Consider the following 57,042-nt stretch of genomic DNA (forward strand, 5'->3'; position numbering starts at 1 on the left):
GAGTCGCAGCGGGCGTGGCGACCGGCGGGGCGGCGGCCGGCGCCGGCGCGGTGGCAGCACCGTTGGTGGCGGATCCGTTGGTGGTGGTGGTCGCGGCGGCGGTCACGGGGATCTGCCCGTTCGCGGCCGGCGCTTCCGGCTTGTAGTCGGTGAGGAACTCGTGCCAGCTCGCGTCCACGGATGAGGGATCATCCTGGAAGCGCTGGTACATCTCGTCGACAAGCCACTGGTTCTGTCCGAATTGTGACGTAGAACTGCTGCTCACGGCAGGTGTTCGCCTCGTTTCTCTCTTGTCCCCGAACGGCGCATGTACTTCGAGGCTAGTCCCCCGGCGTGACGCCTGCGCACCGGGCGCGATACGAGTGAGCTGCGTCACTGGGGGCACATTCAGCTCTCCTAATCGAGGACAGCTTCGGCGGCACGTTTATTCCCGACGCGGTGGAGCGTCGCCTGCCACAGGTCCTCGTACGGTCCGCCGGCGTGACGCAGCTCCGAGTGTGACCCGATCTCGACGATGCGTCCGTGGTCGACCACCACGACGATGTCCGCGCGTGCCGCGGTGGCGAGACGGTGCGCCACCACCACCGCGGTACGTCTGCGGGTCAGCCTGCTCCCGGCGTCCAGCACGGTGCGTTCGGTGGCGGGATCGAGGGTCGCGGTCGCCTCGTCGAGAAGCAGCAGGTCGGGGTCGACGAGTTCGGCGCGGGCGAGCGCGACGAGCTGCCGTTGCCCCGCGGACAGCCCCTGCCCGCGCTCGCCGATCGGCGTGAGCATTCCGCCTGGCAGCGCTGCGATGGTGTCGAGGGCGCCGACGGCGCGGGCGGCGGCGGTGATGTCGTCGCGGGTGGCGTCCGGCCGGCCGTACGCGATGTTCGAGGCGACGTCCCCCGAGAACAGGTGTGCTTCCTGCGGAACCACCCCGAGTCGGCCGCGGTACTCGTGAAGGGGGTAACGCCGCAGGTCGACGCCGTCGACCCGGACTTCGCCCGCGGTGGGGTCGTAGAAGCGGGCGAGGAGTTTGACGACGGTGGACTTGCCCGCGCCGGTGCGTCCGACCAGGGCGACGGTGGTGCCCGGCTCGATTCGCAACCTCACTGCGTCCAATGCATCGGTGTCAGCACCTTGATACCGAAACGTCACAGTGTCGAAATCGACCGTTCCCACCAGATGGCCGTCGATCGCTGTCGCGTCGGCGGTTGCGGCGGTCTCGATCGAGCTGGGGGTGCGCAGCAGATCGCCGATCCGCCGCAACCCGACGCGGGCCTGCTGGTACCCGTCGAACACCTGGGAGAGCTGCTGGATCGGGCCGAACAGCAACCCCAGGTACAGCACGAACGCAACCAGGACTCCGGCGGTGGTGTGACCGCCCGCGATCTGCGTCGCACCGACGTACACGACCGCCGCGAGGGCAAGATCGGACAGCAGCGTGATGAGCGGGAAGTACAGGGAGATGGCGGTCTGGGAGCGCATCCTGGCCCGCCGGTAGTCGTCCGCGCGTTCCGCGAACCGCCTCGCCGCGAAGTCCTCCCGGCGGTAGGCCTGGGCCGCCCGAAGTCCGGTGACGTTCTCCTGGAAGTCGGCGTTGACCACCGAGATCCTCTCCCGCGACACGGTGTACGCGGTCGACGACACCCTCCGGAACACCAGCGTCGCCACCGCGAGCGGTGGCACGGCCGCGAGTGCGACAAGCGCGAGCGCCGCGTCCGTCAGCAGTAGCGCCACCGAGATCCCGACCACGGTCAACACACTGACGACGGCGGTCGACAGGCCGGTTTGCAGGAACGTCGACAGCGCGTCGACGTCCGTCGTCATGCGTGTCATGATCCGGCCGGACAGTTCGCGCTCGTAGTAGTCGAGCCCGAGCCGTTGCAGGTGCGCGTAGCTGCGCACGCGCAGTCCGTAGAGCACCTTCTCGCCGGCGCGTGCGGTGATCACGGTCATGACCGCGACGACCGCCCAGCCGACCGCGACCAGGCCGACTCCGGCCGCCGTCGCCGACCAGAGTGCGGCGGGATCATCGGGGGTGACGCCGTGGTCGATCGCGAAGCGGACGATCGACGGGAACGCGATGCCGATCAGAGAGTCGACGGCCAGGCACGCCATGACCGCGACGAGGATCCAGCGCACAGGTCGCAGGATCGACGTCAGCCTGAATTCCGTGTGAGGGCGACGCAATTCGGCCTCGTCGAGGTCCGGCTGTTCCGTGGCGGGAGGTAGCTCGGCGACGGCGGCGCGCAGTTCCGGGGTGGCGGCGACGTCTCCCATCGTCGTCGGTCCACCGCGGCCTCCGGGTCCGCCGCCGCGGCCGACCCCCGCGGTGAGACTCCGGTTCGGCACCGCATCGGTGACGACGGCGTCGAACGCGAAGCCGGGGACGGTGTCCGGCCACAGTCGCGACGGGTCCGGTTCCGCCGCGGGCATCGAGACGCGCACGGGCTCGGGATCGGCATCGACCTCGGGGTCGGCGAGCAGTTCCCGGAAGAGGGAACAGCGGTCGTCGAGTTCCGCGACGGTGCCGGTGTCGATGACGCGGCCCCCGTCGAGGACCGCGACCCGGTCGGCGAGCGAGAGCGTCGAACGCCGGTGCGCCAGGATCAGGGTGGTGCGGTCACGGCGGTCCCGAAGAGCGTCGAAGATCGCGGCCTCGGTGGCGGCATCGACCGCGGATGTCGCGTCGTCGAGGATCAGCAGGCGCGGATCGACGAGCAGCGCCCGGGCCAGTGCGACACGTTGCCGCTGCCCACCCGAGAGTGTCAGGCCGCGTTCGCCGACAACCGTGTCGTAGCCGTCGGAGAGGCCCGCGATGAACTCGTCGGCCTGGGCCATCCGTGCCGCGGCCCGGATCTCCTCGGCGCTCGCGTCGGGCCTGCCGAGCGCGATGTTCGCGGAGACGGTGTCGGAGAACAGGAACGGCTCGTCGAACACGAGCCCGACGGCCTCGCGCAGCTGATCGGCACTCAGCGTCGCGAGGTCGTGGGCGCGACCGCCGACGGTGAGCGCGACGCTGCCCGCGCTCGGTGCGTAGAACCGCGGCAGCAGCAGCGACAGCGTGGTCTTGCCGGATCCGGCCCGGCCGACGACCGCGAGGGTTTCGCCGGGTGCGATGTCGAGGTCGAACCCGTCCAGTACGCGGCGGTCCGCGTCGAATCCGAAGGTGACCCCGCGCATCCGGACACCGAGCGGTCCGTCCGGCAGCGGTGTCGGGTGCGGTGGATCCGCGACACCGGGTTCGGTGTCGATCACCTCGTGGACCCGCTCGACGGCGGCCCTCGTCATCTGCGCGGTGATCACGACCGACGACAGCAACCGCGTCACGCTCGACATGGTCGAGACGTAGGTGGCGAACGCGAGGAACGTGCCGATCGTGATGACGCCGTTCAGTGCGAGTACCCCGCCGAGTGCGATGACCCCGACCAGCCCCAACTGCGGCAGCGCCGCCATCGTCGGGGTGAAGCGGGCATTGATGCGCGCGGCCCGCATGCGCTCCGCGTACAGGGTGCGACCGAGTGTCTCGAGCCTGCCGACGGCGCGGGTCTCCTGCCCGAACCCCTTGACGACGCGCACACCCGTCACCGTCTCCTCGACGTGCTGGGCGAGGTCGGCGGCACGCTGCTGCGACGACCAGGTCGCGGCGAACAGGGTCGGTCGAATCCGCCACACCACCAGCGACACGGCAGGCACGACGAGGAGCGCGACGACGGTGAGCAGCGGTGACAGCCAGGCCATCACGATCAGCGTGAGGACGAACTGCAGCAGTGCCCCCGCCGACAGCGGCACCATCGCGAGGAGGCCCTGGACGAGTTGCAGGTCGGTGATGGAGCGCGAGACCACCTGGCCGGTGCGGATCTGGTCCTGGCCGGCGCCGTCGAGTCGCTGCAGTGACGCGAGCAAACCGAGCCGAAGGTCGTGCTGGACGTCGAGGGACAGCCTGCCCGCGAGCATTCGCCGTCCGAACTGGCAGACGAAGCGGACCACACCGAGGGCGGCGATGGTGGCCGCGATCGCCGCGATGCCGTCGGTGACGCCCGCGCTCGCGTCGTCGACGGCCGTCCGCGTCAGCAGCGGGAAGGCGATGTCGATGACCGCCGCCACCATGGTGACCGCCAGGGAACCGAGGGTCAGTGATCGGTGCCGCCAGCACTCGGCGGCCAGCCGCCGGATCCAGCCGGGGCGATTCGTGGTGGAAGCCATTGCTTCCCACCGTAAACCTCGTGTCGGACACGGCCCGACGGAGTCAGGTGATGTCGCGGCGCCTCGTCGTCCACCAACCCAGTCCCACGGCGGCGGCCGTCCACACGGCCAGCCCGACCAGTGCTGCCTGCCACGGCGGCAACCACTCGATCCCGGCGGGGAAGGTCAGTGTCGACAGGGTCAGTGCCCCCGGTAGCCAGCCGACGGCGTCCTCGGCGCCGACATTGCGCAGGATCGCCCCCGCGATCAGCTCCCCGACGGGGAACCAGGCGAGCAGTGTCACCGATGCCGCGGTGGACGACGCGAACAGCAGGCTCAGGCCAGCCCCGATCAGGGCCCAGAGGGCGGTGACCACGGCGGCGACGGGGAGCAGCGCGAGGATCTCCGAACCGATGCTGACGTTGTCGCCACCGAAGACGAGCATGCAGGCGACGGTGACGATTTCGACCGCGACGGCGTAGCCGAATCCGAACAGGGCGGTCACGCCGAACTTCGTGGCGAGGACCGAATCGCGTCCGCGGGTGGTCAGGAAGGTGGGGGTGAAGGTGTGGTGACGAAACTCGGTGCCCGCGTTGATCGCACCGAACACCGCGGCGGCCAGCGAGGTTGCCATCATCGCGATCATCAGGGCGATCGTCGCGGCGGCGACCGGGTCCGACGAGTCGAGCGCATCGAGACCTTCGGCGACGGTGCCGTAGATCGTCCCCGTGAAGAGGGCGATGGACAGGGGTGGCAACGCGAGCGCCCACCAGAAGCGCAGCGTCAGGACCTTGCGAAGTTCGGAGGTGACCAGGGTGCTCATCGAGGACCTCCGGGATGGGTGGCGGGCGGGTACTGGCTGGGTGCCGCGAAGGGCTGCGCCGCGTACTGTCCCGCCGTCATCGCGAGGAAGACCTGTTCGAGGTCGACGTTCTCGGTGTCGGCACCGAACATCGTCACCCCCGCCGAGGTCGCGACGGCGGCGATCGTGGGGACCGGCGCTCCCCGGACCGCCAGTCGGCCGTCGGGCATCATCTGCGCGTCGGTGAGGCCCTGCGAGGCGAGCGCGAGTGCCAGTGCCGACGGATCGGAGCTGGTGACGAACACCCGCGCGCTGTGGCGTGCCCGCAGTTCCTCCATCTCGCCCTGGTAGACGAGCGAACCGCGGTTGACGATCACGAGGCGATCCACCGACTGTTCGAGTTCACGCAGCAGGTGGCTCGACACCAGCACGGTGCGGCCGGCTGCGGCGAAGGCGCGCATGAACTCGCGCAGCCAGGCCATCCCCTCGGGGTCGAGGCCGTTGGCGGGTTCGTCGAGGACGAGAATCTGCGGGTCGCCGAGCAGCGCCGTCGCGAGCGCGAGCCGCTGCCGCATGCCGAGCGAGTGCGTCGCCACCTTCTGGTGTGCGGCGGAGGCGAGTCCGACCAGCGACAGCACCTCGTGGGCCCGCCCGTCGGGGACGCCGATCGCCGCCGCATAGATGAGGAGGTGGTCGAGCGCGGTGCGCTTGGGGTGCACGCTCAGGGAGTCGAGTACCGCACCGACTGTTCGCGCCGGGTGGGGCAGGTCTCGGAACGGGACGCCGCCGATCGTGGCGTGGCCAGAGGTGGGCGCGACGAGACCGAGCAGCATCCGCAGCGTCGTCGTCTTCCCGGCACCGTTCGGGCCGACGAACCCGGTGATCGACCCGGCGGGAACCTGGAAACTGAGGTTCGAGACCACATGCGAGGTGCCGAACTGTTTCGTCAGGCCGACTGCGTCGATGGCCGGCACTCCAGCATTCATGCCAGAACCCTAATGTGTCCGGCCGGGTCGATCAGCGCTGGTTACCCGCGCAGGCCCAGTGCGGTGGCGAGTTCGCCGAGCGGAGGGAGCGCGTCACCGGTGGGCGGAAGCGACTGCACGCAGACATGGTCGGCGCCCGCATCGAGGTGGTCGTGCATTCGGGCGGCGACGGTGACGGCGTCACCGTGCGCGACGAGGGCGTCGATGACGGCGTCGCTGCCGCCGTTCGCGACGTCCGCGTCGGTGAAGCCGAGGCGCTTGAGGTTGCTGACGTAGTTGCGCAGGTTCAGGTACGGATTGGCCACCGGCGGGCGGCCGATCTCGCGGGCGGCGACCGGATCGGTGTCGAGCACGAACTTCTGCTCGGGCGCGAGCAGGACACCGGGTCCGACGAGTTCTCTGGCTTCCCGGGTGTGTTGCGGGGTCGTCAGGTACGGGTGTGCGCCCGCCGAGCGGTCGGCGGCGAGTCGCAGCATGCGGGGGCCGAGTGCGGCGAGGACGCGGCGCGACGCGGGAACGCCCGCGTCGTCGAGGACGTCGAGGTACTCGACCACCGCGTCGTAGGGCTTGCGGTAGACGTCCTGCGACGCCTCCGGGTGGCCGACGCCGATACCGAGGAGGAACCGGCCGGGGTGCTTGGCCTCGAGTCGGTGGAAGGACTCGGCGACCTCGGCAGCGGGCGCGGTCCAGATGTTGGTGATGCCGGTGGCGACGACGAGTGTGCTGGACGCGTCGAGGACCTGCTCGGGGATCTTCAGATCCGCGGGCGGTGATCCGCCGAGCCAGAAGGTGCCGTAGCCGAAGCTCTCGAGGGTTGACACGAATTCGGGTGTCAGGCCGTAGGCGTGGCGCCAGACGCCGAATCGTCCGAGGTCGGGTGTTGGTGTGGTGGTGGTCACGATCACTTGTAACCGCCGTCGGCCGAAACTCATTCCGGTCGTAGCGTGTGACGGATGGTCGAGGCTGGCATACATGATCGGTTCGTGGTGGCGCGGGCGTTCGTCGCGCTGTCGGTGGCGATGGGATTGGGTCGGTTCGCCTTCACTCCGATCCTGCCGCTGATGCTCGACCAGGCGGGCCTGAGTCCCGAGTCGGCCGCGACGCTGGCCACCGCGAACTACCTCGGCTACCTGGCGGGCGCGGTCGCCGCCATCGCGGTGCACCGGATCGCGCAGTCCGTGCTGTCGCTTCGGATCTCGCTGGTGACGCTGGTCGCCACGATCGCCGTGATGGCGGCCACCGAGTCGGTGACGGCGTGGCTGGTGCTGCGGTTCGTGGCGGGCGCGGCGAGTGCCGCGGTGTTCGTGTTCACGACCCGCGTCGCGCACCAACGGGTCCGCGCCGACGGCGACGGGGTCGGGTGGGTGTTCGGCGGTGTCGGCGGCGGAATCGTGCTGTCGGCGGCGGCGGTCCTGGTGTTGGGGGAGACCGCGGACTGGCGGGTCGCGTGGCTGGTGTCGGCCGTCCTCGCGGCTGTCCTCGCCACCGCTGCCTGGACGCTGCCGGGGGAACCCAGGACGGTGGAGCACACGGCGGCGCCGCGGCCCGCGGCGTCCCCGGCCGGGAGGCGCGGCTTCGCGTGGTTGACCGCGGCCTACTTCTGCGAAGGCATGGGATACATCGTGTCCGCGACATTCCTGGTCGCCGCGGTCGCCGCATCCGGATCGGCGCACTGGCTCGGGTCGGCGGTGTGGATCGCGGTCGGTGTCGCGGTGGTGCCGTCGTGCGTGCTGTGGATGCGGTTGGCGCGCAGGTACTCGCCCGCGTCGATGACGACCGTGGCACTGGTCGTGCAGGCCGCGGCGGTCGCGGTGTCCGCGGTGATCGGCAACGGCGCGGTCCAGATGGTCGCCGCTCTGTGCTTCGGCGGCACCATGATCGCGATCGTGATGCTCGCGCTGGGGGAGGGTGCGCGACTGGCCGGACCGCGTGCTGCCGCGATTCTCACCTCTGTCTACGGACTCGGGCAGGTACTCGGTCCGCTGGCCGTCGCGCCCCTGCTCGGTGGCGGCTATTCCGCCGCGCTCGGCCTCGCGGCAGCGGTGATCGCGGCGGGAGCCCTCTGCATGATTCCCGTACTGCGAGCCGATCGCGCGGCGTAGGTGCTGGTCGCAGGGATTTCGGCCGACCCCTGGATTTGCATGAAACTAGCAGTTACAGTTACCCGTGTTGCGGGCCACCGGCCCATCCACTGCTCGGCACCACACACGGGAGTAGCGATGACACTGTCGACGACTCGGAACGACCTCGACCAGGCCGATTACGACGACGTCCTGCGTCGGCTGTCCGAGGCCTCCGTGGACAAGCACTTCGACCCCTACGTCGACATCGCCTGGGACTCGCCCGAGTTCGCGGTCACCCCGAACGACCCGCGCTGGATCCTCAACCCGGAGGACGATCCTCTCGGCTCGCACCCCTGGTACCAGGCCCTGCCCGACGAGAAGAAGATCGAGATCGGGATGTGGCGGCAGGCCAACGTCGCGAAGGTCGGTCTGCAGTTCGAGAACATCCTCATTCGCGGCATGACCCAGTACGTCTTCTCCCTGCCGAACGGCTCCGCCGAATACCGGTACTGCACCCACGAGTGCATCGAAGAGGGCAACCACACCCTGATGTTCCAGGAGATGGTCAACCGCATCGGCGTCGACGCCCCCGGAATGGGTCCGGTGCTCCGGGGCCTGTCCCCGTTCATCCCGCTCGCCGCGGGACCTCTGCCCGAACTGTTCTTCGTCGGCGTCCTCGCCGGTGAAGAGCCCATCGACCACATCCAGAAGACGTTCCTGCGTGGCAGCGGGAACATGCATCCGATCATGAAGAGCGTGATGGCGATTCACGTCGCCGAAGAGGCCCGCCACATCTCGTTCGCCCATCAGTACCTGAAGCGCCGGGTACCGGAGATGTCCCGCGTCGGACGTTTCGCGCTCTCCATCGCGATGCCGATCACGATGCGCATCCTCTGCGACGCGATCGTGGTGCCGCCGAAGTCGTTCTGGAAGCGGTTCGACATCCCGAAGTCGGTGCGGAAGGAACTCTTCTGGGGCAGCCCCGAGACCCGGGCGATGCTGCGCAACTACTTCGGCGACGTGCGCATGCTCGCGCAGGACGCAGGGTTGATGAACCGCTTCTCGAAGCGGGTGTGGAAGGCCTGCAAGATCGACGGCGACGTCTCGCGCTTCCGCAGCGAACCGGTTCGCCGCGCGGCCTGACCGCCCGCCGCACCCGACCACACCAGATCGGAACACCTCGCCATGCCCCACGTCGTCACCCAGTCCTGTTGCAGCGACGCTTCGTGCGTCTACGCCTGCCCGGTCAACTGCATCCACCCGACGCCGGACGAACCCGACTTCCTCACGGCCGAGATGCTGCACATCGACCCGGTCGCGTGCGTCGACTGCGGTGCCTGCGTGTCGGCCTGCCCGGTCGACGCGATCGTGCCGCAGAAGAAGCTGACCGAGCCGCAGGTCCAGTACCTGCAGATCAATGCCGACTACTACAAGGAACCCCACGAGGACCGATCCCGCATCGGTGGCAGCGCGACTCGTCCCGCGCTCGCGAAGGTCACCGCGGCGCCTCGGGTCGACTCGAAGCGCGGCCCGCTGCGCGTGGCCATCGTCGGGTCGGGTCCGGCGGCGATGTACGCGGCCGACGAACTGCTCACCCAGCCCGGCGTCGCGGTCGACGTGTTCGATCGACTTCCCGTGCCGCACGGGCTCGTTCGGGCCGGGGTCGCGCCCGACCACCAGAAGACCAAGCAGGTGGCCCGGCTGTACGACACGATCTCCGAGCAGGCCGGTTTCGAGTACTTTCTCAACGTCGAGGTCGGTCGGCACATCACCCACGACGAGTTGCTGACACACCACCATGCGGTGATCTACGCGGTCGGCGCGTCTCGTGACCGCACCCTCGGTGTGCCGGGGGAGGACCTGCCGGGAAGTACCTCGGCCACCGACTTCGTCGCCTGGTACAACGGGCACCCCGATCACGCGGACGACCGTTACGACCTGTCGCATCGTCGGGCCGTCATCGTCGGCAACGGCAACGTCGCGCTCGACGTCGCTCGCATTCTGACCGCCGACCCCGACACGTTGGCAGGCACCGACATCGCGCCGTACGCGCTGGAAGCCCTGCGGGCCAGTCGCGTCGAGGAGGTCGTGATCGTGGCGCGGCGCGGTTTCGCGCAATCGGCGTTCACCGTTCCGGAGTTCGCGGGCCTGCTCGATGCGCCGGACGTCGACGTTGTCGTCCCGGCGGACGAGGCCGGGCTCGATCCGGTTTCGGAGGGGCTCGCCGAGCGCGGTGAACTCGACCACGCCGTGACGCAGAAGCTGCGGCTCCTCGCGAAGCTCACCGAGCCCACCGAGGGACGGCGCCGCATCGTGTTCCGCTACCTGCTCTCACCCACGGAGATCGTCGGCGACGATCACGCCACGGGAATCACGTTCGCCCGCAACGAGATCGTCGTCGGCGACGACGGCGCCGTTCGGGTGAAGGCGACGGCCGACACCGAGACGATCGACGCCGGTCTGGTCCTCACCTCGATCGGCTATCGCGGGGTGCCGATCGACGGGGTGCCGTTCGACGATGCGCGCGGGATCATCCCCAACGAGGACGGCCGTGTCCTCGAGGCGCCGGGAGGTGCCGTCGCCGCGGGCGTCTACGCCACCGGCTGGATCAAGCGTGGTCCCAGCGGCTTCATCGGCACGAACAAGTCGTGTGCGCAGGCCACGGTGCGGCACCTGGTCGACGACTTCAATGCCGGACTGCTGGCGCGACCGACGGCAGACGCGTCGGCGCTGCGCAACCTGGTCGGACAGCGGCAGCCCGCGGTCATCGACCGGGCGGGGTGGCAGGTCATCGACGCGGAGGAACGTCGCCGGGGCGCGGAGTCGGGCCGGGTGCGCGTGAAGATCACCGACGAGGCGGAACTCGTCGCGGTGGCACGGACCGCCGAGCCTCCGGTCGTCGCGAAGCGGGCCGTCCTGCGTCGGCGCACGGGGCACCTCGTCTCGTCCTGAACGTCGGGCATGCGTGTCGACGTGCAGCGCCGACACACACGGCGGAGAATCGGCCGATGGCCACCACCGCTGGAAAGCGTTCGATCCGCGCACGACGTTGGTGGGCGCGGGTCGCCTTCGCCGCGCTGATCGTCGCGGTACTGCTGCCCATCGTCGTCGCCGGACTGTTCGGCACGCTGGCCCTGCTGGCGTCGGCGTTCGGCGGGGTCGCCGTCATGGTCGCGTTCGGCTACTGGTTCCTCACCGGCCACGGCGTGGCGCGATGGATCTGCCTCGCGGTGGCGTTGCTGACGCCGATCGCGGTACTGATCCTGTTCGTTCAGCAGAACCTGCTGTGGGTCGTGCTGGTCGTGGCGGCAGCTGTGGTCGTCGCGGGCGCGTGCGGTCGCCTCGCGCTCAGTGAAGGCGGGCACGAGCGCTCGGTGGTGGAACACGAGGTTCCGCCACCGAAACGCCCCTTCCTGGTGATGAATCCGCACTCCGGCGGCGGCACCGTCGTCAAGCATGATCTGGTCCGACGGGCCGAGGAACTCGGCGCAGAGGTGGCGCTGCTCGACGGACCCGAGATCATCGATGTCGCGGAACTGGCCAGGCAGGCGGTCGCCCGAGGCGCCGACCTGCTCGGCGCTGCGGGCGGCGACGGCACGCAGGCCCTCGTCGCCGCGGTCGCCGCCGAGCACGACCTGCCGTTCCTCGTTGTCAGTGCGGGCACCCGCAACCACTTCGCACTCGACCTCGGCCTCGACCGCGGCGACCCCGTCGCCTGCCTGGACGCGTTGCGGGACGGCGTCGAGATCCGTGTCGACCTCGGCATGCTCGGGGACCGGGCGTTCGTGAACAACGCCTCGTTCGGGGTGTACGCGGAGATCGTGCGCAGCCCCGCCTACCGAGACGACAAGGGCGGCACCGTGCTGCGGATGCTGCCGGAGCTCCTCGGTGAGGGTGGCGGCGCCCGGCTGACGGTGCGGGCGGGCAACGTCACCGTCGACGGCCCCCAGGCGATTCTGGTCAGCAACGGCACGTACCGGACGAACGATCTCGCGGGGCTCGGACAGCGGACCGCGCTGGACGACGGTGTGCTCGGCGTGGTCACGGTGTCCGTCAGCAGCGCCCGGGACGCCGTCGGCCTGTTCGGTCGCACGCACGAACGCGGCCTGACGCAGCTGGCCGTCACCGCCGCCGAGATCGACGCCGACGTCGACGAGATCCCGGTGGGTGTCGACGGGGAGTCCCTGATGATCCGGACGCCGGTCCACTGCGTCGTCGTCCCCGGCGCACTGCGGGTGCGGGTGCCGCGGAACCGGCCGGGGGCGCGTCCCCCGAAGGTGACCCTGGACTGGGTTCGCCTTCGTGCACTCGCCTGGGGACGCGCCACCTGACGGCTACTGCCCGAGCATCGACTTCATCTGCTCTATCTCGGCCTGCTGGCCGGCGATGATCTTCCCTGCCAGTTCGTCGACCTGCTCACTGCGGCCGTTCGCCTGGATCTGCTGCGAGGAGTCGATTGCGCCCTGGTGGTGGGCGATCATCATCTCCAGCCACGCCCGGTCGAACTCGGCGCCGGTGGAGTTCTCGAGACGGGCCATGTCCTCGGCGGTCATCATGCCGCCCATGTCTCCCATCTGACCCATGGTGCCCATCGACGAGTGGTCCATGCCCTCGTTCATCATCGTCGGCTCGCCCCACGCGGTGAGCCAGCCGGTCATCTGCTCGATCTCGGGGTCCTGGGCGGCCTGGATCTGCGAGGCCAACTCCAGCAGTTCCGCGTTGTCGGTGCGCCCCTGCGCGAGCGCGGCCATCTCCACCGCTTGCTGGTGATGCGGAATCATCATCTGCGTCCACATCACGTCGGCGGCATTCCGGTCGGAGGAATTCTCCGAAGGCTGCGCCGACATGGTCATCGACATCGAGCCCATCGAGTCCATCGAATGACCCTGGTTGTCGTCGTTGCTGCAGCCCGCGACGATCAGCGCGCCTGCGGCAACGGCTGCGACGAATCCGGCGGTCCTGGTACGTGTGTTCATTTGTCTGCCTTTTTCTTACGGGTGTTTCCGAGTGGGACCGGACTGCGCGCACGGCGCAGTGGCCCTGTCAGACCCGAAGAATGCAGAGAGTTGCGAGACGGGTTGAGGTCGGCCGAGCGAACGGTGGTCCACGTCCCGAGTGGACCGGGATCACGCGTCGTCGGTCGCCCCCGATGGCGGTGCCGGTGAACGTCCCGAACAGCAGCAGTGCGAGAACCAGGACTACGCCCGCCGACACGACGGCCAGGCACGCGGCGAACATGTGCTGGTCACCGCCGTGGCCGCCGCCCTCGTGGTCGGGCATCGCGGGGTCGGTGACGGCTTCGACGACGGCCGCGGCGGCAATGCCGGGGGCCGAGTCGTGGCTCGACACCGGCATCGCGGTCGCCACGTGGTGCATGGCCAGTATCCCGAGGATCACGGCGAGCAGCAGGACCGCGCGGCGCGGCCCCGTGCTCGACTGGATGTCCCGGGTCATGCCACGATCATACCCCCTGGGGGTAGGTGTCAGGATATGCCTCGACGGTGATCACCCAGTGGGCCGGCGCGGGACCGAAGGCGTCACGGGCGTTCGCGACGACCCCCTTGCCGATCGTCCGGTTGCCCATGCTGCCGATCGCGGCGCCGATACCTGCGGGAACGAGCTTGCCGAGGATCAACGCGCTGCGCTTGGCCGCGTACTTGGTGACGAACGTCCGCAGCAGGGTCTGGTTCATGCCCGTCATCGTCTGTGCGGGCAGCTTCCCCGACAGCAGCAGTCCCCAGTTCTTCGTAGTGGTGCCGACCGCCTTCTCGACGATCTCCATGCCCGCTGCGCCCAGCGCGACGGACAGCACCAGTGCGCGCCTGCGCTCGTGGTTCTCGACCGGGATTCCGTGGACCGACGCCACCGCGAGGGTGAACAGCGCGCTCGCCTCCAGGAAGAAGGCCGTCTCCGCGCTGACGGCCGCGATGGACCCCGCGGTCCCGATCCCGGGGACCGCCGCCGCGGCACCGACCGCACCGCCGCTGCCCGTGACCGCCGTCAGGAACATCCGCTCGAGCCGCTCGACGATCTGCTGCGGCGTCTCGTCGGGATGGGCGCGCCGCAACCGCGACACATACGTCTCGACGGCAGGCCCCTGCAGCCGGGTGCCGTTGTCGAGCAGGGACGCGATCGCCGATTCCACGCGTTCGGTGATGTTCATGGGTCCATCCTCCTGTTCGGATGCGCACGGGCGGCCGCCGAACACAATCCCAACGCCCGGCTTGTCGCGATTGTTCCGGATACCCAGCTAGCCTCGGAAAGGTGACCGGTGTCTCCGAGGGGATGCGGGCCGCGCCCGCCACGCCGTTGCGGCCGTACCTCGGGCCGTACGAAGGCTACCGACTGGTCGGGTACGGGCCGGGTGTTCACCTGGGTACACCCGCGCCGGAGGTGACGGTCGTGCTGTCCTTGGACGCGCCCGTCAGCATCACCACCACCTGTCATCCCGAGCAGCCGGAAGGGTCGTGGGACGCGCTGGCCAGCGGTCTCGCCACCACCGCCGTCACCATCGCGCACGACGGCAATCAGCACGGCATCCAACTCGCGCTGACGCCGGCCGGGTCCCGAGCGCTGCTCGGCGTTCCCTCGGCGGCGCTCGGGGCCTGGATCGTCGATCTCGACGACGTACTCGGTTCGGACACAACCGAACTCGTCGACCGGATCGCCGCCGAGCCGCTGTGGCCACGGCGGTTCGCGATCCTCGACGAGATCCTGCTCCGCCGAGCGTCCGGTATCGAGTCGTCGATCGACCCCCACCTGCGGCGGGCCTGGCACCTGCTCACCGGCCCCGACGCCCCGCGCGTCATCGACGTGGCCCGCGACGTCGGCTGGAGTCGACGCCACCTGATCACCCGGTTCAGCGCCGAGTACGGGATCGGGCCGAAGGATGCGATGCGGGTCGCCCGATTCGACCGCTCCAAACGACTCCAGCGCAGGTCGCCCGACATGACCCTCGCAGCAGTCGCTGCGCACTGCGGATTCGCCGACCAGTCCCACCTCGCACGCGAGTGGCGCTCACTCGCCGGTGTTCCCCCGTCGACCTGGCGGGCCGACGAACAGTTCCCACTCGTACAAGACACCGAGGACGCGCAGCGCGCATCGTCGAGGGCATGACCACAGAATCGAGCACCACCATGACCGTCACCCACGTCTGGCCCACGCTCACCTACGCGAATGCCCGAGAGGCCATCGCGTTCCTCGTCGACGCGTTCGGATTCGCCCCGAAGGCCGTGTACGGCGAAGGCGATCGCGTCGATCACGCCCAACTCGACTGGCCCGAGGGCGGCGGCATCATGCTCGGCAGCCGCCGCGACGATTCGGTTCTCGCCGAACTGCCGGCCGGCGTCGGGTCCGTCTATCTCGTCACCGACCGCCCCGACGAGCTTCACGACCGCGCCCGCGCCGCAGGCGCGACGATCGTGAAGGGCCTCACCGACGAGGACTACGGCTCACGCGGGTTCACCTGCCGCGACCCGGAAGGCGTGTTCTGGAGCTTCGGCACCTACGCAGGCGAATAGTTGTCCGCCCGTGGCGCCTCGCTCCGCACGCCACACTCGGTCGGTCGTGGGGCGGGGCTCAGCGGGCCCAGTGCTCCGCGGGCACGACCTCGGCGGGCTTCGGGGGCGGCGGGGGAGTGCCGTCCCCGAACGGCCTGCCGCCCAACGACTCCCGGCCGTGGGGCGTCAGCCAGCCGGACAGGTCGGGGCCCTTCGGCACGATCTGTGTCGGATTGATGTCGGTGTGCACGATGTAGTAGTGCTGCTTGATCTGGGTGAAGTCGACGGTGTCGCCGAATCCGGGTGTCTGGAAGAGGTCGCGCGCGTACGCCCACAGGACGTCCATCTCGTCGAGCTTCGACCGGTTGCACTTGAAATGGCCGTGGTAGACGGGGTCGAACCGCACGAGTGTCGTGAACAGGCGGACGTCGGCCTCGGTGATGGTGTCGCCCACCAGGAATCGCTGAGTGGCGAGGCGGTCCGACAGCCAGTCGAGTCGCGCGAACAGGCGATCGAAGGCGCGTTCGTACGACTCCTGCGATCCGGCGAACCCGCACCGGTAGACGCCGTTGTTGACGTCGCGGAACACCAGGTCGGCGACCTCGTCGATCTCGGCGCGCAGGTGCTCGGGGTAGAGGTCGGGGGCGCCGGCGCGGTGATACTGCTTCCACTCCGTCGACAGGTCGAGGGTGATCTGCGGGTAGTTGTTCGTGACGACCTGGCCGGTCGGGACGTCCACGATCGCGGGAACGGTGATGCCGCGCGGGTACTGCGGGTCGCGGGCGAAGTAGGCGTCCTGGAGTCGGGGGATCTTCAGGACCGGGTCGACGCCGCCCGGGTCGAGATCGAAGGTCCAGCTGCGCTTGTCGTGGGTGGGTCCGCACATGCCCATCGACAGCACGTCCTCGAGGCCGAGCAGTCGACGGACGATGATCGCCCGGTTCGCCCACGGGCACGCGCGGGCGACGACGAGTCGGTAGCGGCCGGGTTCGACGGGGTATCCGTCGCGTCCGTCGGCGGTGATCCGGGTTTCGATGTACCGAGTGTCCCGGACGAATTCCTGGCCGGGGTCGATGTAGGCGCCACTGGTGCTGTTCTCTTCGGTCACCCCGGCTACGTTACGGCGCACGAGGTGGTCCGTCAGGTGATGACGCGTGTGTTCAGGACAGGGCGACTTCGGTGACCGAGCCCAGTTCCTCGTATCCGAGGTGTGCGGCGAGCCGGCGGGACGCGGTGTTCTCGGGGTGGCTGCTCCACTGCGGGATCATGCCCTCGTCGATGGCGTCGTTGGTGCACAGTCGCCCGGCGACCGATCCGTGTCCGTGACGACGCAATTGGGGTGCGGTCAGGACTCCGATGCGCGCGACGATGCCCTGCCACTCGTCGTAGCCTGCGCCCGCGAGCGGCCTGCGGGTCTCGTCGACGACGGTGAACCAGGCGCGGCGACTGGTGAGGCGTGCTTCGGCGACGTCGTCGGGTGGGCACAGCGCCTCCAGCGTCTGCACGTGCTGCAGGTCGTGGGAGACGAGCGGGTCCTCGGCGTCGACGTCGCTGCCGACCTGTCCGGCGAACGCGAGCAGGCGGGGGCCGGCGACGCGGCCACGGTGGTCGCGGGTGAGTTCGACGAGCGTCGCGCGCGCCGCGAGGGTGTCGTCGTCGAGGTCGGCGGCACGGTCGAGCAGCCATTCGGGTCCGACGAGGGCACTCGCGTCGCCGAGACGGACGAACCGGACGGTGTCGGGGTCCGGTCGTACGGTGCGGGTACCGGGTCGGCGTAGTGCGTCGTGCGGCAGGCCGAGTTCCCGGCACCAGGCGAGGGAGACGATGTCGAGTTGGTGCGAGTCCACACGTCGACGCTATCGGTACCGGGGTCGGGGGGCTTGCCGCCCAGTTGCTCCACGCCGTATATTCCGTCTGGACTATTTGATGGAAGGGAGGTGACCGTGACGGTCACGCCTCTCGCGATCACCGTCCTCGCACTCCTCAACGAGCGCGACATGCATCCGTACGAGATGGTCCAGCTCCTCCGGCAGCGACATCGGGACCGTCTCGTCAAGCTCCGGCCGGGCTCGCTGTACCACACGGTCGCCCGCCTCGACCGCGACGAACTGGTCGCCGCCGTCGGGACGGACCGCGACGGCAACCGGCCCGAACGGACCACCTACGCCATCACGGACACGGGCCGCGACCAGCTGTCCGGGCGGGTTGCCGAGATGCTCGGGACCCCGACCCGCGAGTACCCGGAGTTCACCCTGGCGCTCGCCGAGGCGCACAACCTCGACTGCGACACCGTCGTCCGGCTGCTCCTCGAACGCATCGCGCTGCTCGAACACGATCTCGACGTCCTCGACGCCTACCGTGCCGCGGTCAACGCGCCTGGCAAACCGCGGGCCTTCTGGCTTCACGTCGACTACCAGCGCGCGATGACGCGAACCGAGATCGATTGGCTGCTCGCGACCGTCGACGAACTCCGCAGCGGCGAACTGCCGTGGGTGGGACCGGACGGATGTCCGACGCCGGCCCCGCAACAGACCTGACCCGCCTCACCCGACAGACAGGGAACGAACCATGACAGACACCGAGATCGCCCAGCGCACAGACATCAGGCCGTGGCCCGCGCTGTGGGCGCTGTGTCTGGGCTTCTTCATGATCCTCGTGGATTCCACGATCGTCGCGGTCGCGAACCCGGCGATCATGGAAAGTCTGGAAACCGACATCAACAGCGTCGTCTGGGTGACCAGCGCATACCTTCTCGCCTATGCGGTGCCACTGCTCATCACCGGCCGCCTCGGTGACCGCTTCGGGCCGAAACGCCTCTACCTCCTCGGCCTGACACTGTTCACCGCGGCCTCGCTGTGGTGCGGTCTGTCCGGCAGCATCGAGATGCTGATCGTCGCACGCGTGTTCCAGGGCTTCGGTGCCGCGTTGATGACGCCGCAGACGATGGCGGTCATCACGCGAATCTTCCCGCCCGACAAGCGCGGAACCGCGATGGGTCTGTGGGGCGCCGTCGCGGGCGTCGCGACTCTGGTGGGCCCGCTCGCGGGCGGCGTTCTCGTCGACGGTCTCGGGTGGCAGTGGATCTTCATCGTCAACGTTCCGGTCGGCATCATCGGGTTCGTGGCCGCGATGCGGTTCGTCCCGACGCTCGAGACGCACGAGCACAAGTTCGACATCCCCGGCGTGATCCTCAGCGCCACCGGCATGTTCTTCCTTGTTTTCGGTCTGCAGGAGGGCAACACCTACGACTGGTCCGCGCGGATCTGGCTGATGATCGCGGGCGGCATAGCGCTGCTCGGGGTGTTCGTCTGGAACCAGTCCCGGAACCGGGACGAACCCCTCCTGCCGCTGGAGCTGTTCCAGGACCGGAACTTCTCGCTCGCCAACATCGCGATCACGTCGATGGGCTTCGCGATCACCGCGATGGTGCTGCCGCTGATGTTCTACGCACAGGCGGTGCGCGGCCTGTCCCCGACGGGCTCGGCGCTGCTGATGGTTCCGATGGCGGTGCTGACCGGGGTGCTCGCACCGAACGTCGGCAAGCTGGTCGACCGCGCGCACCCGCGCTACATCGCCGCGCCCGGCTTCCTGATGCTCTCGATCTCGCTCGGCTGGCTGGCGCTGGTGATGAAGCCGGACACCGCGATCTGGGAGTTGCTGCTGCCGATCGCGCTGATGGGCGTCGCCAACGCGTTCATCTGGTCGCCGCTCGCGGCGACCGCGACCAGGAATCTGCCGCAGCATCAGGCGGGCGCGGGATCGGGCGTCTACAACACGACACGGCAGGTGGGCGCGGTGCTCGGCAGCGCCGGCATCGGTGCGCTCATCACCTCCCGTCTCACCGCGAACGGCGTGCCCTCGGGTGGCGGCGCGCACGAAGGCATGGCCACCGCGATGCCCGACTTCATCAAGGACGGATTCAGTTCGGCCATGAGTCAGTCGGTGCTCCTTCCCGCCGCCGTCCTGCTGGTTGGTTTCGTTGCGTCACTGTGCTTCTCGCGTCCCACGAACAACGCCGGCTGGGCCCCGGCCCGGGAATCGGAGGATCGGCCCGACCCTGTGGCAGGCTGACATCCATGACCGACACCGCCCGCCCCACCCGGCTCGAACGCATCACCACCGACGCAGGCGCGGAGGTCGCCGTCCTGACGTTCGACGACGGGGCGCTGAACCTCTTCGATCGCGCGATGTTCGACTCGCTCACCGCCGACCTCGACGCGCTCACGGCGGCGCCGCCGCGAGCCGTGCTGCTGCGGGCCGAGGGGCGGGTCGTGTCCGGGGGTGTCGACGTGCACCTGTTCGACGGGCTCACCGAGGAGCAGGGCGCAGAACTGTGGCGCACCCTGTTCGCCGAGATCATCCACCAGATCGAGGCGTTGCCGTGCCCCGTCGTCTACGCGGCGCACGCCCTGACGCTCACGGCGGCGTTCGAGATCTCCCTCGCGTGCGACATCGTCCTCGCCGCGCCGAAGGCGAAGTTCGGTCTCGTCGAGACGGTCGTCGGGCTGACGCCGTCGATGGGTGGTCCGCAGCGCCTCGCCGAACGTGCGGGGTCGGGCCGGGCGCGTGAATTCGTCATGACGGGCGACCTCTACGACGCCGAGACGATGCGGTCCTGGGGAGTGGTCAACGCGATCCACGACGACGTCGACGCCGCGGCGAAGGCGCTCGTCGTGCGGCTCGCCGACGGGCCGACGCGGGCGCACGCCGCGACCAAACGGATCATCGAGGCGTGGCGGTCCGGTGGTGTGGCGCACGCGGATTCGATCACTCCCGACGTGTCCGGCACACTGTTCGGCACCGAGGACCTGCGCGGGGCCGTGCGCAGCTTCCTCGAGGTGGGACCAGGAAAGGCGCACTACACCGGCCGGTGAATCTAGAGTGTCACCATGGGTTGCGAGGTGCGACGGCGGTCGTTCATCCGGATGGTGGCGGCGACGACGGCCGGAATCCTCGGTGCTGCAATGATCGCCGCGTGTGGGGCGTCCCCCGAGGACGCCGCGGCAACTGAGCAACGCGACCGCGCCGAGACCGCCGCCGACGGCTTCGTCTACGGGTACGCGCCAGTGGTGCTGACCAGGACGCGGGCGAACATGACCTGCCTGTTGCCGATCAACCAGCTCTACAACCAGCCGCAGATGTCGGGACCGGATTCGCGGACCGTCGTCGCGCCCAACGTCGACACCCTGTACTCCGTCGCCTGGCTCGACCTGAGGTCGGGGCCGATCCTGCTCGCACATCCGGACATGGGGGAGCGGTACTTCGGATTCCAGCTCCTCGACATCTACAGCAACGTCTTCGCAAACATCGGGACCAGGGAGACCGGCTCGTCCGCAGGGTCGTTCCTGATCGTGCCGCCGGGCTGGACGGGTGCGGCGCCGGACGGCACCGCCGCCGCCGTCGTCGTGGAGTCTCCGACCTGGGACGCGTGGATGATCGGACGGACCCTGGTCGAGTCCATGGACGACCAGCCTGCCGCGCAGGCCGCGCAGAAGCAGTACTCCATGCGGGTGGTCGGCCCCGCGCCCACGACGACGCCCCCGCCGTTGCCGCCGAACGACTGCGGGAACAACCCCGCTCCGCAGGCAGTGGCCGCGTCGGGTCCGGAGTTCTTCGACGAGCTGGCCGCGGTCCTCGCCGCCAACCCGCCGCCCGAGGCGGATGCGCCGCTGCTCGAGGAGATCGCGCAGCTCGGCGTCACACCCGGAGCGACGCCGAGCACGGGTGATCCCGAGGACGTCGCCGCGCTCGCGTCCGGAGTGGAGATCGGCGGTCAGCGCCTCGACGACCTGATCGCCGAGGGCTCGGACGGCCCTGCCGGATCGTGGACCACCCTCGAGGACGCCGGGCGGTACGGCACCGACTACCTGCACCGGGCGACGGTCGCGAAGATCGGTCTCGGAGCGAACGTGCCCGAGGAGTCGATGTACCACGTCACCCGCGAGGACACGGACGGCGAGACGCTGCGGGGGTCGACGGGTTACGCGCTGCACTTCGACGCGGATCAGCTGCCGCCGGTCGACCCGAAGGGATTCTGGTCGATCACGTTGTACGGGCCTGACATGTTCCTCGTGCCCAACAGCATTGCCCGCTACTCGATCGGGGACCGGACCCCCGGACTGGTCCGCGGTGACGACGGCTCGCTCGACGTCTGGATCTCCAGTTCACCGCCGCCGGAGGGAAGGACGAACTGGCTGCCCGCACCCGAGGGGGAATTCGTCCTCATGCTGCGCGCCTACCTGCCGACCGACCAGTCCTGGTCGCCGCCGGCCGTGCAGCCAGCCGAATGACACGACCATCCGAACCGACACGACGGGAACCCGTGATGACACCGCTCGCAGAACTGCACATGCACATCGAGGGATCGCTCGAACCCGAGCTGATTCTCGAACTGGCACAGCGTAATCGGATCGAGCTACCGTACGCGGACCTCGACGACCTGCGCTCCCGCTACGAGTTCACCGACCTGCAGTCGTTCCTGGACCTGTACTTCGCGAACATGGCGGTGCTGCGGACCGCCCAGGATTTCGCCGACATGACCCGCGCCTACTTCGAGCGCGCCGCCCACGCCGGGGTGGGGCATGCGGAGATCTTCTTCAACCCGCAGGCACACACGGCGCGGGGCGTTCCGCTGTCCGAGGTCCTCGACGGTCTCGCGGACGCGGTCTCGGCGAGCGAATCCGAGTTCGGTGTCACCAGTGGTCTGATCGCGGGGATCCTGCGTGACCGTCCCGTCCCGGAAGCCGACGCCCTGCTGACCGACCTGCTGGCGGTGGGAGCGCCGATCATCGGGATCGGGTTGGACTCGGCGGAGGTCGGATATCCGCCGTCCCTGTTCGTCGACGTGTTCGCGCGGGCCCGCGCCGCCGGGCTGCACGTGGTCGCACATGCCGGGGAGGAGGGCCCGCCGGACTACATCGTCCAGGCGCTCGACCTGCTCGGTGTCGAGCGGATCGACCACGGCATCCGCTGCCTGGAGGACCCGGATCTGGTGCGGCGTCTCGCCCGGGAGCGGATTCCGCTCACCGCGTGCCCGCTGTCGAACGTCCGTCTGCGCGTGATCGACTCGCTCGCCGACCACCCGCTGCGGGCGATGTTGGCTGCCGGGCTGAACGTGTCGGTCAACTCGGACGACCCGGCCTACTTCGGCGGCTACGTCGACGACAACTTCGCCGGCCTCGTTGCCGCGATCGGCCTCACCGCCGAGGAGCGGGAGACGCTGGCGCACAACTCGATCCATGCGTCATTCGCGAGCGAGAGCCGCAAGGCCCAACTCCTCGGCGGCTGATTCTCAGCCGAGTACCTGCTGCAGGTAGGCGTTGTCGAAGACCCGCTCCGGGTCGTACTTGTCGCGGACCGAGCGGAACTCGTCGAAGTGACGGTAGGTCGGACGTAGGTCGGCTGCGGTGCGCGAATGCATCTTTCCCCAGTGCGGGCGCCCGTCGGCGGCGCGGGCGATCGCCTCGACCGCGTCGAAGTACGGACGGTGGTCGCGGCGGTGGTACTGGTGCACGGCAACGTACGCCGTGTCGCGGCCCGACGCGGTCGACATCCAGAGGTCGTCGGCTGCGGTGAAGCGCACCTCGACGGGGAAGGCGACGGTGAATCCGGACGTCTCCAGCCACCGGTCGATCTCGCGCAGCGTCTCGGGCAGGGCCTCGGCGGGGACGGCGTACTCCATCTCCCGGAACCGGACACGTCGCGGCGACGCGAACACCCGGTAGCTGCGATCGACGAACTCGCGCGCGCCCAGCGCGCGGGAGGTGACGTCGTTGATCTTCGGGATCGCCGACGGCACGCGGGTGGCGACCCGGTTGACGCCCTCGAAGAGCGTGTTGGACAGGAGTTCGTCGTCGATGAACGAGCGCACCGCGCTCACCGGCTTGGGTGAGGCGTCGACGGGCAGGCGGGTGTTGTGCTTGGTCAGCACCCGGTCGGTGTGCGGGAACCAGTAGAACTCGAAATGATCGGTCCCCTGGATGTGCTCGTCCAGGTTCGCCATCGTCTCGCTGAGGCGTGCGGGTGCCTCGACGGCACGCATCATGTAGGCCGGTGCGCACTGCAGGGTCATCTTGGCGATCACGCCGATCGCACCGAGTCCGATACGGGCGGCGTGGAACAGCTCGGGGTTGTCCTCGAGGGAGCAGTCGACGATCGCGCCGTCGGCCAGCACGATCTGCAGGGCTCGGACCTGGGTGGCGAGGCCGCCGAACTGGGCGCCGGTTCCGTGCGTTCCGGTGGCGATCGCGCCTGCGATCGACTGGGCGTCGATGTCGCCGAGGTTGATCATCGCGAGGCCGAGGTCCCACAGTCGCGGGTTGAGCTCGTGGAGGCGGGTGCCCGCGAGCGCAGTCACGAGGGCGCCGTCGGCGTTCGGCACCACGGATTCGATGCCCTGCAGGTTGTCGAGACTGATCATCACGCCGTCGGTCACAGCGATGGGGGTGAACGAGTGGCCCGCGCCGACGCACTTGACGTGCAGGCCCTCACTCGCTGCTCGTGTGATCTCGGAACTCAGTTCCGCGACGGAACTCGGCGTGGCGAACCGCCGCGGGGTGGCACCGGCGCTGTTGGCCCAGTTGTGCCAGGTCTGTGAATCCATTCACTCACTATTACCTGGACGTCCGTCCAGGTCAACACTTCACACGGATTCCCATCCGGACGTTTTACGATTGTCGAATGCTGAACAGGCTCCCGGCGGACGAACGCCGCGCACAACTCGTGGAATCGGCGATGGGTATCGCGGAACGGGGTGGAGTCAGCTCCGTGACCATCCGTGCTGTCGCCGAAGACGCGGGGGTGTCCCTCGGTGTCGTGCACTACTGCTTCGAGAGCAAGGAAGCGCTGGTCGCGGCGATGGGCGAGGCGCTCGTCCTGCAGCTGAGCCAGGCACTGCGGTACGCGTTCGGGCAGGCGCGCACCGAGGAGGCGCAGAGCGGTCCGCGCGGACTTCGGGAACTCCTGCACAGCGGACTGTCCGCCATGTGGCCGATCATCGAGGCGACGCCGAACCGGCAGTTGCTCACCTATGAGATCACCGCCTACGGGCTGCGGCAGCAGGCCGCGGGCGCCGAACTCGCCGGTTCGATCGCCGCGAAGCAGTACGCGACGATGGACGCCGAGGCCGTCGAGTTCCTCGAGCGCTCCGTTGAACATGTCGGGATGCGGTGGACCGAGCCGGTCGCCCACCTGGCCACCTTCGCGCTCGCCGTCATCGACGGCATCGTCCTGCGCTGGCTCGTCGAACGAGACAGCGAAGCGGTCATCGCGGAGTTGGACGACCTGGTGCAGCTGGTCACCGGCAAGGCCGTCGAGGTCTGAGAGGGCAACTCGTCATGGACAGTCGTCCAACTCGATGGTTGACTGCTTCCGTGTCCGCGACAATCGACCGCCCTGCCCCTGCCGAAACGACCACCGAGGCGGTCGTCGCCCGGCTCGACGCCGCGACCAGCGCCTTCGACGCGCCGTTCGCCGCCGTCCACCTGCCGACGCTCGACGCCAACGCCGCCGACCTCGTGCGACGCGCGTCGGGGACCCCGATCCGGGTGGCCAGCAAGTCCGTACGCGCCCGCGCGGTCCTCGAACGTGCCCTCGGGGCCGGACTCACCGAATCCGGTGGTTTCCGCGGAATCATGGCCTATTCGCTGCGGGAAGCGCTGTGGCTCGTCGAGAAGGGCGCCCGGGACGTCCTGATGGGCTATCCGACGGTCGACCGCGCGGCCCTCGCCGACCTCGCTTCCGACGCGGACGCCCGGCAGGCGATCACGTTGATGGTCGACTGCGCCGAGCACCTCGACGTCATCGCCGCCGCGGGGGCCACCGGTGCCCGGCTCTGCCTCGACGTGGACGCCTCGCTGCGCATCGGACCCGTGCACCTCGGTGTCCGCCGTTCGCCGCTCCGCACCCCCGACGCCGCCGCCACGCTCGCGCGGGTGGCCGCTTCCCGCGGCTTCGCGGTCGTCGGCGTGATGTTCTACGAGGCCCAGATCGCCGGCCTGCCCGATTCCAGCGCCGCCGTGCGACTGGTGAAGAAGGCGTCCGCGTCCGAGTTGTCGACTCGCCGCGGCGCGGTCGTCGACGCCGTGACCTCCGTGGTGGGTCGGCTCGAGATCGTCAACAGTGGTGGCACCGGTTCGCTGGAGGTGAGTTCGGCCGACCCTGCGGTCACGGAGGTCACCGCAGGATCGGGTCTGTTCGTCCCCACCCTCTTCGACCGCTACCGGGCGTTCACGCCGCGCCCGGCGATGTTCTTCGCGCTCGATGCCGTGCGCCGCCCCACCCCGAAGATCGCGACGCTGTTCTCCGGCGGCTACATCGCGTCCGGTCCGGCGGGCGCGTCCCGGGTGCCGACCCCGGTGTGGCCCGCGGGCCTCAAGTTGCTCCGTAACGAGGGTGCGGGCGAGGTGCAGACGCCGGTGACGGGTCTCGCGGCGTCCGCGCTGCGGATCGGCGACCGGGTGTGGTTCCGGCACGCCAAGGCGGGCGAGCTGTGCGAGCGGTTCACCGCCGTCCACCTCGTCGACGCGGGCGGCGCGGTCACCACGGTCCCGACCTACCGTGGTGAGGGGCAGTGCTTCGGCTGACTGCCGCCGCGACAGGTCGGGACGGGAGTCGTCCACCTTCGAGCCGAGCCGGACGTCGACCCCGGTGGGATACGGCGGCGGGAACATCCTGTCCAGCAGAGGCGACTATTCAACTTGGTGAATAGTTGCAGTTGGTCGCCTACCATGAGGGCATGGCGCTCCAAGACGCGATCCTCGCCGCCCTGACCACGGGCGAGTACTCGGGATACGACCTTGCCAAGTCGTTCGACGTGACCGTCGCGAACTTCTGGACCGCCACCCCCCAGCAGCTCTATCGCGAACTGGACAAGATGCAGGAAGCGGGCCTCATCGTCGCCCGAACCATCGAGCAGGAGAAGCGGCCCAACAAGCGGATGTACACGCTGACCGACGCCGGCAGAAGCGCGCTGCGTGACTTCGCCTCGCGGTCACCGAAACCCACTGCCATCCGCGACGAGTTGCTGGTTCAGGTCGAGGCGATGGACACCGAGACCGCCCCCGCGGTGCGGGTCAACGTCCAGCGCATGCTCGAAGCGTCGGAGGCGAAGCTCAAGCGATACGAGAAACGACGCGAGCACCTCTTGGCAGGCCGGACCGAGAAGTCGTTTCTCGCCGCCGGCGTGAGCATCGGGTCCTACCTGACGCTGGCCCGAGGTATCGCCTTCGAGGCCGAGAACGTGCGCTGGTGCGAGTTCGTTCTCGCGGCCGTCCCGGAGTGACCGGGCAGATGGCGTAGCCATCCGCGAACGCCTCCGTCAGACGCTGTGGTGCGTGCGCAGGAACGCACCGAGTTCGGTCAGCCCGGCAGGTGTCGTCGGCAGGTAGTCGGTCAGCGAGGGGGAGCGGACGATCACCGCCCGCCACATGCCCCGGGACAGGGCGACGTTCAACCTGTTCCGCGACAGCAGGAAGCCGATCCCGCGCGGAACGTCCGCGGCCGACGACGCAGTCATCGACACGAACACGACCGCGGCCTCGCGGCCCTGGAACTTGTCGACGGTCCCGACGAGGACGTCGCCGAGTCCGGCGGCCGTCAAATGCGCCCGGATCAGCGTGACCTGGGCGTTGAACGGCGCCACCACAAGGAGATCCGACGCGGTGAGTGGACGCGGCTGTGCGGCTGCGGACGCGGTCCACCGGGCGCCGATCAGTGCGGTCGCTGCCGCCGTGATCGCCGCCGCCTCCTCCGGCGACGAGGTCGAGTTGCGCACGTGGTCGACGAGGTGGGCGTGGACGCCCGGCTCCACTCCGTCGAGATGCCGCGCCCTGGTCACCGATTCCTTGGAGTGCAGCCTCCCGTCGTACGACAACGCCGACACCGGCGCACACACATCGGGGTGCATCCGCCACGTGACGTCGAGAAAATAGCCGAGTTCCGGCGGCAGCGCGCCGTGCTGGATCAGGCCGAGTTCTCCAGCAGTGTCCCCGTGTGCCAGCCAGCCGAGTGCCGAGGTGTCCACGGGCTCGGGATGGATGCCCTGACTGACCTGCGGCAGCTGTTGCGGATCCCCGAGCAGCAGCAGGTTCCGTGCCGAATTCCCCACGGCGACCGTGTTGGCGAGCGCGAACTGTCCCGCCTCGTCGACGACCAGCAGATCCAGGCTTCCCGGGGGGACGCGGTCGGAATGCGCGAAATCCCATGCGGTGCCGCCGATCACGCAGCCCGTCGATTCGTGCTGACGGAGGAATTCCGGGAACCCGCTCGGATCCAGCTCGGTCCACTCCGGGGCCGCGGTGACACCGGAGCCGGGCTTCTTCGCGACCCGGTCTCCGGGAACACCCGACCGGACGACGGCGTCGAGCATGTTCTCGACCACCGAATGCGACTGCGCGACAACACCGACCCGCCAACCGTGCCGGGTGACCAGGTCCGCGACGACGGCTGCGCCGGTGTGGGTCTTGCCGGTACCGGGCGGGCCCTGCACCGCCAGGTACGAATCGTCGAGGTCGAGCAGTGCCGCGACGATCGCAGGAGCGCGGTTGTCGGGATCGGCGACGGGCAATGTCGCGCCCGACAGGGTCCGCGGCGGAATCCGCCGCAGAATGTCCACTGCCGCCGTGCCCGGCATCGACGGCAGCGCGGCCACCATCGCGGACGCCTGCTCGGCGATCGACGCCTCGATCCGGCGGGTGGGTACCGGGCGTCCGGGCGCGAGCGCCATCGGGACGGGATCGTGGGTGCCCTCGCCCTGCAGTTCCTCGACGATCACCACGTCCCGCGGGTTTCCGTCCGGTCGCGGCTCCGAGTCGAGTGCCACGACGGTGACGCCCGCGGTGCCGCGGGAGCCGGCATCGCCGAAGCCGACACCCGTCGCGGCGTCGTACAGCGCGAACGGCGAATCGCCGACCCGCACCGTCGATCCGGTGCCCCACGCGCCGACGAGCCGGATCCGACGGCGGAGCTTGCGCTGCCGAGGGGTGCTCTTGTGCCAGTCCTCCACGACCGTCGCCGACTCGACGACCAGCACGTCGGCGGTGCCCGACCATTCGTCCGTCGGAGCCGTCAACCGTTCGAAGTGCGCCCACCAGAACGGTTTCCGCTCGCGGCGGTGGTAGCCGAGCGCCGCCGCCATCAGTGCGGCCGCCTGCTGGTCCGAGGACCGCGCACCCGCCAGTGCGTCGCCGACGTGCGCGCGCAGCGCCACCTCGCTCGGGTCGGGCTCCTCGACGGTGACGTCCAACGCCTCCTGCACCGGGTGCGGTCGCACCCCGCGGTCGGCGGCGAGACCGAGCAGCCAGTCCCGCAGCCGGAGCGTCGACAGGCAGTCGTACTCGTTGTAGGCCGCGATGCCCTTCAACAGGACCGCGGCGTCGTCGCCGCGGCCCGCGTCCCGCAGATCGCAGTAGTCGGCGTACGCGACGATCGACCCGCCTGCGTCGGTGACGTCGCCGCTGCGCAGCTGATCGCCCATGTACAGCGGCTCGAGCTTCTTGATCGAGTACGACGGCGCACCGACCCGGACCGCACCCCGCACCACCGGGTAGAGGTCGACGAGGACGTTGTCCCGCAGCAGGGTGTCGACGGCGTCCTCACCGACCCCGTACCGTCCGGCAAGCCGTAGTAGTGCTGTCTTCTCGTAGGCTGCGTAGTGGTAGACGTGCATGTGCGGGAAGCGTTTCCGTCGTTCCGTGACGTAGTCCAGGAAGTCCAGCAACGCGCGTCGCTCCTGCTCGCGGTCGTGCGCCCAGAACGGCCGGAACGTCCCGTCCGGTTCCATCACCCCGAACAGGTACTCGAGACCCCAGTCGGTCGAGCCGTTCTCCGCCCACAGCGGATCGCCCTCGAAGTCGAAGAAGATGTCGCCCGGGTCCGGCGCGGGCACCCCGGCGAGCGCCGCACCGCCACCGATCACCTCGAAGTCGGGCTCGCCGGGTTCGGAGCGGACCTGCACCGCCGCCTGAGCGCGCAGCGAGTCGAAGGTCGCCGACGTCATCCCGTGGACCGGCCGATCCGCCGCCGCCAGCGCGTCGATCGTGGTGATGCCGCCGCGAATCAGCGTCTCGCGCTGCGTCGACCGTAGCCCCGCGACCAGCACCAGGTCGCGGCTGCGCGTCACCTCCGGCGTGCACGACTCGCAGCGCCCGCAGGCGCGGACCGCGCCCCACGACACCGGCGTCCCACCGCGCCGGTGGTCGTCGAGAAGCCGGGCCAGCGCGTCGCGGCGCCGCTCGAACACGGGCGTCACATCGGCGAGGGGGACGCTGACGGTGGTCTCGTCACCCAGGACCAGGCCGGCCGTCGGGGCGGTCGGGATACCGGACCGGCGGAGGGCGTCGGCGTACGCCGCGAGCTGCAGCAGTGCGGGAACCCGCGCATGCCGCGACAGTTTGGTGTCGATCACCTGGTAGCCGTCCTCGCCGCGGACCAGGAAGTCGCAGAACCCGAGGAATCGGCCGCCCAGAGTCGTGCGCTGAAAGAACGTGCCCTGGTAGATGACGTCCGCGCCTGCGTTCGCGGCGTCGAGGGTCGCCGTCGCGGCGGCCGTCAGCGCCGCGCCGACGAGTTTCGGTCGCTCGATCACGACGACGCCGTCACCGAACCGCTCCCGATACCCGACCAGGCGTCGATGCTCGTGTGCGTCGCCGAGCGCGGACGTCCGGGCCAGCATCGGGTCGGCGCCGTCGGCGGCGTCCGCCACCTCGCCGCGGCCGAGTTTCGCATCGAACCGGCGGAGCAGCGCGAACTCGCAGTCCGCTGCCCGCGCCAGGTCGCTGGTGCTGTGCACGATGTGGTCGTCGAGGAGGAACACGGACCGACTATGGCAGAGACCACCGACGGTACGGTGGCGGAGCGTCCGGACCCCCGGACCCGACGAAGGGAGACCGGACCGTGGCACCGAGCACGTGGGCCGCCCGCGATAGGGACGTCTCGTGACCGGCTCCCGATTCTTCGACGGCGCATCCGGGCAGGTCCACCACCGCCGCTGGCCGTGCGCGGATCCCGTCGCCGGACTCGTGTTCCTGCACGGGATGGGTCAGCACACCGGGCACTACCACCGATTCGCGCGGGCACTGGGCGCCACCGGGATCGAGATGTGGGCGCTCGACCACGTCGGGCACGGGCTCAGCGAAGGCGAACCCGGCGAACCGGGACCGATCGACGACCTCGCCACCAACGCGCTGCTGCTCGCCGACATCGCCGAAGGCGACCGACCCGGACTGCCACTGGCGATCATGGGGCATTCCCTCGGCGCCGCCACTGCCGTGGCGGCTGTGAACCGGGCACCGCTTCGGTTCGCGGCGGTCGTCCTGTGCGGGCTGCCCCGCGCCGCGGCCGCGAACCCCGACGCCGTCGCGGGTGTCCGGTGCCCGGTCCTCGTCGTCCACGGCCTCGACGACCGACGCGCCCCTATCGACGGCGCCAGGGCATGGTCGGCGGCGGTGCCGGGTGCCGAACTGCGGGAGTACGAGGACGCAGGTCACGATCTGCTGCACGAGCCGGTACATCGCCGCGTCACGTCCGACGTCGCCGCGTTCATCCGGTCTAGCGTGCAGGCATGACTCCGGACGAACACCTCGCAATGTTGCGCACCGAGGGCATGCGCCTCGCGGCGATGCCGCCCGATGCTCTCGACGCACCCGTACCCACCGTCCCCGGATGGACGCTGGAGCGGGTCGTGCGGCACACGGGCCGGGTGCACCGCTGGGTGTCGGCAACCCTCGCGGCAGGCCCGGATGCGTCGATGGCGACGTCCGCATCGGCCGAGTCGTTGCCACACGGGCGCGACTGCCTGCCCGCGTACCGGGACGCGCTCGACGAACTGCTCGCGGAGTTCGACAAGCACGATTTCGATCGGCCCGCACCGACATTCACCGGCCCGGGAGCCGTCCGATTCTGGGCGCGCAGGCAGGCGCACGAAGTCGCGGTGCACCGGGTGGACGCCGCGGACGCGGTCCATGCCGCTGGTGGCTCTGCTCCCGAACCCGTCGACTCGCTCGGTGCCGCGGACGGCGTCGACGAATGGGCGCGGCTCGTCCTGATCCGCGCACTCCCGGAGGTGCCCACCCCACTGCACGGGAAGACGGTCCACCTGCACGGAACCGACACCCCGGACGCCGAGTGGCTGCTCACGTTCGGCCCGGACGGTGTGAAGGTCGAGGCCGGACACGCGAAGGGTGACGTCGCAATCCGCGGCACCGCCCAGGAGTTGCTGTTGACGATGTGGCGGCGCCGACCCCTGGCCACGCTGGAGATGTTCGGCGACACCGACGTCGCACACCGGATGGTCGACGCCGCGGTCATGTAGAGCCTGTCCGTCGACGACGGATTCCTGGTGAGTGAACGAGCCGCACTGCGAGAAGTCCGCCACCGAGTCAGGTGGTGGCCTCACGGTGCTGTCCTGGATTCGCGCTCACTCCTGCCCGGTGCCGAGCAGCCGGTGGGCGCACAGCCCCACGTACAACTCGGCGGCGTGCACCGGATCGACGAAATCTCGCCCCGTCAGTTCCTGGATCCGGCGTAGCCGGTACAGCACGGTGTTGCGGTGATAGTGCAGCTTCGCGGCGGCGGCCGCGGTCGAGCCGCGGGCAGCGAACCAGGCGTCGAGGGTCGTCAGGAGGTTGTGCCGTTCGTCGGGGGGCAGGTCCAGCACCGGACCCAGGACCTGACGGGCGGCGAGTTGCCCCGCGTCCGGCTGCCGGATCACCAGCAGTGAGACCGGAACCGAGTCGAAGCGCGTCGGTTCGCCCACGCCGTCGGGCGCGCAGCTCCGGGCCAGCCGGGCCTGCTCCACCGCCTCCCCGATGCCGCCCGGCCGAGCGAACCCGCGGCTCACCCCGATCGCTGCACCGCCCATCTCGCCCAGCGCTGCGTCCAGTGCCGCCGCGGCCGGCGCCCACAGCAGGCCGAGGAGTCCGTCGACCTCGGTGTCCCACACCGAATCGATGCCGATCCCGGTCAGCCTCGATCGCAACGTGTCCGCCGACGGGCATGACGTCGAATCTCGAACGGAGACAACAAGAAAAGCTGCCCTCTCGGGAATGCGGAACGCCCGCACCGCATCCGCGACGCCAGCAGGATTGAGGGCGTGGTTCGCGAACAGCATCCGGATCAGCCGCCTGCTCGCCTCGACGTCCTCGCGAGCCCGCCTGTCGGCCGCCTCCCGGTAGGCGTCGGCCGCGGCGTCGGAGTAGACGTCGACCAGCGCCCAGACCTGCGCGGCCATGTCCAGCAGCCACTGGCTGGCACGCCCGTCCGCGCGCGCCGTCAGTTCCTCCCAGATCAACCGCCCGCCGAGCCGGAAGGCGTGCAGCAGCGCGGCCAGCGACACGCCCTGCTCCGCCTTCATCCGCCCGGCCGTGCGGGCCGACTCCAGGCGCACCGGCTCGGTGCCGTCGAGGTTCGCGAGCATCGAGGACAGGTTGTCCCAGCACGCGAACCGCAGCTGCTCCGGCGTCAGCAGCGAGGCGTCGGCGTAATCCTGCTCGGCCGCCACGATGCGAGCGACCAGCTCGTCGGCGAGATCGTCCACCGAGGCGCGCATGTCGTGCAGCAGCTCGGTGGGGGTGGGCGGAGCGAGTTCGGGACTGACGGACATCGCCCCAGGGTAGCCGTCCCTGGGTGACCCACGCCACAGCGACTTGTGCGGTCGCACAACCAGGCCGTCGACTTCGGCGCCGTCCGCCTATGGCGCGCGGCCCCCGATGCGACGAGGATCACAGTAGAAGATCCGACGAGTCCGGCCCCGCCTGCCTCGAATCGAACGGAGTTGTCCAGTGTCCGATCACGACCCTGCCAGCACCCACCCGGCCATCGATCAGGCCCTGGCCGACCTTGTCGAGGGTGAGAAGTCCTGGGCAGGCCTGTCCCTGGGTCGCCGGCGGCAACTGCTCGACCGAGTCCGCGACCTCACGGTGCAGCACGCCGCCGAATGGGTGGCAGCGGCAGTGCAGATCAAGGGTCTCGACCCCGACTCCGCCCTGGTCGGCGAGGAGTGGATATCCGGTCCGTACTCGGTGGCCACCGGCGCGACGACGCTGTCCGCCAGCCTCGAAAGGCTCGAGTCCGGCACCAGTCCGCTCGCTGACGCCACCTTCGGCACCGCCCCCGGCGGCCGCACCACCGTGCGGGCGCTGCCGATGAGCGTCTTCGACAGGCTGCTGCTGAGCGGGTTCAGCGCCGACGTCTGGCTGCAGCCGGGCATCGATCGTGCGACGGCACAACGCGAGGCGGGCCTCGCCCAGCTTGATCCCACCCGGACGCAGGGCGTCGGGGTGGTGCTGGGCGCCGGCAACATCACCTCGATCGCCCCGCTCGACACCCTGTACGAGCTGTTCGCGCACAACCGCGTCGTCGCGCTCAAGCTCAACCCGATCATGGATCTGATGCTGCCGGTCTTCGAGAAGGTGCTCGAGCCGTTCATCGCGATCGGCGCGGTCCGGATACTGACCGGCGGCGCCGACATCGGCACCTACCTGACCCGACATCGGCTGGTCGACCACGTGCACATGACCGGCAGCGCGCTCACCCACGACGCGATCGTCTTCGGCACCGGCGAGGACGGCGCGCGCCGTAAGGCCGCGGGCGAGCCCGTCCTCGACAAGGAGATGACCAGCGAGCTGGGCGGGGTGTCGCCGACCATCGTGCTGCCCGGCGCCTGGAGCCGCGCCGACATCGAGTTCCAGGCCGAGCACATCGCGACGCAGCGTCTGCACAACGGCGGCTACAACTGCATCGCGTCGCAGGTGGTCGTGCTGTCCTCGCGGTGGCCGCAACGCGACGAGTTCGTCGCCGCGCTGCGCGCCGCCGTCGACCGCGCCCCCGCCCGCCCGGCCTACTACCCGGGCAGCGACGACCGGGTCGCCTCGGCCGCGCAGTCCTACCCGAAGGCCGAGCGGCTGGGCGAGCGCGGCGGCCGGGTGCTGGTGTCGGGCCTGCAGCCCGACGAGTTCGCCCCGCTGGTGCAGACCGAGTACTTCGGGCCGGTGCTGGGGGTGATCGAGCTGCCGCACGACGGCGAGCAGTTCGCGGCCCGCGCGGCCGAGGTGGTCAACGAGCAGTTCGTCGGGACGCTCGGGGTCAACATCATCGGCGAGCCCGGCACCATCGACTCGATGGGGACGCGGTTCGACGCGCTGCTCGAGTCGCTGCGGTACGGGACGATCGCGGTGAACGCGTGGACCGGGGTCGGCTACCTCACCCCCGCGGCGACCTGGGGAGCGTTCCCCGGCCACACCCTCAGCGACGTGCAGAGCGGCATCGGGGTGGTCCACAACGCGCTGCTGATCGACCGGCCCGAGCGCACCGTGGTGCGCGGGCCGTTCCGGCCGTCGCCGCGATCGCTGCTGCACCGGGAGTGGTCGATCTCGCCGAAGCCGCCGTGGTTCGTCACCAACCGGACCGCCGCCGGTACCGGCAGGCGGCTGACCGAGTTCGCCGGCAAGCCGTCGTGGACCCGTCTGCCCGCGATCTTCGCCTCGGCGCTGCGCGGCTGAGTGCACGGTTCCGCGCCACGGCAGAAGTACCTTCCCCCCAACACCTCTCGATGTGGAGATGAACGCATGATCCAGGAATCGTCGGTCGCCGACTATGTCATCGTCGGTGCGGGATCGTCCGGCGCCGCGCTGGCCGGCCGGCTCAGCAACGACCCGCGCACCGAGGTCGTCCTCCTCGAGGCCGGGCCGCCGGACAAGGACAAGTACATCCACATTCCCGCGGCCTTCTCCAAGCTGTTCCGCAGCGAGGTCGACTGGGACTACCTGACCGAGCCCCAGCCCGGGCTCGGCGGCCGCAGCATCTACTGGCCACGCGGGAAGACGCTCGGCGGTTCCTCGTCGATGAACGCCATGATGTGGGTGCGCGGCTTCGCCGCCGACTACGACGAGTGGGCCGAGCTCGCCGACGACTCCTGGTCCTTCGGCAACGTGGTGGAGTACTTCCGCAGGATCGAGAACGTGGAGGGCGCCGCCACCGACGACGCCGGCACCACCGGCCCGCTGACGGTGAGCCACCAGCGCAGCCCCCGCCCGCTGACCGGCGCCTACCTGGAGGCGGCACGGGAGACGGGGTTCCCGGTCGAGCGCGCGAACACCGCCGCACCCGAGGGCTTCTCGCAGACGATGGTCACCCAGAAGCGCGGCGCCCGATGGAGCACGGCCGACGCCTACCTCGCGCCCGCGCGCAAGCGCGCCAACCTGACCGTGCTCACCGAGTCCGCCGCAACCCGGGTGCTGTTCGAGGGATCCGCCGCCGTCGGGGTCGAGTACCTGCAGGGCGGAGTGCGCCGCACTGTCCGCGCCCGCAAGGAGGTGGTGCTCGCAGGCGGCGCGATCAACACCCCGCAGCTGCTGATGCTGTCCGGCATCGGCGACGAGGAGCAGCTGCGCAGGCACGGCATCGCCGTGCGGCATCACCTGCCGGAGGTGGGTCGCAACCTGTCCGATCACCTGGTGTCGATGCTCGGCTACCGCGTCGAAACGGACACACTCTTCGCCGCGGAGAAGCTTCCCGAGCTCGCCAACTACCTGGTCCGGCGCCGCGGGATGCTCACCTCGAATGTGGGCGAGGCGTACGGGTTCACCCGCAGCCGTGAGGAACTCGCGCTACCCGACCTGGAGATGATCTTCGCGCCCGCGCCGTTCTTCGACGAGGGCCTCGTGCCCGCCGCCGAACACGCGGCGGTCCTCGGCGCGATCCTGCTCAAGCCGGAGAGCCGCGGGGAGATCACGCTGCGGTCGGCGGACCACGCGGACAAGCCGATCATCGATCCGCGCTACCTCAGCGACGCGGGCGGCGTCGACCGCCGGGCGATGCTCGAGGGCCTGCGGGTGTGCGAGGCGCTCGCCTCCGCCCCGGCGCTGAAATCCCTTCTCGGCGAGATGATCCGGCCCGCCGTGACCTCCCCGACCCCCCTCGAGGACGTGCTGGCAGCCGCGCTCGAGCGCACCTCGCACACCCTCTATCACCCCACCGGAACCTGCCGGATGGGCAAGGACGCGGCCAGCGTCGTCGATCCCGAGCTGCGGGTGCGCGGGGTGGACCGGCTGCGCGTCGCGGACGCGTCGATCATGCCGACCATCATCCGCGGCCACACCCACGCGCCATGCGTGGTGATCGGGGAGAAGGCGGCCGACCTGCTCCGACAGGCGAACTGAGCGGTCCGGCTCGGGGCCCGAGCTTGTGTGCGGGTGGGTCACCTCGGGCTGTCGAGATCAGGCGAGGGTTGGGGGCGCCTCCCGGTTGCGGGTGACGGAGCTGCCTCCGCAACCCCAGGTGAGGCCGGCGCGGTCCTGGGCGGTGGACAGGGCATCGGCGAGAGCCGAGTCCGTGAACTCGGGGTCGTCGAGGGCCGGGTGTCCGAGAATCGTCACCCCGCCGCCGGACACGGAGTTGCCCGGGGCGAACGTGGGCCCATCCACTGCCAGGGCGTCCAGCGTCGCCGCCCACGCCTCCGGGCCGAACGCGACCACCGCCCGCACCCACGGCCGCAGGTTCGCCCACTCGGCTGCCGGGTCACCGACGATGCGGGCGCCGAAGAGCTTCTGGTCCGCGTCGTCGCGGCCGCCGGACCTGGCGGCGACCCCCGCCACGTGCAGGGCGCGAAACAGTCGGGGTTCGGCACCGGGATCGGGGGACACCAGCAGCAGCTTGGCGAACCCGTCGCCGAACCCGAGTGGTCGGTCGCCCTCGGGGACGGGGTGCACAATCGTCGACATGGCGCCCATTCAACCTGACCCGGCACTCCTCGACGTCGTCCGTTCCGCCGAGCGGGTCACGGTGTTCTCCGGTGCGGGGATGTCCGCGGAGTCGGGGGTGCCGACGTTCCGGGACGCGTTGACCGGGCTGTGGGAACGTTTCGACCCGACCGAACTGGCGACGCCGCAGGCGTGGGAGAAGGATCCGGCGCTGGTGTGGGCGTGGTACGAGTGGCGGGCGGCGCTGGTGCGACGGGTGCAGCCGAACGCGGGGCACCGGGCTGTGGCCGAGTGGGCGGACACCGCCGACGTGACGGTGCTGACGCAGAACGTCGACGACCTGCACGAGCGAGCCGGATCCACGGTGGCGGCGCACCTGCACGGCAGTCTCTACGCGCCGCGCTGCTGCCTCTGCGGGCTGGCAGCGGACCTCGACGACGCCCGTTTCGACAACCTGCGCGACGAGCCTGCGGAGCGAATCACGCCGCCGTCGTGCGAGTCCTGTACGGCCCCGGTCCGTCCCGGTGCGGTGTGGTTCGGGGAGGAACTGCCCGCCGACGCCTGGCAGGCGTCCGTCGACGCGGTGGAGAACTGCGACCTGATGGTCGTGGTCGGAACCTCAGCGGTGGTCTACCCGGCGGCGGAGCTGCCGCTGCGGGCCCTGCGAGCCGGCGCGACCGTCGTCGAGATCAACCCGGAGCCGACGGACCTGACACCCACGGTCACCCAGTCGTGGCGGGCCACCGCTGCGCAGGCGCTGCCGGTGCTCGCCAGGGCGAGTCAGGGACGCAGTCCACGAATGTAGATCTCGACGAGCCAGCGTTCGTGTTCGGCGAGGTCGGGAAGGTCGACGCCGGTCGGCAGCGGCCGGGTGACCGTGGCCAGCCCCAGTTGGAACTGCACGGCCGTCAGGTCTGCGCGCACCACCCCCGCGCCCTTGGCGAGTGACACGACCGCGTCGATGGACGTGAGCGCCTCGGTTCGCAGCGCCACGAACTTCGACACGTCGACGCCCTCGGCGAGGGCGTCCGTCACCACCGAGATCAGGGCGCCGGGGCGCAGGGCCGCGACCTCGCGGACGAACGACGTCCACCACGTCTCCGGGTCTGGGGTCACCTCGGCGCAGTACCGATCCATGATCGCGGCGATGCGCTCTCGGGTGTCGACGGCAATCGCGTAGAGCAGGTCGTCGCGGGTGGCGAAGTGTCGGTAGAGAGTTGCGACTCCCACTCCGGCTTCGGCGGCGATGGTGTTCACGGACACCGTCGTGCCCCGGGACGCGACGAGTCGGCGGGCCGCGGACACGACGGCGTCGCGGTTGGCCTTCGCATCGGCTCTCACGTCGACCTCTTCTCCACGACACCATTGTGACCACGCAAGCGGAGTATTACACTCCCACTTAATCGGAGTAAACATCTATCACTTATGGAGCGGTGATGACCGCAGCACATGATTCCTCGGCCTCGGGGACGAAGCGGACACCCGGCCCGCGCGTACTCGTCGGGGTCGTCGCCGGGCTGACGCTGGCCGTGTCCCTGATGCTGCTGGCATTCGCCGCCCCGGCCGTGAACTCCGGCGCCCACGACCTGCCTGTCGCCGTGTCCGGCCCCGACTCCGCGCTCGCGAATCTCGAGGCGGCTCTCGACGCCGCCAGTCCTGGCGGCTTCGACGTCACGCGCCACGCCGATGCGGCGGCGGTGGCCGACGCGATCACCGCACGTGACGCGGTCGGTGGAATCTCGATCACGCCTGACGGAGCCGTGATCCAGACCGCGTCCGCGGCCGGAGCCCCGTACGCGCCCCTGCTGCGGTCCATCGGTGCCGGCCTCGCGGCGAAGGGGCAGCCGGTGACGTACACGGACCGGGTGCCGCTCACCGAGGACGACCCGGTCGGCTCCGGGCTGTCCGCGCTCGCCCTCCCGCTCGCCTTCGGTGGCATGATCTCCGCGGTCGGGCTCGTCACCCTCTTCAAACACAGCCGGACGCTGCGCGTCGTCGGCTCGATCGGGTTCTCCGCGGTCGCGGGCGTCACCATCACAGCGATCCTGCAGTTCTGGCTCGGCTCGATCGACGGCTCGTTCTGGCTCACGGCGACAGGTGTCGCACTCGGCATCGCCGCGATCTCGCTCGTCGTCCTCGGCCTGGAATCGCTGTTCGGGTATCCAGGCCTCGCGATCGGTGCCGTGATCATGGTCTTCGTCGCAAACCCGCTGTCCGGCCTCGCCACCGGTCCTTGGTGGCTGCCACAGCCGTGGGGTGCGATCGGTCAGTTCCTGCCGATAGGCGCCGCGGGTACCGCCATCCGTTCGGCGGCCTTCTTCGACGGCGCCGGGGCAGGGCCCGCACTGGCGGTGCTCGCGGGGTGGATCGCAGTCGGTCTGGCGCTCGTCGCGCTGTCCGCGCGGCGCGCCACGCGGGACGAGGGTCTCGTCGCCGCGTAGCGGCCGCCGCCGTCCTAGGTGTTGATCACCTTGTCGCTCGACCCGAACGCGATCATGAGCGCGTTGTAGAACTCGACCTTCGGGTCGTACACCAGGATGTCCTGCACGGTCAGCATCCGAACTCCTCACATGAAACGGGGAATGGGCCGCCTCCCGAGGGAGGCGACCCATTCAGTCACACCATTGCCCCGGCGCGGGGCGAAACGTCAGGAGTAGATCGCCTCGATGGCGGTCCCGAACGAATCGTGGATGACGTTGCGCTTGAGCTTGAGCGTCGGTGTCAGCTCACCGGTCTCGATCGTGAAGTCGACATCGAGGATGCGGTACTTCTTGATCTGCTCCGGGTTGGAGACCTTCTTGTTGCCCTCGGCGACTGCTGCGTCGATCTCCGCGACCAGTTCGGCGTGCTTGACGAGCTCGGCGATCGGCAGGTCGGCGGCGATGTTGTTGCGCTCCAACCAGCCGGGCAGTGCCTCCTGGTCGATGGTGATGAGCGCGCCGATGAACGGCTTCGCGTCGCCGACGACCAGGCACTGGCTGATCAGCGGATGCGCGCGCAGGGCGTCCTCGAGCACAGCCGGGGCGACGTTCTTACCGCCCGCGGTGACGATGATTTCCTTCTTGCGGCCGGTGATCGAGACGAAGCCCTCGTCGTCGATGGACCCGAGGTCGCCGGTGTGGAACCAACCGTCCTTGATCGAATCGGCGGTGGCGGCGTCGTTGTGCCAGTACCCGTTGAAGACGACCGGGCCCTTGACCAGAAGTTCGCCGTCGTCGGCGATCTTCGCGGCATGGCCGTTGATCGGCTTGCCGACCGTGCCGACCTTCTGCGCGTCGGTGGTGTTGACGGTGATCGCGGCGCTGGTCTCGGTGAGTCCGTAGCCCTCGAAGACGGGAACGCCGATGCCGCGGAAGAAGTGGCCGAGACGGGCACCGAGTGCGGCGCCGCCGGAGACCGCGCGGTCGCACTCGCCGCCGAGAGCGGCGCGCAGCTTGCCGTAGACCAGCTTGTCGAAGAGGGCGTGTTTGAGCTTGAGGACGAAGCCGGGGCCGCCGGTCTCGAGTGCCTCGCTGTAGGCGATGGCGGTCTCGGTGGCCTTGGCGAAGATACTGCCCTTGCCGCCGTCCTCGGCCTTCTGCTTGGCCGAGTTGTAGACCTTCTCGAACACGCGCGGCACCGACAGGATGAAGTTCGGCTTGAACACGGCGAACTGGTCGACGAGCGTCGTCAGGTCCGAGGTGTGGCCGACGGTCACCTTGTTCTCGAACGCGCCGAACGAGATCGCGCGAGCGAACACGTGCGCCATCGGCAGGAACATCAGCGTCGCCTGGCCCTCGGCCATCGCATCGTCGAGTGCCAACTTCACGGCCTTCGCCTCAGCGCTGAAGTTGCCGTGGGTGAGCTGAACACCCTTCGGGCGGCCGGTGGTGCCGGAGGTGTAGATCAGCGTCGCGGGGGAGGACGCGTTCACCTGCGCGCGACGCTCGTGCAGCGCCTCGTCGGTGATCGTCGCGCCGCGGGAGGTGAGCTCGTCGAGGGCGCCCGCCTCGATCTGCAGCATCTCGCGCAACGCGGGGGCGGCTTCGGCGACGTCCTTGACGGCTTCGGCGTGCTTCGCGGTCTCGACCACGAGCACGGCGGTCGCGGAGTCCTCGAGAATCCACTGCGCCTGGTCGGGCGAGGACGTCTCGTAGATCGCGACGGTGCATCCGCCCGCGGTCCAGATGGCGTAGTCGAGGACGACCCACTCGTAGCGGGTGGCCGACAGGATCGCGACCCGGTCGCCGAGCTCGACGCCGGACGCCATCAGGCCCTTGGCGACGCCCGCGACCTCGCCCGCGAACTCGGCGGCGGTGACGTTCACCCACTTGCCGCCCACCAACTTCTTGAAGGGGACGTGCTGCGGGCATTCCTTCTCGTAGCGGAACACCGTGTCAGCCATCGAGATGTCGTCTGGAACGGTAAACGACTGCGGAACTTCGAACTCTCGCACTGAGGATCCCTCCAGGAACTACTGATCGGTACGGGTGTGCATTGGATCACATCGTAGGGGACGGTGCACAGTCTTCGTTGTCCGGATTGACCGGATGTAATCTCCAAGAAACGAGATTACTGTTACCGAAAGTCTCGGGAACTGGCATGTTGGCCGTCCAGCGAGGCCGGGCGAGGTGTAGATCACAAACGCAATGCAGTCCTCACCTCCGCATCGGTGAGCTGGTGAAAATCCCGATAGGCGCCGCCGACGCCGCCGAGCCAGCGCGGCACGAGCGGGCACACGACCTCGTCGGCCTCGTCGTCGAGTCGCGTCACCGCCTCGTCCGAGGACACCGGCATCGCGACCACGACCCGGTCGGCGCCGCGCGCTCGCGCGACCCGGCACGCCACGACGGCGGTCGCGCCGGTCGCCATGCCGTCGTCGACGATCACCACGAGCCGTCCGGCGACCGGGACGGCAGGCCGGTCACCGCGGAGCAGTCGTACGCGGCGGTCGAGTTCGCGTCGCTCCGACACCTCGACGTCCGCGAGTGCCGACTCGGCGACGCGTGACTGCGCGATCACGTCCGCGTTGAGTACGCGGACGTGTTCCTCGCCGATCGCGCCCATCGCGAGCTCCGGCTGCCACGGCAAACCGAGTTTGCGGACGACGATCACGTCCAGGTCGCCGCCGAGCGCGCGGGCGACTTCGGCGGCGACGGGGACGCCACCACGCGGCAACCCGAGCACCAGCGGTTCGGTGTCACGCAGGTGCGTCAGGGAGGCGGCCAGTTCGCGGCCGGCCTCGGCGCGGGTGGCGTAGAGCATTTCGCCTTCGACGCTACGCCGCGCGGGCTGTGCGGCCTATCGCTCGACCACGTCGCTGTGTCTAACGTTCGACCACGTCGAAGCGGCGCAGGTCCAGCGCCGGGTTCTTCGCCCTGGCCTCGGCGATCCGGGCGGCGCTGACCTCGGCGCGGGCCGTGCCGACCTGCTCGCCGAGCGAGGCGAGGACCACGCCCATCGGGTCGACGATCATCGAGTTGCCGGACCCGCCGCGGGCGCTCTGGTCGGCAGCGGCGACGTACATGGTGTTCTCGATCGCCCTGGCTCGGACGAGTGTCGTCCAGTGGTCTTCCTTGAGTGGACCGGGAACCCACTGCGCGGGCAGTGCGAGGACCTCGGCGCCCGCGTCGACGATGCGCCGCGTCACCTCGGGGAATCGCAGGTCGTAGCAGGTCTGCATGCCGAAGGTGAGGTCGTCGACGGTGAAGGTGGCCGGGGCGGTGATCTCGCCGGCGCGAATGACGTCCGACTCCCGGTAGCCGAATGCGTCGTAGAGGTGGATCTTGCGGTAGACGGCCGCGATCGTGCCGTCCGGTGCGGCGGCCACGAGGGTGTTGGACACGTGGTCGTCACCGGGTAGCGACTCGTTGACACCCACGACGACGTGCACGCCGAACTCGGATGCGATGCCGAGTATTCCGGTGACGAACGGGCCGTCCAGAGGTTCGGCGGACGTGACGAGCTGTTCGTCGACCCGGGCTCCGGTGTACATCGCGTACTCGGGTGCGATGACCACCTGCGCGCCACGGGCCGCGGCCTCCCCGACGAGATTGCGCACCGCTGCCAGGTTCTCGTGCTTGTCGGTGCCGGAGCAGAACTGGGCCACTGCGATTTCGACCATGGACCCATTCTGCCGGGCGACCGTCGTCGGTCGCCCGGCAGCGAGGCTCATCCGGGTGAGGCTCTCACTCGGCAGTGGAGACGAGGTTGCCTTCCATGTACGCGTGGTACGCGGGCAGGTCGAGCATGCCGTGTCCGGACAGGCCGATGACCAGGACCTCGGGCTCGGTCAGCGTCTTGGCGTACTCGGCGCAGGCCGCGATGGCGTGCGACGACTCCGGAGCGGGCACGATGCCCTCGGCACGGGCGAACTGGACGCCCGCGGCGAAGGAGTCGGTCTGGTCGACGGCCTGGCCGGTGACGTAGCCGAGCTCGACGGTGTGGCTGAGCAGCGGCGCCATGCCGTGGTAGCGCAGCCCGCCCGCGTGGATCGGGTCCGGGACGAAGTCCTGGCCGAGGGTGTGCATCTTCATCAGCGGCGTCAGTCCCGCGACGTCACCGTGGTCGTAGCGGTACTCGCCCTTGGTGATCGACGGGCAGGCGGCCGGCTCGACGGCCATGATCCGGGTGTTCGCGCGGCCGTGCAGGACCTCGCGGATGAACGGGAACGCCAGGCCGGCGAGGTTGGAACCGCCTCCAGCGCACCCGAACACGACGTCGGCGTTCTCCTCGCCCGCGGCGCGGAGCTGCTCGACCGCTTCGAGGCCGATGACGGTCTGGTGCAGGACAACGTGATTGAGGACGCTGCCGAGTGCGTAGCGGGTCTGCGGGTCCGATGCCGCGACCTCGATGGCCTCGGACACGGCGATACCGAGGCTGCCCGGGGTGTCCGGGAACTCCTCGAGGATCTTGCGGCCGGACGCGGTGAGCGTCGAGGGGCTCGGGTGCACCGTGCCGCCGTAGGTCTCCATGAGGAAGCGGCGGTAGGGCTTCGAGTCGTACGACGCCCGCACCTGCCACACCTCGAGGTCGATGCCGAATTTCGCGCAGGCGAACGACAGTGCGGAGCCCCACTGGCCCGCGCCGGTCTCGGTGGTGATCTTGGTGACGCCGTCCTGGGCGTTGTAGTACGCCTGCGCGACCGCGGTGTTGGTCTTGTGGCTGCCGACGGGGCTCACGCCCTCGTACTTGACGTAGATCCGTGCCGGGGTGCCGAGCGCCTTCTCGAATTCGCGAGCCCGGATCAGCGGCGCGGGGCGCCACGTCTTGTAGACCTCACGGATCGGTTCGGGGATCTCGATGTACTGCTCGGTGGCCGCCTCCTGCGCGATGAGCGCGGACGGGAACAGGGCCTCGAGGTCCGAGGGCGTGACCGGTTCCCTGGTCCCCGGGTGCAGGTGCGGCGGCGGCGGGACCGGCAGGTCAGCCGCGATGTTGTACCAGTGGGTGGGGATCGGCGTGTCGGACACGGGCGCTCCTGGGGGTGGTCGAGAGGCGGATGCTGACCCGCATTGTGCCGGTGTTCGTGATCAGGGTTAACGGGGGTGGGTGGCTTCGAGTCGGCCGCACTCCGGTCGATCGACTAAACTCCAGGTGAAATGAGTGACACCGAGCAGAACCCCGAGCCGGAAACCGACAGCACAACCTTTGCCGACCTCGGCATCGACGATCGGGTGCTTCGGGCACTGAGCGACGTCGGGTACGAGTCGCCGTCGCCGATCCAGGCAGCCACCATCCCGCCGCTGATGGCAGGCAACGACGTTGTCGGCCTCGCCCAGACCGGAACCGGTAAGACGGCCGCGTTCGCCGTCCCGATCCTGTCCCGCATCGACACCGACCAGAAGCGGCCGCAGGCGCTGGTGCTCGCACCGACCCGCGAGCTGGCGCTGCAGGTGGCCGAGGCGTTCGGCAAGTACTCCGCGCACATTCCCGGCCTGCAGGTGCTGCCGATCTACGGCGGTCAGTCCTACGGAGTCCAGCTGTCCGGCCTGCGGCGCGGCGCGCAGGTCATCGTCGGCACTCCCGGCCGCGTGATCGACCACCTGGAGAAGGGCACCCTCGACCTCTCGCACCTGGATTACCTGGTGCTCGACGAGGCCGACGAGATGCTGAAGATGGGCTTCCAGGAGGACGTCGAGAAGATCCTCGCGGAAACCCCGGAATACAAGCAGGTCGCGCTGTTCTCCGCGACGATGCCGCCCGCGATTCGCAAGATCTCCAAGCAGTACCTGCACGATCCGGTCGAGATCACCGTCAAGGGCAAGACGTCGACCGCAACGAACATCACGCAGCGCTGGGTGCAGGTCGCGCACCAGCGCAAGCTCGACGCCCTGACCCGGATCCTCGAGGTCGAGGCGTTCGAGGCGATGATCATCTTCGTCCGCACCAAGCAGGCCACCGAAGACCTCGCGGAACGGCTTCGTGCACGCGGATTCTCGGCCGCCGCGATCAACGGCGACATCGTTCAGGCGCAGCGTGAGCGGACGATCGGCCAGCTCAAGTCCGGTGCCCTCGACATTCTCGTCGCCACCGACGTCGCGGCCCGCGGCCTCGACGTCGACCGCATCTCGCATGTCGTCAACTACGACATCCCGCACGACACCGAGTCGTACGTGCACCGCATCGGCCGTACCGGCCGCGCCGGGCGCACCGGCGACGCCCTGCTGTTCGTGGCTCCGCGCGAACGGCACCTGCTCAAGGCGATCGAGCGGGCGACCCGGCAGCCCCTGACCGAGATGCAGTTGCCGACCGTCGAGGACGTCAACGCGCAGCGTGTCTCGAAGTTCGGCGACTCGATCACCGCGTCCCTGAACTCCGACAACCTCGCACTGTTCCGTCGGATGATCGAGGACTACGAGCGCGAGCACGACGTCCCGCTCGCCGACATCGCGGCGGCACTCGCCGTGCAGTCGCGTGACGGCGAAGCGTTCCTGATGGAGCCGGAGCCGCCGGCCCCGCCGCGCAAGGAACGTGAACCGCGCGAGCGGCCGCCGCGCAAGTTCGACGAGGGACCGAAGATCAACCGCGACGGTCAGGAACTGGCGACGTACCGGATCGCGGTCGGCAAGCGGCATCGGGTGGTGCCGGGCGCGATCGTCGGTGCCATCGCCAACGAGGGCGGTCTGCGTCGCAGCGACTTCGGGCACATCAGCATCCGGCCGGACCACAGTCTCGTCGAACTGCCCGCGGACCTCGCGAACGAGACCCTCGAGGCGCTGCGCAGCACCCGGATCTCCGGCGTCCTGATCCAGCTCACTCCCGACTCGGGTCCGCCCGGGCAGCGGCCGCCGCACGGCAAGGGCAAGCCGCGTTTCGACAAGGGCAAGCCCAAGCGCGACCGCTATTAGTCGACGCGTGCGCGGCAACAACGTCGGAGATCGCTTTCGGACCCACGAAACCGTCGTCGTTGACGTCCACGACGTGGAAGACGCCGCCCGGAGCCAGAATTCGGGAAATCTCCATCAACGCGAGGTCGACGTTCCGAAGGTGAATGAACACGAACTGAGCTGTGACCACGTCGACTGACCCGGTAGGGAGGCCGGTTCGATACGCCGACCCATCGGTGACAGTCAGTTCGGGATGGTCGGTGTGCGCGATCGCGCGCATACGTGGTGAAGGCTCGATGCCCACCACGGTGTAGCCGGCGAACTTTCGGTGGCGGGCGGTAAGTGCGAGGTAGTCGCCGGGGCCCGTTCCGAGGTCGACCACGGTCCGCGGATCTTCGGTGGCGTCAGGGAATGCGATGCCGTCGAGAATTGGTGCTTGGACGGCAGCGAGCAAACTGCTCTGATGCCGCAGTCGGGGCAACTCCGCAGAAAGGTCGAGTGGTGCCTCGTACAGGTTCTCGCGATCCAGGCGTTCGTACCCGATCTGGTCGGTGCGGCCCGTGTCGGCAAGGTGTTTGACGAGCGACGGGCGTCGGTTGTCGATTCGGGTCGTAGCCGTGGTCATGTGCCGCATCCGTCGGTAGATCGCGTCGAGGCGGTCCGGGCCGGAGCCCTCCATCAGGATCCGCGGGTCGGTCGGCAGGCCGTGCGCGGAGTGGCGGTGGACCAGGAACGTCCGTTCGTAGACGGTCTCCAAGGTCTTGTGGACGCCTTGAAGGATCAGCATCAGGCGGCTCGGTAGGTAAGTCTCGTACGCCTGCCGGACGAGCCACGCGGTCATGTCCTCGGACAGGCCGGACCGACGAACCTCGCGCCGTTCGAGACGCTTTCCCACTTGGATGGTCACGCCGTCCACCCGTTCCAACCCGAGGTCGTCGAGATGTGGGTCGCCGGTCTGGAAGATCCATGCGGACACGAGTGCAACCAGGACACCGTCGGCCACGGCACCGAGATGGATTCCGGACGAGTCGTGTGAATGGTGCACGATGTCGTCGTCGATGCTCTGTTCGTCCACGTAGACGAGCCTGCGGAGCTCGGTGATCGCATCGGCGTCCACCTGCCAGTCGAGCCATCGGACGGAAGCGGTCGATGCAATGTCGGTGGATACTGCGGTCATCGGCTTTCCCCCGTTGTCCGAATGCGGTTTGCCTGGCAAGGGACGCACGGTACCCGATCGAATCGAGGTGAGCCCGTGTGTGGATCGCAAGGACTCGCCTGCATTGAATGCAACTGCTGGGTTGCACATGAGCAGGTTTAGTGCAACCATTGAGTTGCATCCAAGCTCGTTCATCGCATGGCAGGAGCCAAGGACATGACGAACACCCAGGCAGCAGTCGTCGACACCGACCGGTACACCGTCAGCCGCACAGTCGTCGTCGGCGCACCACGCGCCAAGGTCTGGCGCGCACTCACCGACCCCGCCCACATCGCGAAGTGGTTCGGCCAGACCGCGCGCATCGACGCACTCGAAGTCGGCGCCCGCGGCAGCTTCGGCTGGGACGGCCACGGCGAGTTCCCGCTCGAGATCACCGAGGTCGACGAGCCGGAGACCTTCGCCTACCGGTGGTTCACGCAGGGTGGCGACTTCGACTTCGACCGGGCCACCGAGGCGCGTTTCACCCTGGCCGAGGAGGGGGAGACCACGGTGCTCACGGTTGTCGAGACCGGCTTCGACCGGCTCAGCGACGAAGAGGAAACTCGCCGCGGTCAGCTCGAGAGCAACCGGCAGGGCTGGGACGGCGAACTCGACGAACTCGTCGCCTATCTGGAAGCCGTATCGGTGTGAGCGGGCCCGACTCACCCACGGCGGTGTTCGCGGTGCTCGCCGACGACACCCGATGGGAGATCCTCGAACTGCTCGGCAGCGAGGACCTGTCCGCGTCGGCCCTGGCGGATCGCCTCCCGGTGAGCAGGCAGGCGATCGCCAAACACCTCGTCGCACTCGAAGGGGTGGGCCTGGTCGAGCGGGTTCCGGTGGGCCGCGAGATCCGCTACCGCGCGCTCGGCTCGGTGCTCGGCGCGGTCGGCAGGCGGCTCGAGGCCATCGGCGCGCAGTGGGACACCCGACTGGCACGCATCAAGGAGATCGCCGAAAACCTGTAGGCGTCTTCGGTGCGTGTGCGCCTTGTCGGTGGCAGGACTACCGGCAAGGCGCACACGCGCGTCAGCGCCTGAGGTACGCGAGGTCGTCGGCGATGCCGTCGGCGGGGGTCTCGAGGATCACCGGGGCCTGCGCGGTCCGCACGACCTCGGCGAGCACCTCCGCGTCGATCGTGCCGTCCGCGAGGTTGGCGTGCCGGTCCCGCGCCGAGTTGAACTCGTCGCGAGAGTTGTTCAGGTGCACCAGGTCGATGCGTCCGGTGATCGCCTTGACCCGCTCGACGACCCCGACGAGGTCCTCGCCGCCCGCCCACGCGTGGCAGGTGTCGAGGCAGAAGCCCGCGCCGAAGTCGCCGACCTCGTCCCACAGCCGGGCGATGTCGTCGAAGTGCCGCGCCATCGCCGCCTCCCCGCCTGCGGTGTTCTCGATGAGGATCGGCACCGCGAATCCGCCCTTGTCGGCTTCGCGTTCGAACAGCTTGCGCCAGTTGGCGAATCCCTCGGCCTGGTCTTCCCCGTCGCGGACGTGACCGCCGTGCACCACCAGTCCGATGGCGCCGATATCGGCGGCGGCCTTCGCCTGCTCGGTGACCGACTTGCGGGACGGGATGCGGATCCTGTTGTTCAGCGACGCGACGTTGATGACATACGACGAGTGCACGACCACGTCGATGGGGGAGGCGAGGATCTGCTCCGTCCTCGGGTGCGGGGTCAGCTTGTTCCACTTCTGCGGGTCGGTGAGGAACAGCTGCACGATGTCGGCTCCGAGGGCCTCGCCGGCACCGATCGGGTCGTCGTCCTGGCGTACGTGGGCTCCGATGCGCATGCCGTCCAGCCTAGGCCGTGGCGCCTCCGTCGACGATCCGGCGGACGATCCCGAGCAGGTCGTCCATCTCCTCGGTGGAGGCGGCGAGGACCTTGCCTCCGAACGCGGCGCGGTAGTAGAGGCCGTCGCCGAGGAGGATGATCGCCCGGGCCACCGCGGGGTCCCGAACCTCGTCGGTGAGTGCGTCCAACCAGCCCTGCTGCATGCGGAGCAGTGCCTGCTGCGCGGCGGCGTTCTCGCCCTGGCTGAGCCGGGTGGCGGCCACGATCGCCCGGTCCAGTGCGGAATCCTCGAAGTTGGAGCTGCGGACGTAATAAGCGGCCGCGCCCTCGGGTGCCTGCCGCATCGTTGCCACGTCCTCGTCGGCCAGGTCGACCAGGTGCGCCATCAGTCCGTCGACGAGGGCGTCCTTGGAGCCGAAGTGGTAGAGCAGTCCGCCCTTGGAGACGCCCGCCGCGGTGGCCACGGCCTCGAGGGTCGCGGCGCGCTCGCCCTGCTCGTTGAGGATCGTGATGAACGCGTCGAGGAGCTTGGCGCGGGCAGCGGGTGGGCGGGGCACGAATGGAGATGCTACCCACATCCACCCGCTGCGAGCGGGTTACTGTACCGTCCAGCTGGTACAGTAACGAAGTTCGATCGCCGCTGTCGGACGCCGTCACGAAGAAGAAAGCCGAAAAGTATGTCGACCACGTTCATTCATCGCGAACAGACCACCAACGCACCCTCGGTGGGCGCGCGCGGCTGGATCGCGCTGGCAGTGCTCATGCTGCCGGTGCTGCTCGTGTCGGTCGACAACACCGTTCTCGCCTTCGCGCTGCCGTCGATCTCGTCGTCGATGGGCCCGACCGGTGCCCAGCAGCTGTGGATCGTCGACATCTACCCGCTCGTGCTCGCCGGCCTGCTCGTCTCGATGGGCAGCATGGGTGACCGCTTCGGTCGACGCCGCTTGCTGCTCATCGGCGCCACCGGGTTCGCCGCCGTCTCCGTCCTCGCCGCGTACGCGCCGACGCCCGAGGCGCTGATCGCCGCGCGCGCCGTACTCGGATTCTTCGGCGCCATGATCATGCCGCCGACGCTCTCGCTGATCCGCAACATCTTCCTCGACGCGAACCAGCGCCGGCTCGCCATCGCGGTCTGGGCGGCGTGCTTCGCTGCAGGCGGCGCGCTCGGTCCGATCGTGGGCGGATTCCTGCTGGAGCACTTCTGGTGGGGTTCGGTGTTCCTGCTCGCCGTGGTCGTCCTGATCCCGCTCTTGATCCTCGCACCGATCTTCGTGCCCGAATCCAAGGACCCCAATCCGGGTCCGGTGGATCCGACGAGCATCCTGCTGTCACTGGTCGCGCTCGCCCCGATCGTGTACGCGGTCAAGAACCTTGCCCACGGCGGACCGCTCGGTCAGACCGTCATCCCCGCCGTCGTCGGTGTCGTCGCGTCGATCCTGTTCGTCCGGCGTCAGCTGCAGCGCGACATCCCGATGCTCGACGTGCGTCTGTTCCGGCTCCCGACGTTCTCGGGTGCCGTCGCGGTGAACCTGCTCAGCGTGTTCTCCCTCGTCGGCTTCCTGTTCTTCACCTCGCAGCACCTCCAGCTGGTGGTCGGACTCAGTCCGATGCAGGCCGGCGTCGCGCTGCTGCCGGGCCTCGCACTCACGGTCGCGGTCGGACTCGCCGTCGTCCCGCTGGTCCGCCACGTCAAGCCGTGGATCGTGGTCGTGATCGCACTGTCGATGTCCTCGCTCGGATACCTGACGGTCCTCGCGTTCGTGTCGCCGACCTCGACGACGGCGATCGTGGTCGCGTTCGCGCTCCTGGGTGCGGGCATCGGTGCGGCCGAGACGATCTCGAACGACATGATCGTGTCCAGCGTCGCGCCGGAGAAGGCGGGCGCAGCGTCGGCCGTCTCCGAGACCGCGTACGAGCTCGGCGCGGTGCTGGGCACCGCTGTGCTCGGGTCGATCCTCATGGCGGCGTACCGGGCGCACCTGACGGTGCCCGCGGGCGTCGACGACGCTGCGGCGTCCCTCGCGGCCGAGACGCTCGGCGGCGCGCACCACGTCGCGACCGGACTTCCGGCCGCGGAGGGTTCCGCGCTGCTCGACTCGGCGCACGCAGCATTCGACACGGGCGTCGTCTTCACCTCGGGAATCGGTGCGGTCCTCATGGTCGTGTCGGCGGGCGTCGCCTACGCCACGCTGCGGCCGCGGGCCTGACCCGGCCAGGGGCCACCCCGATCCCGAAGATCAGGGTGGTCCCCGATGGCGGGTGTCGGTGTCGCCGGTAAGGATGGACGGGTCGGGCCGGCCGGTCCGGCGACCCCTGGACTTTCAGGAAGGCCGTCATGAGCGCGCACGCCGTACCCGACCCGACATCCGAGGAGGTCGCCGCACGCGCGGTGAACCTCACCAAGACGTACGGGTCGGGTGAAACCGCCGTCACCGCACTGGGCGGTGTCGACGTCGACTTCGCGCGCGGCGAGTTCACCGCGATCATGGGACCGAGTGGCTCCGGCAAGAGCACCCTGATGCACTGCCTCGCCGGCCTGGACGCGGCGTCGTCGGGATCGGTCGTGATCGGCGACACCGACCTCACCGGACTGTCCGACAAGCAGATGACGGCGCTACGCCGCGACCGCATCGGCTTCGTCTTCCAGTCGTTCAACCTCGTCCCGACGCTGACGGCACTGGAGAACATCACGCTGCCGCTCGACATCGCGGGACGCAAGGTGAACCAGGAGTGGCTCGACTCCGTCCTGACCCGCCTCGGACTGACCGACCGGCTCGGGCACCGGCCCAGCGAGCTGTCCGGCGGACAGCAGCAGCGCGTCGCGTGCGCCCGCGCACTGGCCGGTCAGCCGGAGATCATCTTCGGTGACGAACCCACGGGCAACCTCGACTCGCACTCGTCCGGTGAGGTGCTCTCGATCCTGCGGGCAGCGGTCGACGAATTCCGGCAGACCGTCGTCATCGTGACCCACGACCCCCGCGCCGCGGGTTACGCGGACCGGGTCGTGTTCCTCGCGGACGGTCAGATCGTCGACGAACTGCGCGAGCCGACCGCCGAAACCGTGCTCGACCGGATGAAGGGCCTCGACGACCGGGCCCGGGTGCGGAGCTGAGTCGTGGCGAACCTGACGCAGAACCCCATGCGCAAGGTGTCCTTGCGCAATCTTGCCGCCCACAAGGTGCGGCTCGTACTGACGGTGCTCGCCGTCGTTCTCGGCACCGCATTCGTCACCGGATCGTTCGTCTTCACCGACACCCTGCAGCGCACGTTCAACGGACTTTTCGAGGATGCCGCGAAGGGCGTCGACGTCCGCGTGTCCGCCCAGGAGCAGGGGTCGATCGGTGTCCCGCTGGCCGACGTCGCGACCGTCGAGGCGCTCCCGTCGGTGCGGGCGGTCGTGCCTGCCGTCGACGGCCAGATCGTGCTGCTCGGCGCCGACAAGGCCCCGGTTCAGACCGGTGGCGCACCCAGCATGGGCTCCTCCTACATCCCGCCGGACCAGGCGCTCGGCGAGCCCGAGACGTTCGTCGCGGGCACCCCGCCCACCGAGCCGGGGCAGATCGCGCTCAACGAGGGCGGTGCCGAACGCGCCGGCCTCACGGTCGGTGACACCACCCAGGTGCTCGTCCCCGCCCACGGCGTTCTCGGGGTCACGATCAGCGGCATCTATTCCGTACCCACGGACACCGGCGGATTCGTCGGAGCACTGTTCCCGGCGGCCCAGGCGACCGAACTGTTCACCGACGGTGCGCATGTGGACTACGTCGACGTCGCGGGGGACGGCAGCCTGAGCCAGGAACAGTTGCGCGACGAGCTCGCCGCCGCACTGCCGGATGCGAAGGTGCAGACCGGCGCCGAGGTCCGTGAGGACGTCAAGGCCGAGGTCACCTCCGCGCTCAAGTTCATGAACTACTTCCTGCTCGCGTTCGGTGCGATCGCGCTACTCGTCGGCACGTTCATCATCTACAACACCTTCTCGATGATCGTCGCGCAGCGGCTCCGCGAACTCGCGTTGCTCCGCGCGGTGGGTGCCAGTCGCGGACAGGTGGGACGGTCGGTGGTCACCGAGGCCTTCATCGTCGGTCTGCTCGGCAGCCTGATCGGTATCGGCGCAGGCGTCCTGCTCGCGTACGGTCTGCGCGCCATGCTCAACGCGTTCGACGTCGGACTGCCCACCGGCTCACTGCAACTCGAGCCCCGCACGGTCATCGTCGCGATCGTCATCGGTGTCCTCGTCACCGTCGTCAGCGCGTACGCGCCCGCTCGACGCGCGTCACGGATCCCCCCGGTCGCCGCGATGCGCGAAGAGCACGCGTCCACGGGCGACTCCCTGCGCGTGCGCACGGTCGTCGGTGTGGTCTTCGCCGTCCTCGGCGGCGCGCTGTTGGTGCTCGGGTCGCAGGGGACCGGCGGCAGTGCGGCAGCGACTGTCGGAGCGGGCGCCGCGGTGCTGATCCTCGCCGTCCTGCTCGGCTCGCCCGCACTGTCGCGCCCCGTGGTCGGCGCGCTCGGCGCGGTGTTCGCCCGGCCGTTCGGCGCCGTCGGCAGGCTGGCCCGGACCAACGCCGTCCGCAACCCTCGCCGCACCGCCGCGACCGCCTTCGCCCTCACCCTCGGGCTGATGCTGGTCACCGTGATCGGCGTCTTCGGCTCGTCCGCGAAGGCGAGTGTCGACGAACTCGTCGACAGCGGAATCTCGGCCGACTACATCCTCACCGGGCCGCCGCAGATCGGTGTTCCGGTCGGCGCCGCCGACGCCGTCGCCGAGGTTCCCGGAGTCGCGGACGCGGTGGCACTGAAGGGACTGCCCGTCACCATCGACGACGAGGACACCTTCGGCACCGGAATCGGTGGCCAGTTGGACGGCGTCATCGACTACGAACTTCGGGCGGGTAGCGCCGCACTCGACGGTGACGTCGTCGTCGCCTCGGAGTCGTTCGCGGCCGAGAAGGGGTGGACCCTCGGAACCCCCGTCACGATGTCCAACAAGGACGGCGTCGTGGTCACCGCCCCCGTCACCGGAATCCTCGTCGACAATCAGATCCTCGGGAACTGGTTCACGTCCGAGTCGGTGTACGAGCAGCTGGTGCCCGCCGTGATGCGCGCCGACCTGGCGGTCCTCGTGAAGGCGGCGCCGGGCACCGACATCCCGGCCCTGCGCGGTGAACTCGAGAAGGCGAGCGATCCGTTCCTCGTGGTGCAGGTCAAGGACCGCGAGGAATTCAAGGGTGAGCAGGCCCAGCAGATCAACACCCTGCTGGCCGTCCTCTACGGGCTGCTCGCACTCGCGGTCGTGATCGCTGTCCTCGGCATCGTCAACACGCTTGCACTGTCGGTTGTCGAACGTCGTCGCGAGATCGGCATGCTGCGCGCCGTCGGCATGCAGCGCCCGCAGGTTCGCCGGATCATCTACCTCGAGTCGGTGCTCATCGCCGTGTTCGGCGCCGCGGTCGGCGTGCTCCTGGGACTCGCGTTCGGGTGGGGCTTCGTCCGTACCCTCGCCGACGAGGGCCTCGGCACCGTCGCGGTGCCGTGGGGTCAGGTCGTCGCGATGCTTCTCGGATCCGGCGTCGTCGGCGTCCTGGCGGCGCTGTGGCCCGCGGTTCGCGCCGCACGGACCAAGCCGTTGGAAGCGATTGCGGGAATCTAGTTCTCGATGCACGACGGTGCCGGCGGACTACTCGTCCGCCGGCACCGTCGTCTAGTCCGCGTCGCGGAGGCGGGCGGCCAGGCGCTCGTCCACCTGCGGCCAGTCCTCCGCGGTGATCGAGAACATGACGGTGTCGCGGACGCTGCCGTCCGTGCGGCGGAAGTGGCGCCGCAGCGTTCCTTCGTACTGCGCGCCGAGCCGGGCGATGGCCTGCTGCGAGCGGTGGTTCCGGGTGTCGGTCTTGAGTTGGACGCGCCCGGCATGCAAGGTGTCGAACGCGTAGCCGAGCAGCAGCCGCTTGGACTCCGGATTCACCGCACTCGCCCACACCGCCGGGGTGAAGGTCGTGGCCCCGATCTCGAGGCCCGCGTCACGCACGTTCGCGTTCAGGTACGACGTCATGCCGACGATCGAACCTGCGCGCGTGTCCCCGACGTCGCGCCGCAGACGCACGATCCAGGCGTGCCAATCCGGCGCCGCCGCCCACGTCGTGAGCAGTTCCGCGAGTTCCTCGGCACTGCCGGGCCGAAGGGGGATGTGGGCCCACACCGCGTCGTGGTCGAGGGCCCGGAACAATTCGGCGGCGTCGGCGTCCGGGTCGGGCGCCGACAGGTGCACGACGTCGCCCGTCAGCTCCGCATCGGCGGGGATCGGCCACGTCAGTTCCGGCCACGGGCCGTCGACCGGACGCGGATCGGGTACGGGGATGAAGCGATCCAGGTCTGAGATCTTGTCCACGGGTGGACCCTAGCGGGCGTCCCGGAGCCTGCGCACACCCGTTTCGCGGAACCCGCGAAACCTGCCGGGAGCGCCACGAAATGTGTTGACACTCCGAACTTACGGCTGAATCTCGACGACCACCCGCACCGGGTCGGTCGCCATCGACACGGAGGCCGGGCGAGGGGACGTCTCGACTCCGATGAACGACTGGGTGACGCCCTCGAACACGGTCGCGAGCCGGACCTCGGACACCACACCGGTGCCGGGCAACGGATTCGGACCGGCGTACGGCGTGACGCCGGTGTCGAACGGATAGCCCGTCCCGGTCAACGACACCTCGATGACCGATTCGCCGGCCAGGTCGAGGACGTTGCCGCTGCCGTCCTGGACCGCGCTGTCGACGTAGCGGACGTTCCATCCGGGCGTTCCGGTGCCGGCGAACACGTAGACGACGTGGACCACGCCCGCCTGCGATTCCACTCGCATGTCCGTCACCGTCAACGCGGCCGCATCGGACGGTGCGGCAAACGCGTTGGCGACCACGGGCAGGCCGGTGGGGAGGACGGGACGCTCGAGGGTCGTCGGTTTCCTGGTCGTGGTTCTCGGCGCAGAGGTCGTGCGCGTCGTCGGAGCAGGTTCGCTCGACGTCGGATCGGTGGTGGGCGGGTCCGTCGTGCTCGGGTCCGTGACACTGGTGCTCGGGTCCGCGACACCGGTGCTCGGATCGGCGACGGCGCCGTCGGCATCGAAGCCGCACCCGATCGGAACCAGGAGTGCCGCCGCCGTGATCGCCGTCCACAGACGGAGATTCCGTCCGCTCATCCGTCCAGGGTAGGCCGCACGACGTCAGCGCACCACCGGTTCGTCACCGCACGACCAGGTCCGAGTCGGTGGCGCTGAGGGTGATCGGGGCGATCATCTTGCCGCGCATCCAGTCTCGGACGAACGCATCGCGCGCCGGGGTTGCCGCGCTGTCCTCGGGGATCGCGATCGCGCCGATCAGGTGACGCGGATCGTTGTCGAGACCCGGTCCGCGTGGGGTCATCCGCAGGCCGTCCGCGGTATGCATCAGCACCGGTATCCGGGAACCGTCGGGTGCGACGACGGTCGCCGGACGGGTGGTGGCGGCGGGGTCGAAGGCCGTGACCTCCAGCCGGTATC

General features: G+C 69.4%; 51 protein-coding genes (1 of these 51 only partly in view). 26 read left to right on the forward strand and 25 right to left on the reverse strand.

Going from position 1 to position 57,042, the window contains the following annotated elements; genetic code table 11:
• The 5 genes from FFS72_RS18605 to FFS72_RS18625 all read right to left on the reverse strand — a co-directional run.
• On the reverse strand, positions 1-265 hold a 265-nt coding region (locus FFS72_RS18605), incomplete at its 3' end, for a 2-oxoglutarate dehydrogenase E1 subunit family protein (RefSeq protein ID WP_137875316.1).
• A gap of 131 nt (positions 266-396) precedes the next feature.
• Positions 397-4,191 (reverse strand): ABC transporter ATP-binding protein, encoded by a 3,795-nt coding sequence (locus FFS72_RS18610; protein ID WP_137875317.1) that lies wholly within the window; start codon positions 4,189-4,191, stop codon positions 397-399.
• 43 nt (positions 4,192-4,234) lie between these two features.
• Complete coding sequence (locus FFS72_RS18615; protein ID WP_137875318.1) at positions 4,235-4,993, reverse strand: ABC transporter permease; 759 nt, start codon at positions 4,991-4,993, stop codon at positions 4,235-4,237.
• A complete protein-coding gene (locus tag FFS72_RS18620; protein ID WP_137875319.1) occupies positions 4,990-5,958 on the reverse strand; it encodes an ABC transporter ATP-binding protein in 969 nt (322 codons plus the stop codon). The genes FFS72_RS18615 and FFS72_RS18620 overlap by 4 nt, the downstream gene beginning before the upstream one ends.
• 41 nt (positions 5,959-5,999) lie before the next feature.
• Complete coding sequence (locus FFS72_RS18625; protein WP_137875320.1) at positions 6,000-6,890, reverse strand: LLM class F420-dependent oxidoreductase; 891 nt, start codon at positions 6,888-6,890, stop codon at positions 6,000-6,002.
• Positions 6,891-6,911: 21 nt separating this feature from the next.
• Here FFS72_RS18625 and FFS72_RS18630 point away from each other — a divergent pair, with 21 nt between their 5' ends.
• The 4 genes from FFS72_RS18630 to FFS72_RS18645 all read left to right on the forward strand — a co-directional run bounded on the left by FFS72_RS18630 (position 6,912) and on the right by FFS72_RS18645 (position 12,352).
• A complete protein-coding gene (locus FFS72_RS18630; protein ID WP_137875321.1) occupies positions 6,912-8,060 on the forward strand; it encodes a YbfB/YjiJ family MFS transporter in 1,149 nt (382 codons plus the stop codon).
• A 117-nt stretch (positions 8,061-8,177) separates the two neighbouring features.
• The gene (locus FFS72_RS18635) at positions 8,178-9,164 is read left to right on the forward strand and encodes an AurF N-oxygenase family protein (protein ID WP_137875322.1); all 987 of its coding nucleotides are present in this window, start codon (positions 8,178-8,180) and stop codon (positions 9,162-9,164) included.
• Between the two features lie 42 nt (positions 9,165-9,206).
• The gene (locus FFS72_RS18640; protein ID WP_137875323.1) at positions 9,207-10,973 is read left to right on the forward strand and encodes an FAD-dependent oxidoreductase; all 1,767 of its coding nucleotides are present in this window, start codon (positions 9,207-9,209) and stop codon (positions 10,971-10,973) included.
• Positions 10,974-11,029: 56 nt separating this feature from the next.
• Positions 11,030-12,352 carry a diacylglycerol/lipid kinase family protein gene (locus tag FFS72_RS18645; RefSeq protein ID WP_137875324.1) on the forward strand — a complete coding sequence of 441 codons (1,323 nt, stop codon included), beginning with the start codon at positions 11,030-11,032 and terminating at the stop codon, positions 12,350-12,352.
• Between the two features lie 3 nt (positions 12,353-12,355).
• On the opposite strand, the gene FFS72_RS18650 is transcribed toward FFS72_RS18645, so the two are convergent.
• The 3 genes from FFS72_RS18650 to FFS72_RS18660 all read right to left on the reverse strand — a co-directional run bounded on the left by FFS72_RS18650 (position 12,356) and on the right by FFS72_RS18660 (position 14,184).
• Complete coding sequence (locus FFS72_RS18650) at positions 12,356-12,997, reverse strand: DUF305 domain-containing protein (RefSeq protein WP_137875325.1); 642 nt, start codon at positions 12,995-12,997, stop codon at positions 12,356-12,358.
• A 67-nt stretch (positions 12,998-13,064) separates the two neighbouring features.
• A complete protein-coding gene (locus FFS72_RS18655) occupies positions 13,065-13,475 on the reverse strand; it encodes a DUF6153 family protein (RefSeq protein ID WP_137875326.1) in 411 nt (136 codons plus the stop codon).
• A 7-nt stretch (positions 13,476-13,482) separates the two neighbouring features.
• Positions 13,483-14,184, reverse strand: coding sequence for a YbdD/YjiX family protein (locus FFS72_RS18660; protein WP_137875327.1), 702 nt, complete (start codon positions 14,182-14,184; stop codon positions 13,483-13,485).
• Positions 14,185-14,285: 101 nt separating this feature from the next.
• On the opposite strand from FFS72_RS18660, the gene FFS72_RS18665 reads away from it, so the two are divergent.
• Both FFS72_RS18665 and FFS72_RS18670 read left to right on the forward strand, forming a co-directional pair.
• Positions 14,286-15,137, forward strand: a complete 852-nt coding sequence (locus tag FFS72_RS18665; RefSeq protein WP_137875328.1) for a helix-turn-helix domain-containing protein — start codon at positions 14,286-14,288, stop codon at positions 15,135-15,137.
• Entirely contained in the window at positions 15,134-15,541 is a 408-nt protein-coding gene (locus FFS72_RS18670) for a VOC family protein (protein WP_137875329.1), read from the forward strand. The genes FFS72_RS18665 and FFS72_RS18670 overlap by 4 nt, the downstream gene beginning before the upstream one ends.
• A gap of 58 nt (positions 15,542-15,599) precedes the next feature.
• On the opposite strand, the gene FFS72_RS18675 is transcribed toward FFS72_RS18670, so the two are convergent.
• Together FFS72_RS18675 and FFS72_RS18680 are read right to left on the reverse strand one after the other, a co-directional pair.
• On the reverse strand, positions 15,600-16,628 hold the full coding sequence (locus FFS72_RS18675; RefSeq protein WP_137875330.1) for a glutathione S-transferase family protein: 1,029 nt from the start codon (positions 16,626-16,628) through the stop codon (positions 15,600-15,602).
• Positions 16,629-16,680: 52 nt separating this feature from the next.
• Complete coding sequence (locus FFS72_RS18680; protein WP_137875331.1) at positions 16,681-17,367, reverse strand: GNAT family N-acetyltransferase; 687 nt, start codon at positions 17,365-17,367, stop codon at positions 16,681-16,683.
• Positions 17,368-17,463: 96 nt separating this feature from the next.
• Here FFS72_RS18680 and FFS72_RS18685 point away from each other — a divergent pair, with 96 nt between their 5' ends.
• The 5 genes from FFS72_RS18685 to FFS72_RS18705 are packed head-to-tail and all read left to right on the forward strand — an operon-like array spanning position 17,464 to position 22,808.
• Positions 17,464-18,057: a PadR family transcriptional regulator gene (locus FFS72_RS18685; protein ID WP_137875332.1), complete on the forward strand. Its 594-nt coding sequence runs from the start codon at positions 17,464-17,466 to the stop codon at positions 18,055-18,057.
• A 31-nt stretch (positions 18,058-18,088) separates the two neighbouring features.
• Positions 18,089-19,591 carry an MFS transporter gene (locus tag FFS72_RS18690; protein ID WP_137875333.1) on the forward strand — a complete coding sequence of 501 codons (1,503 nt, stop codon included), beginning with the start codon at positions 18,089-18,091 and terminating at the stop codon, positions 19,589-19,591.
• Positions 19,592-19,596: 5 nt separating this feature from the next.
• Positions 19,597-20,394, forward strand: coding sequence for an enoyl-CoA hydratase/isomerase family protein (locus FFS72_RS18695; RefSeq protein WP_137875334.1), 798 nt, complete (start codon positions 19,597-19,599; stop codon positions 20,392-20,394).
• Between the two features lie 15 nt (positions 20,395-20,409).
• On the forward strand, positions 20,410-21,810 hold the full coding sequence (locus FFS72_RS18700; RefSeq protein ID WP_137875335.1) for a DUF1254 domain-containing protein: 1,401 nt from the start codon (positions 20,410-20,412) through the stop codon (positions 21,808-21,810).
• 32 nt (positions 21,811-21,842) lie between these two features.
• Positions 21,843-22,808 (forward strand): adenosine deaminase, encoded by a 966-nt coding sequence (locus FFS72_RS18705; RefSeq protein WP_137875336.1) that lies wholly within the window; start codon positions 21,843-21,845, stop codon positions 22,806-22,808.
• A gap of 3 nt (positions 22,809-22,811) precedes the next feature.
• On the opposite strand, the gene FFS72_RS18710 is transcribed toward FFS72_RS18705, so the two are convergent.
• The gene (locus tag FFS72_RS18710) at positions 22,812-24,122 is read right to left on the reverse strand and encodes a D-arabinono-1,4-lactone oxidase (protein WP_137875337.1); all 1,311 of its coding nucleotides are present in this window, start codon (positions 24,120-24,122) and stop codon (positions 22,812-22,814) included.
• A gap of 77 nt (positions 24,123-24,199) precedes the next feature.
• On the opposite strand from FFS72_RS18710, the gene FFS72_RS18715 reads away from it, so the two are divergent.
• The 3 genes from FFS72_RS18715 (at position 24,200) to FFS72_RS18725 (ending at position 26,801) form a co-directional block, all read left to right on the forward strand.
• Positions 24,200-24,841: a TetR/AcrR family transcriptional regulator gene (locus tag FFS72_RS18715; protein WP_137875338.1), complete on the forward strand. Its 642-nt coding sequence runs from the start codon at positions 24,200-24,202 to the stop codon at positions 24,839-24,841.
• 50 nt (positions 24,842-24,891) lie between these two features.
• Positions 24,892-26,103: an amino acid deaminase/aldolase gene (locus FFS72_RS18720; protein WP_249353399.1), complete on the forward strand. Its 1,212-nt coding sequence runs from the start codon at positions 24,892-24,894 to the stop codon at positions 26,101-26,103.
• Between the two features lie 152 nt (positions 26,104-26,255).
• Positions 26,256-26,801 carry a PadR family transcriptional regulator gene (locus FFS72_RS18725; RefSeq protein WP_137875340.1) on the forward strand — a complete coding sequence of 182 codons (546 nt, stop codon included), beginning with the start codon at positions 26,256-26,258 and terminating at the stop codon, positions 26,799-26,801.
• A 36-nt stretch (positions 26,802-26,837) separates the two neighbouring features.
• Here FFS72_RS18725 and FFS72_RS18730 read toward each other — a convergent pair whose 3' ends face one another.
• Positions 26,838-30,332 carry a TM0106 family RecB-like putative nuclease gene (locus tag FFS72_RS18730; RefSeq protein WP_137875341.1) on the reverse strand — a complete coding sequence of 1,165 codons (3,495 nt, stop codon included), beginning with the start codon at positions 30,330-30,332 and terminating at the stop codon, positions 26,838-26,840.
• Between the two features lie 121 nt (positions 30,333-30,453).
• Here FFS72_RS18730 and FFS72_RS18735 point away from each other — a divergent pair, with 121 nt between their 5' ends.
• Both FFS72_RS18735 and FFS72_RS18740 read left to right on the forward strand, forming a co-directional pair.
• Complete coding sequence (locus FFS72_RS18735) at positions 30,454-31,083, forward strand: alpha/beta hydrolase (protein ID WP_137875342.1); 630 nt, start codon at positions 30,454-30,456, stop codon at positions 31,081-31,083.
• Positions 31,080-31,829 (forward strand): maleylpyruvate isomerase N-terminal domain-containing protein, encoded by a 750-nt coding sequence (locus tag FFS72_RS18740; RefSeq protein WP_137875343.1) that lies wholly within the window; start codon positions 31,080-31,082, stop codon positions 31,827-31,829. Before FFS72_RS18735 ends, FFS72_RS18740 begins: the two co-directional genes overlap by 4 nt.
• Before the next feature lie 105 nt (positions 31,830-31,934).
• Here the strand turns inward: FFS72_RS18740 and FFS72_RS18745 are convergent, their stop codons facing one another.
• On the reverse strand, positions 31,935-33,119 hold the full coding sequence (locus FFS72_RS18745; RefSeq protein WP_137875344.1) for a PucR family transcriptional regulator: 1,185 nt from the start codon (positions 33,117-33,119) through the stop codon (positions 31,935-31,937).
• Between the two features lie 178 nt (positions 33,120-33,297).
• Here FFS72_RS18745 and FFS72_RS18750 point away from each other — a divergent pair, with 178 nt between their 5' ends.
• Positions 33,298-35,016, forward strand: coding sequence for an aldehyde dehydrogenase family protein (locus FFS72_RS18750; RefSeq protein ID WP_249353400.1), 1,719 nt, complete (start codon positions 33,298-33,300; stop codon positions 35,014-35,016).
• Positions 35,017-35,082: 66 nt separating this feature from the next.
• Positions 35,083-36,675 carry a GMC family oxidoreductase gene (locus tag FFS72_RS18755; protein WP_137875345.1) on the forward strand — a complete coding sequence of 531 codons (1,593 nt, stop codon included), beginning with the start codon at positions 35,083-35,085 and terminating at the stop codon, positions 36,673-36,675.
• 57 nt (positions 36,676-36,732) lie between these two features.
• Here the strand turns inward: FFS72_RS18755 and FFS72_RS18760 are convergent, their stop codons facing one another.
• Positions 36,733-37,236, reverse strand: coding sequence for a uracil-DNA glycosylase family protein (locus FFS72_RS18760; protein WP_137875346.1), 504 nt, complete (start codon positions 37,234-37,236; stop codon positions 36,733-36,735).
• Between FFS72_RS18760 and FFS72_RS18765 the strand changes: the two genes are divergently transcribed.
• Positions 37,235-38,020: an SIR2 family NAD-dependent protein deacylase gene (locus FFS72_RS18765; RefSeq protein WP_137875347.1), complete on the forward strand. Its 786-nt coding sequence runs from the start codon at positions 37,235-37,237 to the stop codon at positions 38,018-38,020. The two genes, FFS72_RS18760 and FFS72_RS18765, sit on opposite strands and share 2 nt — an antisense overlap.
• Here the strand turns inward: FFS72_RS18765 and FFS72_RS18770 are convergent.
• Positions 37,996-38,556 carry a TetR/AcrR family transcriptional regulator gene (locus FFS72_RS18770; protein WP_171018738.1) on the reverse strand — a complete coding sequence of 187 codons (561 nt, stop codon included), beginning with the start codon at positions 38,554-38,556 and terminating at the stop codon, positions 37,996-37,998. The genes FFS72_RS18765 and FFS72_RS18770 overlap by 25 nt on opposite strands.
• A 95-nt stretch (positions 38,557-38,651) precedes the next feature.
• On the opposite strand from FFS72_RS18770, the gene FFS72_RS18775 reads away from it, so the two are divergent.
• The gene (locus FFS72_RS18775) at positions 38,652-39,656 is read left to right on the forward strand and encodes an ABC transporter permease (RefSeq protein ID WP_137875349.1); all 1,005 of its coding nucleotides are present in this window, start codon (positions 38,652-38,654) and stop codon (positions 39,654-39,656) included.
• Between the two features lie 206 nt (positions 39,657-39,862).
• Here the strand turns inward: FFS72_RS18775 and FFS72_RS18780 are convergent, their stop codons facing one another.
• The 4 genes from FFS72_RS18780 to FFS72_RS18795 all read right to left on the reverse strand — a co-directional run bounded on the left by FFS72_RS18780 (position 39,863) and on the right by FFS72_RS18795 (position 44,666).
• Positions 39,863-41,650: an AMP-dependent synthetase/ligase gene (locus tag FFS72_RS18780; RefSeq protein ID WP_137875350.1), complete on the reverse strand. Its 1,788-nt coding sequence runs from the start codon at positions 41,648-41,650 to the stop codon at positions 39,863-39,865.
• Positions 41,651-41,832: 182 nt separating this feature from the next.
• Positions 41,833-42,459, reverse strand: a complete 627-nt coding sequence (locus FFS72_RS18785; RefSeq protein WP_137875351.1) for a phosphoribosyltransferase — start codon at positions 42,457-42,459, stop codon at positions 41,833-41,835.
• Positions 42,460-42,520: 61 nt separating this feature from the next.
• Positions 42,521-43,318, reverse strand: coding sequence for a carbon-nitrogen hydrolase family protein (locus FFS72_RS18790; protein WP_137875352.1), 798 nt, complete (start codon positions 43,316-43,318; stop codon positions 42,521-42,523).
• A 64-nt stretch (positions 43,319-43,382) separates the two neighbouring features.
• Positions 43,383-44,666 (reverse strand): TrpB-like pyridoxal phosphate-dependent enzyme, encoded by a 1,284-nt coding sequence (locus FFS72_RS18795; RefSeq protein ID WP_137875353.1) that lies wholly within the window; start codon positions 44,664-44,666, stop codon positions 43,383-43,385.
• 129 nt (positions 44,667-44,795) lie between these two features.
• Here FFS72_RS18795 and FFS72_RS18800 point away from each other — a divergent pair, with 129 nt between their 5' ends.
• On the forward strand, positions 44,796-46,544 hold the full coding sequence (locus tag FFS72_RS18800; RefSeq protein WP_137875354.1) for a DEAD/DEAH box helicase: 1,749 nt from the start codon (positions 44,796-44,798) through the stop codon (positions 46,542-46,544).
• Here the strand turns inward: FFS72_RS18800 and FFS72_RS18805 are convergent.
• Positions 46,450-47,700, reverse strand: a complete 1,251-nt coding sequence (locus FFS72_RS18805; protein WP_171018739.1) for a class I SAM-dependent methyltransferase — start codon at positions 47,698-47,700, stop codon at positions 46,450-46,452. The two genes, FFS72_RS18800 and FFS72_RS18805, sit on opposite strands and share 95 nt — an antisense overlap.
• A 195-nt stretch (positions 47,701-47,895) precedes the next feature.
• On the opposite strand from FFS72_RS18805, the gene FFS72_RS18810 reads away from it, so the two are divergent.
• Positions 47,896-48,369, forward strand: coding sequence for an SRPBCC family protein (locus FFS72_RS18810; protein ID WP_137875356.1), 474 nt, complete (start codon positions 47,896-47,898; stop codon positions 48,367-48,369).
• Entirely contained in the window at positions 48,366-48,686 is a 321-nt protein-coding gene (locus FFS72_RS18815; RefSeq protein ID WP_137875357.1) for an ArsR/SmtB family transcription factor, read from the forward strand. The genes FFS72_RS18810 and FFS72_RS18815 overlap by 4 nt, the downstream gene beginning before the upstream one ends.
• 61 nt (positions 48,687-48,747) lie before the next feature.
• On the opposite strand, the gene FFS72_RS18820 is transcribed toward FFS72_RS18815, so the two are convergent.
• Both FFS72_RS18820 and FFS72_RS18825 read right to left on the reverse strand, forming a co-directional pair.
• Positions 48,748-49,509 (reverse strand): deoxyribonuclease IV, encoded by a 762-nt coding sequence (locus tag FFS72_RS18820; RefSeq protein ID WP_137875358.1) that lies wholly within the window; start codon positions 49,507-49,509, stop codon positions 48,748-48,750.
• A 10-nt stretch (positions 49,510-49,519) separates the two neighbouring features.
• On the reverse strand, positions 49,520-50,068 hold the full coding sequence (locus FFS72_RS18825; protein ID WP_137875359.1) for a TetR/AcrR family transcriptional regulator: 549 nt from the start codon (positions 50,066-50,068) through the stop codon (positions 49,520-49,522).
• A 120-nt stretch (positions 50,069-50,188) separates the two neighbouring features.
• Here FFS72_RS18825 and FFS72_RS18830 point away from each other — a divergent pair, with 120 nt between their 5' ends.
• The 3 genes from FFS72_RS18830 (at position 50,189) to FFS72_RS18840 (ending at position 55,161) form a co-directional block, all read left to right on the forward strand.
• Positions 50,189-51,718, forward strand: a complete 1,530-nt coding sequence (locus FFS72_RS18830; protein WP_137875360.1) for an MFS transporter — start codon at positions 50,189-50,191, stop codon at positions 51,716-51,718.
• Between the two features lie 128 nt (positions 51,719-51,846).
• Entirely contained in the window at positions 51,847-52,623 is a 777-nt protein-coding gene (locus tag FFS72_RS18835; protein WP_050063228.1) for an ABC transporter ATP-binding protein, read from the forward strand.
• 27 nt (positions 52,624-52,650) lie between these two features.
• Positions 52,651-55,161 (forward strand): ABC transporter permease, encoded by a 2,511-nt coding sequence (locus FFS72_RS18840; protein ID WP_137875376.1) that lies wholly within the window; start codon positions 52,651-52,653, stop codon positions 55,159-55,161.
• 51 nt (positions 55,162-55,212) lie between these two features.
• On the opposite strand, the gene FFS72_RS18845 is transcribed toward FFS72_RS18840, so the two are convergent.
• From FFS72_RS18845 to FFS72_RS18855, 3 genes are all read right to left on the reverse strand, one after another.
• Positions 55,213-55,899 carry a GNAT family N-acetyltransferase gene (locus tag FFS72_RS18845; protein ID WP_249353401.1) on the reverse strand — a complete coding sequence of 229 codons (687 nt, stop codon included), beginning with the start codon at positions 55,897-55,899 and terminating at the stop codon, positions 55,213-55,215.
• Between the two features lie 99 nt (positions 55,900-55,998).
• Positions 55,999-56,703 carry an AMIN-like domain-containing (lipo)protein gene (locus FFS72_RS18850; protein ID WP_137875361.1) on the reverse strand — a complete coding sequence of 235 codons (705 nt, stop codon included), beginning with the start codon at positions 56,701-56,703 and terminating at the stop codon, positions 55,999-56,001.
• Positions 56,704-56,746: 43 nt separating this feature from the next.
• Positions 56,747-57,042, reverse strand: the 3' portion of a protein-coding gene (locus FFS72_RS18855) for a hypothetical protein (RefSeq protein ID WP_249353402.1). It continues 1,306 nt past the right edge of the window; only the last 296 of its 1,602 coding nucleotides appear in the window; the start codon falls outside the window, past its right edge; its stop codon occupies positions 56,747-56,749.

Origin of the sequence: Rhodococcus sp. Q, assembly GCF_005503035.1 — a bacterium.
Lineage (GTDB): Bacteria > Actinomycetota > Actinomycetes > Mycobacteriales > Mycobacteriaceae > Rhodococcus_G.

What these genes read in the sequence shown, in the direction of transcription:
- FFS72_RS18830 (WP_137875360.1), top strand. Translation starts at nt 50,189, where the DNA reads ATGTCGACCACGTTCATTCATCGCGAACAGACCACCAACGCACCCTCG.
- FFS72_RS18645 (WP_137875324.1), top strand. Translation starts at nt 11,030, where the DNA reads ATGGCCACCACCGCTGGAAAGCGTTCGATCCGCGCACGACGTTGGTGG.
- FFS72_RS18790 (WP_137875352.1), bottom strand. Translation starts at nt 43,318, where the DNA reads ATGGTCGAAATCGCAGTGGCCCAGTTCTGCTCCGGCACCGACAAGCAC.
- FFS72_RS18740 (WP_137875343.1), top strand. Translation starts at nt 31,080, where the DNA reads ATGACTCCGGACGAACACCTCGCAATGTTGCGCACCGAGGGCATGCGC.
- FFS72_RS18840 (WP_137875376.1), top strand. Translation starts at nt 52,651, where the DNA reads ATGCGCAAGGTGTCCTTGCGCAATCTTGCCGCCCACAAGGTGCGGCTC.
- FFS72_RS18640 (WP_137875323.1), top strand. Translation starts at nt 9,207, where the DNA reads ATGCCCCACGTCGTCACCCAGTCCTGTTGCAGCGACGCTTCGTGCGTC.
- FFS72_RS18655 (WP_137875326.1), bottom strand. Translation starts at nt 13,475, where the DNA reads ATGACCCGGGACATCCAGTCGAGCACGGGGCCGCGCCGCGCGGTCCTG.
- FFS72_RS18805 (WP_171018739.1), bottom strand. Translation starts at nt 47,700, where the DNA reads ATGACCGCAGTATCCACCGACATTGCATCGACCGCTTCCGTCCGATGG.
- FFS72_RS18620 (WP_137875319.1), bottom strand. Translation starts at nt 5,958, where the DNA reads ATGAATGCTGGAGTGCCGGCCATCGACGCAGTCGGCCTGACGAAACAG.
- FFS72_RS18800 (WP_137875354.1), top strand. Translation starts at nt 44,796, where the DNA reads ATGAGTGACACCGAGCAGAACCCCGAGCCGGAAACCGACAGCACAACC.
- FFS72_RS18775 (WP_137875349.1), top strand. Translation starts at nt 38,652, where the DNA reads ATGACCGCAGCACATGATTCCTCGGCCTCGGGGACGAAGCGGACACCC.
- FFS72_RS18700 (WP_137875335.1), top strand. Translation starts at nt 20,410, where the DNA reads ATGGGTTGCGAGGTGCGACGGCGGTCGTTCATCCGGATGGTGGCGGCG.
- FFS72_RS18695 (WP_137875334.1), top strand. Translation starts at nt 19,597, where the DNA reads ATGACCGACACCGCCCGCCCCACCCGGCTCGAACGCATCACCACCGAC.
- FFS72_RS18745 (WP_137875344.1), bottom strand. Translation starts at nt 33,119, where the DNA reads ATGTCCGTCAGTCCCGAACTCGCTCCGCCCACCCCCACCGAGCTGCTG.
- FFS72_RS18630 (WP_137875321.1), top strand. Translation starts at nt 6,912, where the DNA reads ATGGTCGAGGCTGGCATACATGATCGGTTCGTGGTGGCGCGGGCGTTC.
- FFS72_RS18690 (WP_137875333.1), top strand. Translation starts at nt 18,089, where the DNA reads ATGACAGACACCGAGATCGCCCAGCGCACAGACATCAGGCCGTGGCCC.
- FFS72_RS18650 (WP_137875325.1), bottom strand. Translation starts at nt 12,997, where the DNA reads ATGAACACACGTACCAGGACCGCCGGATTCGTCGCAGCCGTTGCCGCA.
- FFS72_RS18785 (WP_137875351.1), bottom strand. Translation starts at nt 42,459, where the DNA reads ATGCTCTACGCCACCCGCGCCGAGGCCGGCCGCGAACTGGCCGCCTCC.
- FFS72_RS18625 (WP_137875320.1), bottom strand. Translation starts at nt 6,890, where the DNA reads ATGAGTTTCGGCCGACGGCGGTTACAAGTGATCGTGACCACCACCACA.
- FFS72_RS18615 (WP_137875318.1), bottom strand. Translation starts at nt 4,993, where the DNA reads ATGAGCACCCTGGTCACCTCCGAACTTCGCAAGGTCCTGACGCTGCGC.
- FFS72_RS18670 (WP_137875329.1), top strand. Translation starts at nt 15,134, where the DNA reads ATGACCACAGAATCGAGCACCACCATGACCGTCACCCACGTCTGGCCC.
- FFS72_RS18820 (WP_137875358.1), bottom strand. Translation starts at nt 49,509, where the DNA reads ATGCGCATCGGAGCCCACGTACGCCAGGACGACGACCCGATCGGTGCC.
- FFS72_RS18755 (WP_137875345.1), top strand. Translation starts at nt 35,083, where the DNA reads ATGATCCAGGAATCGTCGGTCGCCGACTATGTCATCGTCGGTGCGGGA.
- FFS72_RS18610 (WP_137875317.1), bottom strand. Translation starts at nt 4,191, where the DNA reads ATGGCTTCCACCACGAATCGCCCCGGCTGGATCCGGCGGCTGGCCGCC.
- FFS72_RS18850 (WP_137875361.1), bottom strand. Translation starts at nt 56,703, where the DNA reads ATGAGCGGACGGAATCTCCGTCTGTGGACGGCGATCACGGCGGCGGCA.
- FFS72_RS18725 (WP_137875340.1), top strand. Translation starts at nt 26,256, where the DNA reads ATGGCGCTCCAAGACGCGATCCTCGCCGCCCTGACCACGGGCGAGTAC.
- FFS72_RS18765 (WP_137875347.1), top strand. Translation starts at nt 37,235, where the DNA reads ATGGCGCCCATTCAACCTGACCCGGCACTCCTCGACGTCGTCCGTTCC.
- FFS72_RS18835 (WP_050063228.1), top strand. Translation starts at nt 51,847, where the DNA reads ATGAGCGCGCACGCCGTACCCGACCCGACATCCGAGGAGGTCGCCGCA.
- FFS72_RS18760 (WP_137875346.1), bottom strand. Translation starts at nt 37,236, where the DNA reads ATGTCGACGATTGTGCACCCCGTCCCCGAGGGCGACCGACCACTCGGG.
- FFS72_RS18810 (WP_137875356.1), top strand. Translation starts at nt 47,896, where the DNA reads ATGACGAACACCCAGGCAGCAGTCGTCGACACCGACCGGTACACCGTC.
- FFS72_RS18715 (WP_137875338.1), top strand. Translation starts at nt 24,200, where the DNA reads ATGCTGAACAGGCTCCCGGCGGACGAACGCCGCGCACAACTCGTGGAA.
- FFS72_RS18635 (WP_137875322.1), top strand. Translation starts at nt 8,178, where the DNA reads ATGACACTGTCGACGACTCGGAACGACCTCGACCAGGCCGATTACGAC.
- FFS72_RS18710 (WP_137875337.1), bottom strand. Translation starts at nt 24,122, where the DNA reads ATGGATTCACAGACCTGGCACAACTGGGCCAACAGCGCCGGTGCCACC.
- FFS72_RS18660 (WP_137875327.1), bottom strand. Translation starts at nt 14,184, where the DNA reads ATGAACATCACCGAACGCGTGGAATCGGCGATCGCGTCCCTGCTCGAC.